The organism is Photorhabdus noenieputensis, from assembly GCF_018448935.1.
GTDB classification, from domain to species: domain Bacteria; phylum Pseudomonadota; class Gammaproteobacteria; order Enterobacterales; family Enterobacteriaceae; genus Photorhabdus; species Photorhabdus noenieputensis.
The window spans coordinates 1-43,933 of the sequence record NZ_RCWC01000043.1 but is presented as its reverse complement, the minus strand read 5'-3'; the positions used below and the strand labels follow the sequence as shown (position 1 = coordinate 43,933).

At 43.5% G+C, this 43,933-nt stretch carries 50 protein-coding genes; 27 read left to right on the top strand and 23 right to left on the bottom strand.

The window, feature by feature from the left end; translation table 11 throughout:
• Nucleotides 1–196: IS66 family insertion sequence element accessory protein TnpB (gene tnpB / locus EAE91_RS21265; protein WP_214090223.1), on the bottom strand; the 196-nt coding region annotated here is incomplete at its 3' end.
• Nucleotides 190–420, bottom strand: coding sequence for an IS66 family insertion sequence element accessory protein TnpA (tnpA, locus tag EAE91_RS21260; RefSeq protein WP_244868978.1), 231 nt, complete (start codon nucleotides 418–420; stop codon nucleotides 190–192). The genes tnpB and tnpA, both read right to left, overlap by 7 nt.
• A gap of 217 nt (nucleotides 421–637) precedes the next feature.
• Between tnpA and EAE91_RS21255 the strand changes: the two genes are divergently transcribed.
• The 4 genes from EAE91_RS21255 to EAE91_RS21245 all read left to right on the top strand — a co-directional run bounded on the left by EAE91_RS21255 (nucleotide 638) and on the right by EAE91_RS21245 (nucleotide 2,413).
• Complete coding sequence (locus EAE91_RS21255; protein ID WP_244868977.1) at nucleotides 638–937, top strand: HNH/endonuclease VII fold putative polymorphic toxin; 300 nt, start codon at nucleotides 638–640, stop codon at nucleotides 935–937.
• A 10-nt stretch (nucleotides 938–947) separates the two neighbouring features.
• On the top strand, nucleotides 948–1,331 hold the full coding sequence (locus EAE91_RS21250; RefSeq protein ID WP_214090220.1) for an Imm50 family immunity protein: 384 nt from the start codon (nucleotides 948–950) through the stop codon (nucleotides 1,329–1,331).
• A gap of 278 nt (nucleotides 1,332–1,609) precedes the next feature.
• A complete protein-coding gene (locus tag EAE91_RS25115; RefSeq protein ID WP_422615665.1) occupies nucleotides 1,610–1,747 on the top strand; it encodes an AHH domain-containing protein in 138 nt (45 codons plus the stop codon).
• A 141-nt stretch (nucleotides 1,748–1,888) separates the two neighbouring features.
• Nucleotides 1,889–2,413 carry a hypothetical protein gene (locus EAE91_RS21245; protein WP_214090219.1) on the top strand — a complete coding sequence of 175 codons (525 nt, stop codon included), beginning with the start codon at nucleotides 1,889–1,891 and terminating at the stop codon, nucleotides 2,411–2,413.
• A 289-nt stretch (nucleotides 2,414–2,702) separates the two neighbouring features.
• On the opposite strand, the gene murA is transcribed toward EAE91_RS21245, so the two are convergent.
• From murA to mlaF, 7 genes are all read right to left on the bottom strand, one after another.
• On the bottom strand, nucleotides 2,703–3,962 hold the full coding sequence (gene murA, locus EAE91_RS21240; RefSeq protein WP_214090218.1) for a UDP-N-acetylglucosamine 1-carboxyvinyltransferase: 1,260 nt from the start codon (nucleotides 3,960–3,962) through the stop codon (nucleotides 2,703–2,705).
• A 51-nt stretch (nucleotides 3,963–4,013) separates the two neighbouring features.
• Nucleotides 4,014–4,268, bottom strand: a complete 255-nt coding sequence (gene ibaG, locus EAE91_RS21235; protein WP_011148158.1) for a BolA family iron metabolism protein IbaG — start codon at nucleotides 4,266–4,268, stop codon at nucleotides 4,014–4,016.
• 269 nt (nucleotides 4,269–4,537) lie between these two features.
• Nucleotides 4,538–4,831, bottom strand: coding sequence for a lipid asymmetry maintenance protein MlaB (mlaB, locus tag EAE91_RS21230; RefSeq protein WP_214090217.1), 294 nt, complete (start codon nucleotides 4,829–4,831; stop codon nucleotides 4,538–4,540).
• A gap of 1 nt (nucleotide 4,832) precedes the next feature.
• Complete coding sequence (gene mlaC / locus EAE91_RS21225; RefSeq protein ID WP_214090216.1) at nucleotides 4,833–5,462, bottom strand: phospholipid-binding protein MlaC; 630 nt, start codon at nucleotides 5,460–5,462, stop codon at nucleotides 4,833–4,835.
• A 34-nt stretch (nucleotides 5,463–5,496) separates the two neighbouring features.
• Entirely contained in the window at nucleotides 5,497–6,003 is a 507-nt protein-coding gene (gene mlaD, locus EAE91_RS21220; RefSeq protein ID WP_214053291.1) for an outer membrane lipid asymmetry maintenance protein MlaD, read from the bottom strand.
• A 4-nt stretch (nucleotides 6,004–6,007) separates the two neighbouring features.
• Complete coding sequence (gene mlaE, locus EAE91_RS21215) at nucleotides 6,008–6,790, bottom strand: lipid asymmetry maintenance ABC transporter permease subunit MlaE (protein WP_214090225.1); 783 nt, start codon at nucleotides 6,788–6,790, stop codon at nucleotides 6,008–6,010.
• A gap of 10 nt (nucleotides 6,791–6,800) precedes the next feature.
• Nucleotides 6,801–7,604 (bottom strand): phospholipid ABC transporter ATP-binding protein MlaF, encoded by an 804-nt coding sequence (gene mlaF, locus EAE91_RS21210; RefSeq protein WP_214090215.1) that lies wholly within the window; start codon nucleotides 7,602–7,604, stop codon nucleotides 6,801–6,803.
• A 228-nt stretch (nucleotides 7,605–7,832) separates the two neighbouring features.
• Here mlaF and EAE91_RS21205 point away from each other — a divergent pair, with 228 nt between their 5' ends.
• The 12 genes from EAE91_RS21205 to rnk all read left to right on the top strand — a co-directional run bounded on the left by EAE91_RS21205 (nucleotide 7,833) and on the right by rnk (nucleotide 16,395).
• A complete protein-coding gene (locus tag EAE91_RS21205; protein ID WP_214090214.1) occupies nucleotides 7,833–8,807 on the top strand; it encodes a calcium/sodium antiporter in 975 nt (324 codons plus the stop codon).
• 23 nt (nucleotides 8,808–8,830) lie between these two features.
• Complete coding sequence (gene kdsD, locus EAE91_RS21200) at nucleotides 8,831–9,799, top strand: arabinose-5-phosphate isomerase KdsD (protein ID WP_214090213.1); 969 nt, start codon at nucleotides 8,831–8,833, stop codon at nucleotides 9,797–9,799.
• 17 nt (nucleotides 9,800–9,816) lie between these two features.
• Nucleotides 9,817–10,380, top strand: a complete 564-nt coding sequence (kdsC, locus tag EAE91_RS21195) for a 3-deoxy-manno-octulosonate-8-phosphatase KdsC (RefSeq protein ID WP_049582705.1) — start codon at nucleotides 9,817–9,819, stop codon at nucleotides 10,378–10,380.
• Nucleotides 10,381–10,399: 19 nt separating this feature from the next.
• Complete coding sequence (lptC, locus tag EAE91_RS21190; protein WP_214090212.1) at nucleotides 10,400–10,978, top strand: LPS export ABC transporter periplasmic protein LptC; 579 nt, start codon at nucleotides 10,400–10,402, stop codon at nucleotides 10,976–10,978.
• The gene (gene lptA, locus EAE91_RS21185; protein ID WP_214090211.1) at nucleotides 10,959–11,492 is read left to right on the top strand and encodes a lipopolysaccharide ABC transporter substrate-binding protein LptA; all 534 of its coding nucleotides are present in this window, start codon (nucleotides 10,959–10,961) and stop codon (nucleotides 11,490–11,492) included. Before lptC ends, lptA begins: the two co-directional genes overlap by 20 nt.
• A 6-nt stretch (nucleotides 11,493–11,498) precedes the next feature.
• Entirely contained in the window at nucleotides 11,499–12,224 is a 726-nt protein-coding gene (gene lptB, locus EAE91_RS21180; RefSeq protein WP_036809259.1) for an LPS export ABC transporter ATP-binding protein, read from the top strand.
• A 26-nt stretch (nucleotides 12,225–12,250) separates the two neighbouring features.
• Nucleotides 12,251–13,690, top strand: a complete 1,440-nt coding sequence (rpoN, locus tag EAE91_RS21175) for an RNA polymerase factor sigma-54 (protein ID WP_214090210.1) — start codon at nucleotides 12,251–12,253, stop codon at nucleotides 13,688–13,690.
• 23 nt (nucleotides 13,691–13,713) lie between these two features.
• Nucleotides 13,714–14,001: a ribosome hibernation promoting factor gene (gene hpf / locus EAE91_RS21170; protein ID WP_036775988.1), complete on the top strand. Its 288-nt coding sequence runs from the start codon at nucleotides 13,714–13,716 to the stop codon at nucleotides 13,999–14,001.
• A 125-nt stretch (nucleotides 14,002–14,126) separates the two neighbouring features.
• Entirely contained in the window at nucleotides 14,127–14,594 is a 468-nt protein-coding gene (ptsN, locus tag EAE91_RS21165) for a PTS IIA-like nitrogen regulatory protein PtsN (RefSeq protein ID WP_214090209.1), read from the top strand.
• 74 nt (nucleotides 14,595–14,668) lie between these two features.
• Nucleotides 14,669–15,520 carry an RNase adapter RapZ gene (gene rapZ, locus EAE91_RS21160; RefSeq protein ID WP_036775991.1) on the top strand — a complete coding sequence of 284 codons (852 nt, stop codon included), beginning with the start codon at nucleotides 14,669–14,671 and terminating at the stop codon, nucleotides 15,518–15,520.
• A gap of 3 nt (nucleotides 15,521–15,523) precedes the next feature.
• Nucleotides 15,524–15,796 carry a PTS phosphocarrier protein NPr gene (gene npr / locus EAE91_RS21155; protein ID WP_036775992.1) on the top strand — a complete coding sequence of 91 codons (273 nt, stop codon included), beginning with the start codon at nucleotides 15,524–15,526 and terminating at the stop codon, nucleotides 15,794–15,796.
• Nucleotides 15,797–15,984: 188 nt separating this feature from the next.
• Nucleotides 15,985–16,395, top strand: coding sequence for a nucleoside diphosphate kinase regulator (gene rnk, locus EAE91_RS21150; RefSeq protein ID WP_036775993.1), 411 nt, complete (start codon nucleotides 15,985–15,987; stop codon nucleotides 16,393–16,395).
• A 53-nt stretch (nucleotides 16,396–16,448) separates the two neighbouring features.
• On the opposite strand, the gene pmbA is transcribed toward rnk, so the two are convergent.
• Nucleotides 16,449–17,789 (bottom strand): metalloprotease PmbA, encoded by a 1,341-nt coding sequence (gene pmbA, locus EAE91_RS21145; protein WP_214090208.1) that lies wholly within the window; start codon nucleotides 17,787–17,789, stop codon nucleotides 16,449–16,451.
• 201 nt (nucleotides 17,790–17,990) lie between these two features.
• Here pmbA and yjgA point away from each other — a divergent pair, with 201 nt between their 5' ends.
• The gene (gene yjgA / locus EAE91_RS21140; protein ID WP_214090207.1) at nucleotides 17,991–18,530 is read left to right on the top strand and encodes a ribosome biogenesis factor YjgA; all 540 of its coding nucleotides are present in this window, start codon (nucleotides 17,991–17,993) and stop codon (nucleotides 18,528–18,530) included.
• Nucleotides 18,531–18,561: 31 nt separating this feature from the next.
• On the opposite strand, the gene EAE91_RS21135 is transcribed toward yjgA, so the two are convergent.
• The 10 genes from EAE91_RS21135 to mreB all read right to left on the bottom strand — a co-directional run bounded on the left by EAE91_RS21135 (nucleotide 18,562) and on the right by mreB (nucleotide 30,403).
• Nucleotides 18,562–18,831, bottom strand: a complete 270-nt coding sequence (locus tag EAE91_RS21135) for a barstar family protein (protein ID WP_011148185.1) — start codon at nucleotides 18,829–18,831, stop codon at nucleotides 18,562–18,564.
• Nucleotides 18,832–18,835: 4 nt separating this feature from the next.
• Nucleotides 18,836–19,300, bottom strand: coding sequence for a ribonuclease domain-containing protein (locus tag EAE91_RS21130; protein WP_214090206.1), 465 nt, complete (start codon nucleotides 19,298–19,300; stop codon nucleotides 18,836–18,838).
• A 41-nt stretch (nucleotides 19,301–19,341) separates the two neighbouring features.
• Nucleotides 19,342–20,787, bottom strand: a complete 1,446-nt coding sequence (tldD, locus tag EAE91_RS21125) for a metalloprotease TldD (RefSeq protein ID WP_214090205.1) — start codon at nucleotides 20,785–20,787, stop codon at nucleotides 19,342–19,344.
• Between the two features lie 5 nt (nucleotides 20,788–20,792).
• The gene (gene nit1, locus EAE91_RS21120; protein WP_036776000.1) at nucleotides 20,793–21,650 is read right to left on the bottom strand and encodes a deaminated glutathione amidase; all 858 of its coding nucleotides are present in this window, start codon (nucleotides 21,648–21,650) and stop codon (nucleotides 20,793–20,795) included.
• Complete coding sequence (gene yhdP / locus EAE91_RS21115) at nucleotides 21,647–25,459, bottom strand: AsmA2 domain-containing protein YhdP (RefSeq protein ID WP_214090204.1); 3,813 nt, start codon at nucleotides 25,457–25,459, stop codon at nucleotides 21,647–21,649. The genes nit1 and yhdP overlap by 4 nt, the downstream gene beginning before the upstream one ends.
• Before the next feature lie 48 nt (nucleotides 25,460–25,507).
• The gene (rng, locus tag EAE91_RS21110; protein ID WP_214090203.1) at nucleotides 25,508–26,977 is read right to left on the bottom strand and encodes a ribonuclease G; all 1,470 of its coding nucleotides are present in this window, start codon (nucleotides 26,975–26,977) and stop codon (nucleotides 25,508–25,510) included.
• Nucleotides 26,974–27,561: a Maf family protein gene (locus EAE91_RS21105; protein ID WP_214090202.1), complete on the bottom strand. Its 588-nt coding sequence runs from the start codon at nucleotides 27,559–27,561 to the stop codon at nucleotides 26,974–26,976. Before EAE91_RS21105 ends, rng begins: the two co-directional genes overlap by 4 nt.
• A 165-nt stretch (nucleotides 27,562–27,726) precedes the next feature.
• Nucleotides 27,727–28,215 carry a rod shape-determining protein MreD gene (gene mreD, locus EAE91_RS21100; protein WP_214090201.1) on the bottom strand — a complete coding sequence of 163 codons (489 nt, stop codon included), beginning with the start codon at nucleotides 28,213–28,215 and terminating at the stop codon, nucleotides 27,727–27,729.
• The gene (mreC, locus tag EAE91_RS21095) at nucleotides 28,215–29,249 is read right to left on the bottom strand and encodes a rod shape-determining protein MreC (RefSeq protein ID WP_214090200.1); all 1,035 of its coding nucleotides are present in this window, start codon (nucleotides 29,247–29,249) and stop codon (nucleotides 28,215–28,217) included. Before mreC ends, mreD begins: the two co-directional genes overlap by 1 nt.
• Before the next feature lie 110 nt (nucleotides 29,250–29,359).
• Nucleotides 29,360–30,403 (bottom strand): rod shape-determining protein MreB, encoded by a 1,044-nt coding sequence (gene mreB, locus EAE91_RS21090; RefSeq protein ID WP_011148194.1) that lies wholly within the window; start codon nucleotides 30,401–30,403, stop codon nucleotides 29,360–29,362.
• A gap of 687 nt (nucleotides 30,404–31,090) precedes the next feature.
• Here mreB and acuI point away from each other — a divergent pair.
• The 4 genes from acuI (at nucleotide 31,091) to accC (ending at nucleotide 34,591) form a co-directional block, all read left to right on the top strand.
• Nucleotides 31,091–32,068 carry an acrylyl-CoA reductase (NADPH) gene (gene acuI / locus EAE91_RS21085; protein WP_214090199.1) on the top strand — a complete coding sequence of 326 codons (978 nt, stop codon included), beginning with the start codon at nucleotides 31,091–31,093 and terminating at the stop codon, nucleotides 32,066–32,068.
• Between the two features lie 208 nt (nucleotides 32,069–32,276).
• Nucleotides 32,277–32,729, top strand: a complete 453-nt coding sequence (gene aroQ, locus EAE91_RS21080) for a type II 3-dehydroquinate dehydratase (protein WP_214090198.1) — start codon at nucleotides 32,277–32,279, stop codon at nucleotides 32,727–32,729.
• Between the two features lie 29 nt (nucleotides 32,730–32,758).
• Nucleotides 32,759–33,229, top strand: a complete 471-nt coding sequence (gene accB / locus EAE91_RS21075) for an acetyl-CoA carboxylase biotin carboxyl carrier protein (RefSeq protein ID WP_214090197.1) — start codon at nucleotides 32,759–32,761, stop codon at nucleotides 33,227–33,229.
• 12 nt (nucleotides 33,230–33,241) lie between these two features.
• Entirely contained in the window at nucleotides 33,242–34,591 is a 1,350-nt protein-coding gene (gene accC, locus EAE91_RS21070) for an acetyl-CoA carboxylase biotin carboxylase subunit (protein ID WP_049582727.1), read from the top strand.
• Between the two features lie 95 nt (nucleotides 34,592–34,686).
• Here accC and lhgO read toward each other — a convergent pair whose 3' ends face one another.
• Entirely contained in the window at nucleotides 34,687–35,874 is a 1,188-nt protein-coding gene (lhgO, locus tag EAE91_RS21065) for an L-2-hydroxyglutarate oxidase (protein ID WP_214090196.1), read from the bottom strand.
• Nucleotides 35,875–36,683: 809 nt separating this feature from the next.
• On the opposite strand from lhgO, the gene EAE91_RS21060 reads away from it, so the two are divergent.
• The 5 genes from EAE91_RS21060 (at nucleotide 36,684) to fis (ending at nucleotide 40,864) form a co-directional block, all read left to right on the top strand.
• The gene (locus EAE91_RS21060; protein WP_214090195.1) at nucleotides 36,684–36,926 is read left to right on the top strand and encodes a YhdT family protein; all 243 of its coding nucleotides are present in this window, start codon (nucleotides 36,684–36,686) and stop codon (nucleotides 36,924–36,926) included.
• A complete protein-coding gene (gene panF, locus EAE91_RS21055; RefSeq protein ID WP_214090194.1) occupies nucleotides 36,916–38,361 on the top strand; it encodes a sodium/pantothenate symporter in 1,446 nt (481 codons plus the stop codon). The genes EAE91_RS21060 and panF overlap by 11 nt, the downstream gene beginning before the upstream one ends.
• A 41-nt stretch (nucleotides 38,362–38,402) precedes the next feature.
• Nucleotides 38,403–39,293, top strand: coding sequence for a 50S ribosomal protein L11 methyltransferase (gene prmA / locus EAE91_RS21050; protein WP_214090193.1), 891 nt, complete (start codon nucleotides 38,403–38,405; stop codon nucleotides 39,291–39,293).
• A gap of 283 nt (nucleotides 39,294–39,576) precedes the next feature.
• Complete coding sequence (gene dusB, locus EAE91_RS21045) at nucleotides 39,577–40,542, top strand: tRNA dihydrouridine synthase DusB (protein WP_214090224.1); 966 nt, start codon at nucleotides 39,577–39,579, stop codon at nucleotides 40,540–40,542.
• Nucleotides 40,543–40,567: 25 nt separating this feature from the next.
• Nucleotides 40,568–40,864 (top strand): DNA-binding transcriptional regulator Fis, encoded by a 297-nt coding sequence (gene fis, locus EAE91_RS21040; RefSeq protein ID WP_010847912.1) that lies wholly within the window; start codon nucleotides 40,568–40,570, stop codon nucleotides 40,862–40,864.
• Between the two features lie 204 nt (nucleotides 40,865–41,068).
• Here fis and EAE91_RS21035 read toward each other — a convergent pair whose 3' ends face one another.
• Complete coding sequence (locus EAE91_RS21035; protein ID WP_214090192.1) at nucleotides 41,069–42,232, bottom strand: Bcr/CflA family efflux MFS transporter; 1,164 nt, start codon at nucleotides 42,230–42,232, stop codon at nucleotides 41,069–41,071.
• A gap of 228 nt (nucleotides 42,233–42,460) precedes the next feature.
• Here EAE91_RS21035 and EAE91_RS21030 point away from each other — a divergent pair, with 228 nt between their 5' ends.
• Nucleotides 42,461–43,237: an AraC family transcriptional regulator gene (locus tag EAE91_RS21030; protein ID WP_214090191.1), complete on the top strand. Its 777-nt coding sequence runs from the start codon at nucleotides 42,461–42,463 to the stop codon at nucleotides 43,235–43,237.
• A 163-nt stretch (nucleotides 43,238–43,400) separates the two neighbouring features.
• Here the strand turns inward: EAE91_RS21030 and EAE91_RS21025 are convergent, their stop codons facing one another.
• Complete coding sequence (locus EAE91_RS21025; protein WP_244868975.1) at nucleotides 43,401–43,754, bottom strand: jacalin family lectin; 354 nt, start codon at nucleotides 43,752–43,754, stop codon at nucleotides 43,401–43,403.
• Between the last annotated feature and the right edge of the window lie 179 nt (nucleotides 43,755–43,933).

The window sequence follows — 43,933 nt, the reverse complement described above, 5'->3', positions numbered from 1 at the left end:
GGCGGGTACACAGCCAGACGCCGTGTCGGTCCCAGCGCAACACCTTGAGACGGGAGCGGGCCTTGTTGCAGAAAACAAAAGCGGCCTCGTCCTGCCAGCGCAAATTCAGTCCCTCCAGGTGCTGGGTCAGGGCATCAATGCCCCGGCGCATGTCGACGGGCTCTCGCACCAGAAAGAGCTGTTGCGGTTTCAGCATCGGGCCAGTACCCGCATCACGTCAGGCTGGAGTGAAACCGGCAAGAGGGCGGGCAGTGTCTGGCTGAGAGGTTGGGGGATGTTGTTACTGTCGGCAATCCAGTCGCGGAAAGAGGAAAAACTCAGCTGATGCTGTTCACAATATTGTTTTCGGGTCAGGCCACTGTGGCGCCATTGGGTCACATGGTGTTGTTTTTGCTCCGGGGTATATCGGCTACGGCTCATGGTGCCAGTCTCCAAATGAAGATAAGGAAGCGGTAGCGTGCAGGGGCCTGAGGGGAAGAACAAGGTGAGGTGACCGGACGTTTACGGAGTAAATCCTTACAGTTACGTGCATAATCCGACGGGTTGGATCGCCCCATTCGGGCTGGCAAAATGTCCTACTAAATTTGGTTCAAAGAATGCGGCTTTTAGAGCAGCGAAAAGAGATGCGAGAATACCGATGAATCAACAGCCTGATAAAATATTTGACCCAAAAACTGGTTTTGAAAGTCAATATAGGCATGTTCGTATGACTAATTCAAATAATGAAACAATAATTGGCAATAATGGTAAGCCAATATGGACAAAGGAGTATCAATTCACAAAAGCTGATGGAGATAAGGTGATTATCCAAGATCATTCTGCTAGGCACTATTACCCCGATGGTGTAGGTAATCAAGGACCTCATTTAAATGTAAGACCTATTGATAACATTCGAACTGGGAATGTCCCAGGAACATTAGATCACTATAGTTTTTAGGAGACATCATATGTTTTGGAATGATCTTGATGGCACTATATTGTTTAATAAAGTATTTTCTAAACCTGTGGAAATATCAGACATAGATCTCTTTGATATAAAAATAGATCGTGAAGGACCAACAGTAATAATAAGTTTTGATTTAATCGGAAAATTACCAGATAACCCACCTGTAAAATGGGTAAAAGGATATAACAAATGTAGGTGTGGTATAAACTGTGGTGGTGTTACATCTATGAATATTGAAGGCATTGCCGTTAGCATGTTAGCAAAAATCGAGATAAAAAAAGAAAATGGTCATAATAAAGTAATAATTCATGGCTCTAATTTTCGATTAAATCTGGAATGTATTCATATACAGTTTACGGGACCTTCTGTATATATCAGTAAATAAACAAAAAGCCGGAAAGCTCCCCATAATCTTTCCGGCTTTGTTATCTTTATGTTTAAAATAAATATCTTACAGGGTTGGTATTAATATATTAAATATATATCTTAAAATCGATAAAATATAAAATAAATAAGAAGATAAAAAAAGGAATAATACAGAAAAATATAATATCAATGGTAAATATACACATATGCTATATTTTAGCTATTTTACTCTGTTTTCTCTCTGAAACAGTAAAAAGCCGGAATCACTTCCGGCTGGCTTCTTTCTTACCGTGGTGAATGCCCACGCCAAGCCAATACCGACTGGTTAGTGCAATGGCAAGGCATCAAGGTAATCACAATGGTTACTTTAGGGCTATTAAAAATGTACCAGACAAAATAGACTTAAACCAGTCTGTTAATAAGATATCGAAATAGGTTGCTGATATACAAAATTTAGCTAAGGAAGGTAATGATGAATGGAACACCAATAAGAGCTAAAGATAGCTAGAAAGGAAAAGCCCAAATAGGCAATCAACGTGCTTTAGAAATGTGGAATAAAATTTTAGAGGTATAATAATGAAAAGCGAAAATAAGAGGTTTATAACTGAACCAATGAATTTTTTATTTTCAGATAATCTTTTATCAGGGGGAGTAAAAGCACCTTCTGATATTATCCTATTGGAAGATAAAGACAAATCCCTTAGATTATCATTAAGTCAAGATTTACCAGATGGATATTTAGTCTGGCAAGATCTTATAGAAAATAGCGTTGGTGAATTTTCTTTAAAAGATAACTATTCTGAAGCTGAAGATTACTTAGAAGATATTGACGAAGAATACAGTGACTTACAAGAGGAAAAGACATTAATTTATAGAAAATCTAAAATAAAAAAAACAAATACAGAATACGATGATTTTTATTTTGAAATTTTAGATGAAGTCTATTATCAACTAAACATGTTATCTATTCAAAGGTATATATTAGGTGAACAAAAAGAATCAATCTTGGAAAAGATCTTTGAGATATATAAAGAAGGGTTGTATCCATGCGGAATGACTAAGGATGAAAAACTAGTTGATATAGAAAACATATTCTCATGAAAAAGCCGGAAAGATCCTCGTGATCTTCCTAGCCTTGTTATTTTTATACTTAAAATAAATATTTTACAGGGTTGAATTTATATATTAAATATATAGATTAAAATCGCGAAAATATAAAATAAATAAGAAGATAAACAAAGGAATAATACAGAAAAATATAATATTAATGATAAATATATACATAGGCTATATTTTAGCTATTTTATTCTGTTTTCTCTCTGAAACAGCAAAAAGCCGGAATCGCTTCCGGCTGGTTTCTTTCTTACCGTGGTACATACCCACAGTAAGCCTACGTTGATTTCACTCGTTCAATGTTTGCGCCAAGTCCGCGCAACTTATCTTCGATATGTTCATAACCCCGGTCAATATGATAAATACGGTCAACAACCGTCACGCCTTCCGCAATACAACCCGCCAGAACCAGACTTGCCGATGCTCGTAAATCCGTCGCCATGACCTGAGCACCAGATAATTTTTTAACACCATGACAAAGCACGGTGTTACTTTCAATTTCCGCATGAGCTCCCATCCGAATTAATTCGGGGATATGCATGAAACGGTTTTCGAAAATAGTTTCGGTGATCATACCAGCACCTTCCGCAACCAAATTCAGTAAGCTGAACTGTGCCTGCATATCGGTCGGGAAACCAGGGTGCGGAGCAGTACGCAATGTCACAGCTTTAGGGCGCTTACCGTGCATATCAAGGCTTATCCAATCTTTACCAATTGCAATATCCGCCCCCGCCTCACGCAATTTAGCTAATACCGCATCCAACGTATTAGGCTGAGCATGACGGCAAACTACCTTGCCACCGGATATCGCCGCCGCAACAAGAAATGTCCCCGTTTCAATCCGATCAGGTAGTACACGATATATACCACCACCAAGGCGTTCCACACCTTCAATGGTGATATGGTCTGTGCCCGCCCCGGTGATTTTTGCACCCAAGGTATTGAGAAAATTAGCCGTATCTTCGATTTCAGGTTCACGTGCTGCATTCTCAATAACTGTTGTCCCTTCAGCCAACGTTGCCGCAGTCATAATCGTGACTGTCGCTCCAACGCTGACTTTATCCATCACAATGCAAGCCCCTTTCAGACGCCCATTAACGGAAGCCTTAACGTAGCCCTCTTCCAGCACAATTTCAGCACCTAACTGTTCCAAGCCACTGATATGCAGATCAACCGGACGGGCACCAATCGCGCAACCACCCGGCAAAGAAACTTGCCCCTGACCAAAACGCGCTACCAAAGGACCTAATGCCCAAATAGAGGCACGCATGGTTTTCACTAGCTCATAAGGCGCACAATATTGATTCACATCGCGGGCATCTACAAATACAGAACCATTACGTTCAACTTTGGTTCCAAGGCGATTCAATAATTTGATAGTGGTATCAATATCTTTCAATTCTGGAACATTTTGCAACTCAACAGGCTCTTCAGCCAACAACGCGGCGAACAGGATTGGCAGTGCAGCATTTTTTGCCCCGGAAATAGTAACCTCACCCGACAGACGAGTAGGCCCTTTCACACGAAATTTATCCATCTGTGACGACTCTCTTTATATAATTTGCTGTTCGCGGCGAGGCAAACAACATTAAAAACCGTTGAGCTTGCGATCCCGTTTCCAGTCATCCGGTGTGTAGGCTTTAATTGACAAGGCATGAATACGATTATCAGCAATGTATTCCATCAAAGGCGCATAAACGGCTTGCTGCTGTTTTACCCGGCTCATGCCAGCAAACATTTCACCAACCACAATAACCTGGAAATGGCTGCCATCGCCGTTAACGATGACTTCATCCAGTGCTAATTTATCCATCAACACTTGTTTAATCTCATTAGTATCCATAATTGCTCAATGTTCTGTAGTTAGAAATAATAGACAGCCACCCATCCTAATAGAATTCTGCTTATTCTTAAACTGTGAAAACGCCCTTGTAATATTTCTGCTTACAAGGGCGCTGATTATACCCGTTATCTTTCAAGTTGCCTCTTTGTTGGCTTCACTCGCTCACCCCGGTCACATCGTTATCTATGCTCCCGGGGATTCTTTCCCTTGCCGTCGCGATGCATCTTGAAATCCATAGGGTATGTACAGATAATTGATGAGATTATCGGTTAGCTATCAATGATCATCTCTTGCAGATCATAGAGCGTAATCAAGGTGTTAAGCCGTTCATCAATGCCAGAAAAGCGCAATTTATCCCCTCTCTTTTGCATATGATGTTTAAAACGGACTAAAAGAGCTAACCCGGTAGAATCCACATATTCAAGTTGCGACACATTGATGCTGTTGATATCAGCTAATAATTTCTCTTTTTGCTGCCAGAGAGGAAGCAAACTATCACGATCCAAAGTGCCCTTGAGAATCAAGGTTTGCCCTGTTTTTTCCCAGATCAAACTCTCGACCATCTTATTTTTTCTCTTCCAGTGTGATTGGCTGACGGGCGCTGATTTCAAGCTGCTTAGTTAGGCCCTCAATACCTTGCTGACGCAAGATAGAAGCCCATTCACTCTGTTTAGTCGTAATCATACTGACGCCTTCTGCAATCATATCGAATGCCTGCCATTGACCAGTTTTGCTGTTTTTGCGCCATTGGAAATCAAGACGGACAGGAGGACGGCCATTCGGATCGATAATAGTGACACGAATAGCAACAACATCGCTGTCCCCCAACGGCTTTTCAGAGTCAATCTGGTAAGTTTGATTGTGATACATTGCCAAAGCCTGCCCATAAGCCTGCTCAAGATAGGATTCAAATGCCGCAAAATAAGCCTTGCGCTGCTCTGGCGTCGTATCTTTATAGGAGCGTCCCAGAACTAACGCGCCAGCGTATTTAACATGGACATAAGGCAGTAGTTCTTCCTTTACCACTTGACGTAGATAATCTGGATTTTGACGAATTTGCGACTGGCTATTTTTCAAACGAGTAAACGTCTTTTCCGCCGCGTCCTGCATCAACTTATAAGGATTCGTCTGATCAACCGCGCGCGCCAGTGGAGCAACAACCAATAGCGCCACCATTAATAATCTCTTCAACATAATTGGTTCCTCTTAATGATATTCAGTTGCTGGCCTAAGGTGTCGGCGTGTGCTCTGCCCCACTTTGGGCATTATCGCCACTCTTATACAAGAACTGGCCGATAAGATCCTCAAGTACCATTGCTGATTTGGTATCCTGTACACGGTCACCCTCTTTCAGAATACGGGTGTCCATATCGGGATCTTCAAACCCTATATTCAGGGCAATATATTGTTCACCTAATAGGCCAGAAGTACGGATGGAAAGAGAACTGGTATCAGGGATATGGTCATACTGCTTCATAATATCCAGTGCCACTTGCGGCGTATAAGTTTTTTCATCAAGAGAGATACTTGCAACTCGGCCAATCACCACCCCCCCAATTTTTACCGGTGAGCGCACTTTCAGACCACCGATATTGTCAAAAGTTGCGTACAAACGGTAGGTTGGCTGGTTGCCTACCGATTTAATGTCTGCCACTTTTAGGCATAAAAAGATGATTGCAGCCAGTGCAATCAAGACAAAAAATCCAACCCAAATTTCACTTTTCTTGCTTTGCATTGACTTAGTTCCCGAACATGAGTGCTGTCAGCACAAAATCCAAACCTAAAACCGCTAACGACGCATGAACCACCGTTCTGGTCGTTGCTCGGCTGATCCCTTCTGAAGTAGGGGTTGCATCATAACCATTAAATAGAGCGATCCAGGTCACAGTAATGGCGAAAACGACACTTTTAATAAAACAATTCAGCAAATCTTTCTGCCATTCGATAGCAGACTGCATTGAAGACCAGAAGAAGCCACTGTCAATCCCCTTCCAATCAACACCAACCATAGCACCTCCCCAAATACCTACCGCTACAAAAATCAAGGATAATAGCGGCATACTGATAAACCCTGCCCAGAAACGGGGAGCTATCACACGCCGTAATGGATCTACCGCCATCATCTCCAGGCTGGAAATTTGTTCCGTGGCTTTCATCAAACCGATTTCTGCGGTCAAGGCTGATCCGGCACGGCCAGCAAACAACAGTGCCGTGACCACCGGCCCCAGTTCACGCAACAGAGATATCGCCACCATCATACCAAGACTGGCTTCTGCGCTATATGTTGTCAGTACCAGATACCCCTGTAGGCCAAGCACCATGCCAATAAACAGCCCTGAAACGATAATAATCAATAATGACCGAACACCCACGCTGTAAAGCTGCTGTCGGAGTAACGGCCATTGTCTGGCGGGTTCTGGCCTGCCAATTATCGCGCGGAAAAGCATAAAACCTGCACGGCCAAAAGAGGCAAATACCTCAATGGCCCGTCGGCCAAGTGCCGCCAGCGCCTGTGTTAACATTAACATCCCATTATCCTAATAACTCAGTTTTATAATCCCCGGCCGGGAAACGGAAAGGTACCGGCCCGTCAGCAATACCATCAAGAAATTGCCGTACTCGTCTATCAGAATTAGAGTGCAACTGCTGAGCTGTACCCTCAGCAATAACCTGCTGTTCAGCGATAATATAAGCGTAATCTGCAATGCTCAAAACTTCCGGTACATCGTGGGAAACCACCACACAAGTCACACCAAGCGCCTTATTCAGTTCATCAATCAACTTCACCAAAACCCCCATCGTAATCGGGTCCTGGCCAACAAAAGGCTCATCAAACATAATCAGATCAGGATCAAGTGCAATTGCACGAGCCAGAGCCGCTCGCCTTGCCATACCTCCAGAAAGTTCAGAAGGCATCAAATTAGCAGCACCGCGTAACCCGACAGCCTCTAATTTCATCATTACAGTAGTCTGTATAATTTCCTCAGGCAGGTTCGTATGTTCACGCAGCGGAAAAGAGACGTTTTCAAAGACACTGAGATCAGTGAATAATGCCCCAGATTGAAACAGCATACTCATCTTCTTGCGAGCAGCATACAAGCGAGAACGGGATAAAGCAGGAATATTATCGCCATCAAACCAGATTTCTCCGCGTTCAGGACGTAACTGACCGCCAATCAATCGTAATAGTGTCGTTTTTCCTATCCCAGAAGGCCCCATAATTGCAGTGACTTTCCCTCTAGGCACAACTAGATTAATATCAGCAAAAATCGAACGGTTACCACGGGTAAAATACATACCACGGATCTCGATGAGATTTGCTGTCTGTTGGTTCATTATTGATAGCCCTTAACGGTTAATAAATTGGCTTTAATATTTGGTTCACATATTAATCACATATACTACAAAAAAACTGGAGAATTTTCGCCATTAATGTGATGACAAATTTTACTTTTCTATCTGTCGCCGTCAGAATATACCCCATCTAACTGGGCAGACAATTTTTGTTTAGAAAATCAACCAGCGTTAACATTAATTCGGGATATACCTTACAAAGGATGCTTCATGCTTCTGACCTTTTTACTTTTAATTACCGGATTGATTTTACTGGTATATGGTTCCGATAGATTAGTATATGGTGCTGCAATTTTTGCCCGTACTCTGGGGCTGCCGCCATTTATTATTGGTATTACCATTGTTGGCATTGGAACTTCCCTGCCCGAATTAATGGTTTCAGTTACTGCAATGCTAGATAGTCAACCTGATATGGCGGTAGGTAATGTTATTGGTTCTAACATTACTAATCTGCTACTGATAACCGGCGCTGCTGCATTTATTCGCCCAATGGAAGTAAAATCAGATATCCTGCGGCAAGAGCTGTTGTTGATGCTGCTGCTCACCGCCTTCTGTGGTTATTTGATGAGTGATCACTATCTCAGCCGAATGGATGGATTGGTATTACTCACTTCCGCCATAGTGTATATTTTATTGATGATAAAAATGGTTGCTCTATCACGCCGAGCCGAAACAGATATTTACACGCAGGAACAGACTTCCGAATTACCGGTAGAAGGCAATAAACACATTGCCCTACTTTGGATTCTATTAGGGTTACTTATTTTACCTATGGCAACTCGCATGGTTATTGATAATGCAACTGTTATTGCCCGCATTTATGGCATCAGTGAATTAGTTATCGGGCTTACTGTACTTGCGGTTGGTACCAGCCTGCCAGAATTAGCAACCTCGATTGCCGCAGCGTTCAAAGGCGAAGACAACATTGCATTCGGGAATATTATAGGTTCGAATATATTCAATATATCAACTGTTTTGGGCCTTCCCGCATTGCTCTCACCAGCAGCCATTTCACCTGAATCTTTCCATCGCGACTTTTGGGTAATGATGGTAGCCAGCATAATATTTACTGCATTTTGTCTGGGTCGTAAACACCGATTAAACCGATTTAAAGGTGTCCTGTTATTAAGCTGCTTTATCGCTTATTTTATCGTACTGTTTATTTCCAATTACAGCATTGAATAAACACGAATGAGTAGGAAAAAGAAATGCCTAAGATTGATTTTCAGCAAGCGGGTAAAAAAGTATTAGACATAGAACGTAATGGATTGGCAGAACTTGAACAATATATTAATGAAGATTTTGCCCGTACCTGTGAACTGATGTTCAACTGCGAAGGTAAAGTGATTGTCATGGGGATGGGCAAATCCGGCCATATTGGGTGTAAAATTGCTGCAACTTTCGCCAGCACCGGGACACCATCCTTTTTCGTTCATCCCGGAGAAGCCAGCCACGGCGATCTCGGCATGATCACACCTAAAGATATTGTTTTAGCTATCTCAAATTCTGGTGAGTCCAGTGAAATTTTGTCACTGATCCCGGCGTTAAAACGCCAAAAAATTCCGCTTATCTGCATGACTAACAATTACCACAGTAGTATGGGGAAAGCCGCAGATATCCACCTGTGTATCAAAGTTCCACAGGAAGCCTGTCCGCTAGGTTTAGCTCCTACAACCAGTACCACTGCAACTCTGGTTATGGGCGATGCTTTAGCGGTTGCATTGCTCCAGGCACGTGGCTTTACCGCTGAAGATTTCGCCCTCTCACATCCTGGCGGCACTCTTGGACGCAAACTTTTGCTACTGGTAAGTGATTTGATGAATACCGGCAATGATATTCCAAAGGTTAATCGTGATGCATCCTTACGCGAAGCTCTACTCGAAATCACCCGGCAAAAACTGGGGATGACCGTCATTTGCGACGAAAATATGTATATTGATGGTATTTTTACTGATGGTGATTTACGGCGAGTGTTTGATATGGGCGTTGATTTGTACAATGTCAAAATTTCAGATGTTATGACAACAGGCGGTATCCGTATCAAACCGAATGCCCTTGCAGTTGATGCATTGAACTTAATGCAGTCACACCATATCACCTCCTTATTGGTCGCAGAGGAAAACAAATTACTTGGTGTATTACATATGCATGACCTGCTACAAGCTGGTGTGGTTTAACCGGAGAAAACGCCTTAATGAGCCAATTAGTTTATTTGGACACCTGTTATGGTCCAGTTAGTAAAGATGTTATTGAAAAAGCTCGTAAAATCCGTTTGTTGATTTGCGACGTTGATGGTGTTCTATCCGATGGCCTGATCTATATGGGCAATAGCGGTGAAGAGCTAAAAACATTTAATGTTCGAGATGGTTATGGAATTCGCTGTTTAATTACTTCAGGAATCGAAGTCGCTATTATTACCGGCCGTAAAGCGAAATTGCTGGAAGATCGAGCAAACACCCTAGGGATTACACATCTTTACCAAGGACAAAGTGATAAGGTTTTGGCGTACAAAGAATTGTTAGATAAACTGGGATTAAAACCAGAACAGGTTGCTTATATCGGTGATGATCTGATTGATTGGCCGGTCATGGAACAAGTGGGTTTATCTGTCGCTGTGGCAGATGCACATCCATTACTCTTACCAAAAGCGCATTATGTCACCCAAATTGCAGGGGGACGCGGGGCGGTAAGGGAACTTTGTGATTTGGTGCTTTTCGCTCAGAACAAGCTGGAAGAGGCCAAAGGATTATCAATATAGTAGGTTGAATGAAACGAGAATGGATAGAATCAAATCCTGGTCGGTGATAACTCTGGTATTAATCATCCTGGCATTAATTGGCTGGAACTTATCTGATTCAGATGAGACTAACTCATCTTCTGCCACAGATAACAGTCAGCCAACCTATCAAAGTCAGGATGCCATAACTTTTGTTTATGACCCTACGGGGAAACTGACGTATAAATTGGTCGCTGATGACGTCCAAAATTATGCAGAGTCAAAACTTACCTGGTTTACCAAACCAGTGTTAATTACTTATGACTCAAATGCCATTGCTACATGGACAGTTCGTGCTAACAAAGCCAAACTGACTAATGACAAAATGCTCTATCTTTACGGAGACGTACAGGTTGACAGTCTGACTAATACGTCACAATTACAACGTATTACCACAGATAACGCTATCATCAACCTGGTCACTCAGGATGTTTCATCTGACAATCAGGTCACACTGATTGGTGTCGGGCTAAAATCCGTCGGTATGAAAATGCGTGGCAATCTGCGGAACAAAACCGCTGAACTGATTGAAAAGGTTAACACCTACTATGAAATCCAACATGAAAAACAGAATCCGTAATGCTTTTATTGCCAACGCCATCTTTGCCGTCGGCCTTCCCGCAATGGCACTAAAAGATGACACACAAAAACCCATTTCTATCGATTCGGTTAAACAAGCCCTTGACATGACAGGGAACACTGCCACATTTACAGAAGATGTGATCGTTAAACAGGGTTCTATCGATATCCGCGCTGACAAAGTTGTTGTGACTCGCCCTGATGGCGATTCCAAGAAAATGGTTATTGAGGCATTTGGTAATCCGGTCACTTTCTATCAGCTACAGGACAATGGCAAGCCAATCAAGGGCCGCGGTTCCAAAATGCGTTACGAAATGGATAAAGAGCTGGTTACACTGACTGGCAATGCCTATTTGGAACAGTTAGACAGCAATATAAAAGGCGATCGTATCACCTATCTAGTCCCAACTCAGCAAATGGAAGCGTTTAGTGACAAAGGTAAACGAGTAACCACCGTCCTACTCCCTTCTCAATTACAAGAAGAAGGCCCTGGGGCTAACAACAAGAGTAAATAACGATATATGGCAATACTAAACGCAGAAAACCTGGCAAAAGCTTACAAAGGCCGTAAGGTCGTTGAAAATGTCAGCCTAAACGTGAACTCCGGCGAAATTGTTGGCCTGCTCGGTCCAAACGGTGCAGGGAAAACAACAACTTTCTATATGGTCGTCGGTATCGTTTCACGGGATGCCGGGACAATTACCATTGATAATGAAGATATCAGCCTACTGCCACTTCACGAACGGGCGCGCCGTGGTATTGGTTATTTGCCTCAGGAAGCTTCTATTTTCCGCCGTTTAAGCGTATTCGACAACCTGATGGCTGTATTGGAGATCCGCCGCGATCTAACTCAAGAGCAACGAAAAGAACGTGCCGAAGAGTTAATGGAAGAGTTCCATATCAGCCATCTACGTGACAGTCTTGGTCAATCGCTTTCAGGAGGTGAACGTCGCCGCGTAGAGATTGCCAGAGCGCTGGCAGCCAATCCTAAATTTATTTTGCTGGATGAGCCTTTTGCCGGCGTAGATCCTATCTCAGTCATCGATATCAAGAAGATCATTCAGCATTTGAGAGATTATGGGCTAGGGGTCCTTATCACAGACCACAATGTCCGTGAAACATTGGATGTATGCGAACGTGCTTATATTGTCAGCCAAGGGCATCTGATTGCTCACGGCACACCTAATGATATTCTTAATAATGAACAGGTGAAGCGCGTTTATTTAGGCGAAGGTTTCCGGCTCTAATTAGCCAGGAGAATTGATTTAACGCTATGAAGCAAAGTTTGCAACTCAGGCTTAGTCAGCAACTGGCTATGACACCACAGCTCCAACAAGCTATTCGTTTGTTGCAACTTTCTACGCTTGAACTCCAACAGGAAATACAACAAGCGCTAGAAATGAATCCTTTGCTTGAACAGGATGAAGATCATCAGGAAATAGGCAATCAGGAGCTTCCCGATAACGAAACGGAAGTTATGGATACGCTTGATGCCTTGCAACAAAAGGATATGCCAGACGAGTTACCCCTGGATGCCAGTTGGGATGAAATTTACACCGCTGGCACACCTTCCGGGACACGTAATGATTATAACGACGACGAACTGCCGCTTTATCAGGGTGAAACCGTTCAAACCTTGCAAGACTATTTGATGTGGCAAGCAGAGCTCACCCCTTTTACGGAAACCGATGCGGCCATTGCGATATCAATCATTGATGCCGTAGATGACACTGGTTATCTCACGGTGCCATTAGACGATATTCTTGCCAGCATTGGCGACGATCATCTCACTCTGGCAGAAGTGGAAGCGGTGCTAAAACAGATACAACATTTCGATCCTATCGGTGTCGCCGCTCGTGATTTAAAAGATTGTCTACTCGTCCAGCTATCAATGTTTCCGCCAGAGACACCTTACCTAGAAGAGGCAAAACTGATCGTTTGCGAACATCTGGAGCTATTAGGTCATCGGGATTTCCGCAACTTAATCCGCCTGAGTCATTTGACAGAAGATACACTCAAAGAGGTCATAAATTTAATCCAGTCACTTGAACCGAAGCCCGGTCTGGCAATAAACACCGGCGAATCAGAATACGTCATCCCCGATGTACTGGTGCGAAAAGAGAGTGAACACTGGCAAGTAGAATTAAATACAGATAGTATCCCCCGTTTACACATTAATCAGCATTATGCAGAACTTGGGCAACGTACGCGCAATGAAAGTGACGGTCAGTTTATCCGTAATAACCTACAAGAGGCTAAATGGCTTATCAAAAGCTTGGAAAGCCGGAATGATACTCTGCTGAAAGTTGCGCGTTGCATTGTAGAGCAACAACAGGAATTTTTTGAACATGGTGAAGAACATATGAAACCTATGGTTTTAGCAGACATTGCTTTCCAGGTTGATATGCATGAATCTACCATTTCCAGGGTGACTACCCAGAAATTCCTGCATAGCTCACGTGGTATTTTTGAATTGAAGTATTTTTTCTCCAGTCACGTCAATACAGAAAGTGGAGGTGAAGCCTCTTCAACTGCAATACGGGCGTTGGTGAAAAAACTGGTAGCAGCGGAAAACCCCGCCAAACCATTAAGTGACAGCAAACTGACGAGCATGCTAACCGATCAAGGCATCGTGGTTGCCCGACGGACTGTCACAAAATATCGAGAGTCGTTATCCATTCCGCCATCAAACCAACGTAAGCGTCTGGTTTGAAATGAACAGAGAAGGAAGACAATATGCAACTCAAAATAACCGGCCACAATATTGAAATTACTGATGCATTACGCGACATTATCACTGCAAAATGCAGCAAGCTGGATCAATATTTCGATAGGATCAACCTGACTCAGGTAATCCTTCGAGTGGAAAAGGTACAACAAATCGCCGAAGCTACTGTACACATTAACGGAGGTGAGTTGCACGCATCATCAGAACATGAAGATATGTATGCAGCAATTGATGGACTGGTCGATAAACTAGCGCGTCAATTAACCAAACATAAAGACAAACTGAGACATCATTAACAGTCATTTAACAAAGAATGTAGTAACAACAGCAGAGTATTGCTGTAAAACAGTGCGCAAATACCGGATGCCACAGATAATCTATGGCATCCGGTATCAATGAGGCACCTAAGTGAATAGAAAAAATGAATAATGAAGCAGATTTACTACTAAGTTCTGTGCTTTCCCTCGCATGTACGCGCAATAATGTACATTGTTCGAGCAAAAAACGGGCTTTAGAGATTATCAGTGAGCTAGCATCTCAGCAGCTTAAGTTACCAGAAAATGTCGTATTTGAAGCAATATTAACCAGAGAAAAAGTGGGTACTACTGGAATTGGCAGTGGTATTGCTATTCCTCACGGTAAGTTAGATGCAGAAAGCTCAGATCAAGCAGTCGGCGTTTTCCTAAATCTGGAACAGCCCATTGCTTTTGATGCGATTGATAATCAACCAGTTGATTTGCTGTTTGCTTTACTGGTTCCAAATGATCAATGCCAGACGCACTTACACACATTGTCATTGATTGCCAAACGTCTTGCAGATAAAAACCTCTGCCGCCGTTTAAGATCGGCACAAAGTGATGAAGAATTATACTCAATTATCACTGAATAACTGTTGCAGTGCATGGAGAGCAACAGATAAGAGTGGCTCATAATAACCACTGAGAAATTAAGGGGAGTCGCCTCATGGTGCTGATGATAGTCAGTGGCCGTTCCGGTTCAGGTAAATCCGTTGCCTTGCGTGCACTGGAAGATATGGGTTTTTATTGTGTGGACAACTTGCCGGTAGTATTACTACCGGAATTAGCAAATACGTTGTCTGACCGTGATATTTCTGCCGCGGTTAGTATTGATGTAAGAAACATGCCGGAATCCCCTGAGGTTTTCGAAGAAGCCTTGACTAAACTACCAGCAAGTTTCTCACCGCAACTACTGTTTCTTGACGCTGACCGTAACACGTTGATCCGCCGTTATAGCGACACCCGCCGTCTGCATCCGCTATCAAGCAAAAACCTTTCTCTGGAAAGCGCGATTGATCAAGAAAGCGATCTGCTGGAACCCCTTCGTTCAAGAGCAGATCTGATTATTGACACTTCCGAAATGTCAGTCCATGAATTGGCTGAGATGCTAAGAACGCGTCTACTAGGCAAACGGGAACGTGAGTTGACAATGGTCTTTGAGTCTTTCGGCTTCAAGCATGGCATTCCAATTGATGCCGACTATGTTTTTGACGTACGTTTCTTACCAAACCCACACTGGGACCCTAAATTACGGCCAATGACTGGCCTTGATCGTCCCGTAGCCGCTTTCCTCGACCGTCATACGGAAGTGCATAACTTTATCTATCAAACCCGCAGTTATCTTGAACTCTGGCTGCCTATGCTTGAAACCAATAACCGCAGCTATTTAACCGTTGCTATTGGCTGTACCGGTGGTAAACATCGTTCCGTTTACGTGGCAGAACAGTTGGCCGATTATTTCCGCTCCCGAGGTAAAAACGTACAGTCGCGCCACCGTACTCTCGAAAAGCGAAAATAAATAATGACTGTCAAGCAGAGGCTTGAAATCAAAAATCGGCTGGGAATGCACGCCCGGCCAGCAATGAAGCTATATGATCTAGTACAGCTCTTTGAATCTCATGTTGTTTTACGCAATGATAGTCATGTTGAAGCCGAAGCCAGCAGTGTCATTGCTATGCTGATGCTGGATTCAGAAAAAGGCAGCTATATTGAAGTTGAAGCCAGTGGCCCAGATGAAGAACAAGCTCTTACAGCCATTATTAACCTATTTAATTCGGGATTTGACGAAGAATAACGTTGCTCACTCACCTGTGGATTATCATGTCCTGTACTGTTTTCATTAGCAGCACAAAACAGTTCGTGATCATGATCTCTTTCTTTTCCAGTAAGAACAGCCTACTATCAGGTTAATCATTTTAAATAACACCCCCCTCCTCATGGTGCGGGGTGTTATTTTGTGTTGGAATCCATTTGGAGTGTGGTATGACTAAACCAGCAATTATCATCAACGAATTAGACGCAGAACGTTTAGATTCCCTGTTGGAACAGCCAGCGTTTGCAGATACTAGTATCGCTGACGCTTTGAATGAGGAGCTGGATCGTGCAGAGATTGTACCCCCAGCAGAAATTCCATCAGATGTTGTAACAATGAACAGCCGGGTTCGTTTTCTTGACCTGACAAGCAATGAAGAGCGGGTACGTACTTTAGTTTATCCAGCATCACTGCAAGACAGTTCAGATCAGCTTTCTGTTATGGCTCCTTTAGGGGCTGCATTATTGGGCCTTCGTATCGGTGACGAAATCAGTTGGGCATTACCAAACGGCGAAGAAACCCGAGTCAAAGTATTAGAATTACTTTACCAACCAGAAGCTGCCGGTGAGCTCCACCGTTAATTCAGCCAGCCCATTTGTCCGGGCTGACTAAAATAATCGGAAACGAGTATCTCTTATTGACCAGCGATACTCATTTCCGGCAGTAAGACTGAACCGCACTGGATATTACTACGAGTTTCAATATCATCCCCAATAGTGACCATATTAGCCCACATATCTTTCAAATTACCGGCAATAGTAATCTCACTGACAGGATACTGAATCTCACCATTTTCTACCCAAAAACCAGCGGCCCCACGGGAATAATCGCCGGTTACTGCACTGACTCCCTGCCCCATCAATTCAGTGACCACTAATCCTGTTCCCATCTGACGCAGCAAACCTGCAAAATCCTGACCTTGCCCTGCAATGCACCAGTTATGAATTCCACCTGCATGACCGGTACTTGCCATTCCTAGCTTGCAAGCAGAATAACTTGTCAGAAGCCAGGTCTGTAATACGCCATCCTTGATAATATCTCGATTACTGGTAGAAACACCTTCGCTATCAAATGGAGAAGATGCTAAACCTGCCAGCAAATGTGGCCGCTCTTCAATTGTCAGCCATGATGGCAGAATTTGTTTGCCCAGATGATCAAGCAAGAAAGAGGATTTCCGGTAAATACTGCTACCACTGATAGCGCCAACCAGATGACCGAAAAGACCTGTTGCAACCTCCGCAGCAAACAACACCGGCGCTTTCATGGTCGGTAACTTACGTGGCGACAAACGTGATAATGCACGGCGAGCACACTCCTGCCCAACCCATTCTGGCGATTTTAAATCCTCAAAACGACGACTAATGGTATACGCATAGTCCCGTTCCATATCGCCATCAAGTTCAGCAATCACACAACTCGACATAGAATGACGACTGGAGCAATAGCTTTGCAACATACCGTGGCTGTTACCAAACACTCTAATGCCATAATGGCTGTTAAAACTGCCACCTTCGGTATTGGTAATTCGCTTATCGGCCTGTAATGCCGCTTGCTCTGCACGAGCGGCTAGTTCAATCGCGTTATCAGCATCCAATTCTGTTGGATGGAACAGGTCAAGATCTGGTGCTTCAAACGCCAGTAACGCTTTATCTGCCGGGCCTGAACATGGGTCCTGAGAGGTATAACGAGCAATATCAAGCGCAGCCTGAACAGTACGAGCAATGGCATCCGGGCTTAAATCTGTTGATGATGCGCTACCTTTACATTGCTGATGGTATACGGTAATCCCCAACGCACCATCACTATTGAATTCTACATTTTCTATTTCACCAAAGCGGGTGCTGACACTAATACCCGTTGTTTTATTAACCGCAACCTCCGCAGCATCACAACCCGCTTTTGCCAGCTCTAGTGCCTGTGAAACTGCATTTTCTAGTTGTTTGCGTTGTTCCGCAATTTGATCCGTGATTTTCATTACTTACCCGTAATTTGATGAATAAAGGGAAAATCTGTCGGGAAAACAGGACCTTTTTATCCACACAATCAATGCCGAGTGGTAATCAGGCGTTTTTCCCAGTTACAATACACAATATTAGGATGTTAACACCCACCGAGCTACAGGTCATGCACCAAAAATCAACCTGCCAGCTCCGGCCTTTTTAAAAGGAAAACCACTATGGCAAAGCAGCCTGAAGATTGGCTCAATGATTATCCTGCTGAAGAGGAAGAAGAAGAGATAATTTGGGTCAGTAAAAGCGAAATTAAACGTGATGCCGAAGCATTGAAAAAGCTGGGTACAGAATTGGTTGAGCTAAGCAAAAGTGCGCTTGAACGCGTTCCGTTAGATGAGGATCTGCTGGCCGCCATTGAACTTGCACAGAAGATAAAACGGGAGGGGTACCGTCGCCAATTACAATTTATTGGCAAACTGCTGCGTACCCGGGATGTCGAGCCAATTACCACCGCGCTTGATAAACTGAAAAATCGTCATAATCAGCAAATCACTCTGTTCCATAAACTGGAAGAATTACGTGATAAATTGATTGATGGCAATGACGATGTTATTGATGAAGTGGTGACGTTATTCCCACAAACCGATCGCCAGCAATTGCGTACTTTGATCCGCAACGCCAAAAAAGAAAAGGCGGCAAATAAGCCACCTAAATCTTATCGTCAGATTTTCCAGTATCTTAAAGATATGGCTGAATCCACTTAACGACCTAAAAACTGTAAGGTTCTAATTTCTGTTAGGGGAAAATATTAAAACTAAGTTCCCCTTCCAGTTCTTCTTCTGCTTCTTCAAACAAAAGCACTAATGAGGAGAAATCGCGTTCTTTCTGCTGCGTAAAATGGATGAAATTGACCTCTACAGGTAACTCAATTCCTCCTGTCACAACATCCCACAGAGCATCCAAATTACTACCAAACTCGTCTCCTAACTCAAATTGTTCAGAAAACTGCTGATAGAACATTTTCAGATCAGGGATACGGTCAAAATCAAACTCCACTTTATGCATAGAATTACTCCAATAAGGTAAAACTTTTGTAATGATCCAACGTCAGATAAATCAGACCATCAGATGAATAAAGCAATCTGTCACTCCCTCTGTGCCCACAACGGTAGTTAACATCTGCTTCAAACCACTGACGTTTCGGTTTCATTGGTAGCTTCTTTTCACGATTAGTAAATTTGTCACCACCGATTGCTCTACCCGGCAGAACCTGACATAAGTTTCCCTGTTTTGCATTCCAGCCAAGGTCGCGGGCCTGCTTTTTAGTAATATAAATATCGGGTAATTTATTATTCTGTCGTAAGTAAGCCACTACGTTATTCTGTTCAGTTAGCCCTTCAATCCGTTGTATTGCTGAGGTACCCCCATCTGTTTCTGGAGCCTGCAACAGTGTCTTATCAACACCTTTAGCAAAAGTACCACAAGTCACAACCAAAACAGTCAGTAACACACCAGCTAGCCAAGTCTTCTTCATGACTATCCTTATATGATCTATCTCGGATAAACAGCCAAAAATCAGGCTGTTCCTCCAACGGTCAAGTTGTCCAGTTTCAAAGTAGGCTGACCAACACCAACAGGTACGCTCTGGCCCTCTTTGCCACAAACCCCAACACCTTTATCTAGTTCAAGATCGTTTCCTACCATAGAGATCTGCTGCATCGCCTCAATACCGGAACCGATAAGAGTTGCGCCTTTCACTGGTTTGGTGATTTTACCGTTCTCAATCAGATAAGCCTCCGATGTCGAGAACACGAATTTACCGGAAGTGATATCTACTTGACCACCACCAAAATTTGGCGCATATAAACCGTTTTTCACACTACCGATGATCTCTTCCGGTGTGGAATGGCCCGCCAACAAATAGGTATTAGTCATACGAGGCATTGGTAAATGGGCATAAGATTCACGGCGACCATTGCCAGTCGGCGCGACACCCATCAGGCGTGCATTCATTTTGTCCTGCATGTAACCTTTCAGAATGCCATTTTCAATCAATACATTGTATTGTCCAGGAACGCCTTCATCGTCAATTGCCAATGACCCACGGCGGCCTTTTATCGTGCCATCATCAACCACAGTACAGAGTTCTGACGCAACCTTCTCACCAATCTGACCAGAAAACACCGAAGTACCACGGCGGTTAAAATCCCCTTCCAGCCCATGACCAACAGCTTCATGCAGCAACACACCCGGCCAACCAGCCCCTAGAACAACTGGCATCGTACCAGCGGGTGCCGCAACAGCGGAAAGGTTCACTAATGCCATGCGAACAGCTTCACGGGCAAATTGTTCTGCGCGGATCTGACCACTAACCACTTCCAGAAAATACTCATAACCGTAACGGCCACCACCACCGCTGGTGCCATGTTCACGTTTACCATTATCTTCCACCAGCACCGTGACAGATAAGCGAATGAGAGGACGAATATCAGCCGCCAAAGTCCCATCAGTTGCCGCGACCAACACCCGTTCATAGATCCCTGTCAGACTGGCATTGACCTCCTGTACTCTTCGATCTTCGGCGCGAGCCACCTGATCTACTCGCTGCAATAATGCGATCTTTTCTTCACGGGAAAAACTTTGCAGCGGATCAATTGCCGCATAGAGCGGAGAATAGGCCACTTCGCCAAAGGTATGGACTTTACCATTCCCGTTTTCATGGACAATGCTACGGGCAGCCTGTGCGCTTTGTTGCAGCGCATTCAATGTGATCTGGTCTGCATAAGCAAAACCCGTTTTTTCACCACTGATTGCCCTAACGCCAACCCCCTGATCAATATTATAGGAGCCATCCTTAATAATCCGATCTTCCAACACCCAAGATTCATGGTAACTGGACTGAAAATAGAGATCGGCATAATCCAGCCGACGTTCAGTCATTTGACCGAGTACTGAAAACAGATCTTGGTGGCTTAATTTATTTGCAGCCAGTAAGTATTCACTGACAGAAGTTAAACTCATAATTGCTACTCTTTAATTTGCGGTATTTTTTCAATCAAGGAAGTCAACTGAGGCCGGAAGCGGTTATGTTTCACCACTTTCATCTGCTCACGCATAATCTTCAAGCTATCTGCCCTGACATTCAGTTGTAGTGCGCTGACTGCATCGGGGTTTTTCTTAATCACTTTCCCCCAACCATCCACTGCCATTGAGTGACCCCAAGTCTGACGGGTTCCATGTACACCAACCTGAGCCGGCGCTAACAGAATACATTGGTTTTCAATAGCGCGGGCCCGTAACAGTGGCTCCCAATGGGCTTTTCCTGTCAAACGAGTAAATGCCGCAGGAACAGATATCAATTCAGCGCCTTGCTCACGTAGCGCCTGAAACAACCCAGGGAAGCGCAGATCATAACATATGGTCATCCCGAGACGACCTACAGGCGTATCTACAACGGTAAGATGTTCTCCTCGTTGGAAAATAGATGATTCGCTATATGATCCATGTTCATCATTAATATTGACATCAAACATATGGATTTTGTCGTAACGAGCGCAAATCTTACCCTGATCATCAAACAACAGGCTACTACTGGTGAGCCGTTCAGGATTTTCACGACTGATAAGCGGCATAGAGCCGATTAATAACCAGACACCATAACGGCGAGCAATTTCACTGACAGCTTGCTGTAAAGGCCCATCTCCCTGTTGCTCAGCATGCTTACGATAGCTATCAGCATTAGCAAACAACAATGCATTTTCCGGGGTCATGACAAACTTGATAGTATCCGGCAACTGCTTAATTTGTTGTTCAATTTGCGCCAAATTATGTTTGATATTCTCACCGCTACATAACTGCAAGAGTGCAACATTGACGTTTCTCATGTTCCTCTATTCTCCTTAAGCTGACGCAGAACTTCATCAATTTTCGGTTGTTCAAGATTACCAGTAATCCGGTAACGAATAACGGATATCTTATTCCATAATGGCCCTAAGACCTTGGTCGCCGCGAATAATGCAGCACCCGCCATCGGATTGATGACAAAAGCCGTTGCTACCCCTACAGTAGCAGAAATCTCTGGCGTGACGATGGCCTCGATATTGATCTGTTGGCGAACAAGATCGATCTCACCTTTCGTTATCACATCAGCAATCAACCCATCGACCCGTAAGTTTTCAGTCTTGAGTATCCCATTTTTTACTGAAACATCACCACGGATTGAATCAAATTCAAAATCTTGGCTAAAGGTATCGCTGAAATCGAGCTGTAATTTACGTAACAAAGCATCAAAACTGACTAATTTTAGTAATTGGCCAGCACTTCCTCCACCCAATTTTTCAATAGCGCCTTTGCCTAAGTTGCTTTTTAGATTGCCATTCAGCGTTTGGAAATTGGGTTTCCACGGAGTATCCCACCAATTAAAATCAAAACGGAAGGTAAACGGTGAATTTACAATCGGTACGACTATACCAAGATAAGATGCCATCTCATCAAACTTTTCACCAGAAAATTGCCCCGTAATACGCGTATTATTCCCTACCGCATCTCCTTGCCAACGACCGGCCAAATTGAGTTTACTGACACTGTTTTCTACTATTCCATCCCTTAATACAAGTGAATTACCTTCTGGAATCAGGGAACCAAACACCTTCCCAAGCTTCAATCCCATAATCCAACATTCAGAACAGATGATATCTAATGAAGGCCACTGGTTCAGCGAATAACGCGGAGTTTTACCTGTCTGAGATTGCTTAGGTAAATCCGGTTCAGCTTGCTGAGGGCTATTTTTCAGAGGACTGTCTTTTAAAGTATTATAGTAAAGATAGCCCAAGTTCATTTGCCAAGGGCCACTATTACGGATATTAAGTTTACCGTTGATTTCCCGACCATTAGCTGTGATCTGCGTTCCCCAAGACTGTTTTTCCACATCCAACGATAACTGATTCCAACGTTGCCCCCCCGCATCCAGTGATGGCAGTGATATATGCAGATGCTGTGGCAACATTGACATTCCAGTCAATGAAGAACCAGAAGTCATAGGCGTAATCAGCCCTAACCACTCTTCCCCCTCAATTGCCGGAAGATTCAATTCCAGCAGGGGTTTTTCAGGTAAGTCAGGAACGTTGCTACTGTTACTTTGTAAAATTCCCCGTGACAGTTGAGTATTTTTCCCTGCCAAATGCCATTGAGTATTAAATGCATATTGTTTATCTAAAATGCCTTTTACTCGCAACTGCTCCATATCACCATCAGCCAAAATATGAAGAACACGCAGTTCATCCACTTTCAGGGCAGATAAATGACTATCTACTTGTGATAAATCAGCGTCGATTTTCACATCATATTGAGGCTTACCCTGAAACGGCAAATTAATACCGACTTTTCCTTCCCAATCAACAGAGCCAGAAAGCACTTTAGCCATCGTCGGTGAAAATCCAGATAATTTTTCAATAGCCCAGCGAGCATTCAGCCCAACATTGACTCGATAATTTTTGGGTAAACTCTCGGTAGAAAAATCAACTGTAACAGGCTGCCCAAGCCATTGGGTCGATAATTTGCCGCTTTGTAAGTTACCATTATTAAAGCGAAACCGGCCGCTCACATTTTTCATTTCGCTGTTTAGGGGCTTAATCAACAAGTGATTATTTTTTAAAGTTATCTCACCACTGGCATCCACATTGCCACCATTGAGTGGAATATCCAAATGCAAATTACCCTCGACTTGACCACCAATCTGCAATGTCTCCAGCGTTTCACCAACAGAATTTGCTAGCGGACTGCGGGTAAAATATTCATGAATATCTTTGCCATCTCCCAGAAGATCAGCGTCGATTAATAATTTCTTGCTACGGTAATTAGGAATTACTGCTGAAAGATTACTCGCGTTCACTTCACCAAGTGCCGTTTGCGGAGCAAGCATCCATAGACCGTTATTCTGGAAATTAAGATCAATATTGAGATCCAGCAATGCCGGCCAGTTTGGTTGGTACTGGAAAGTCGCATGACGCAATGGAGCAAAAACCTGAAACTGCCCATTATTCTTTGCAAATGGGAAATCTTTTGGATTGCCCTGAAAAACAAAAGTCGCGTTTTCTATCTGCCCTTTAATAATTGAAGCTGTCAGATAGTCAGTCAGAGGTGTCCCCATCAAAGGTTCAGGAAAATACCTCCAGGCATCACCTGCATCATAGACCCGTACTCCCGCCAGAATACTTAGCGCCGGAGGCTGTTCTTTAGGCTGTTGATAACGAAAATCACCATTAACCCACAATGATTTCGCCTGCAAATCCAGCCCTTGACTCCAAAGTTGTAAACCTTGCTCACCTTGCCGCCAAAGTATTTCGCCATGACTTTGGGATATCTCAAACGGTGCCAAGAACATATCTCGATAATCAACGACACTATCTTTCAATGCAAAACTCAGTTTGCCTTGCCGCAAGCTGCCATTGAGAGAACCAGAGAAGTTATCAATAGAAGGCAATTGCTGCCAGCGTTGCCAACTGACATTCTGCCATTGCATACTGATTCGGGAATCATCTGCCATTTTTGGTGTAATATCGAGGGCAAGATACTTTACCAATCCCTGTGGCTGACGACGTTGCCAATCCTTCACAATATCAGGGGTCAAAAAAGAAAAAGTCGGTAAAATGCTACTTAGCCGTTCAAGTTGAATGTCTTTTGCCCGGATACGCCAATGATCATGACCATCAACTCTCTTAGCTTCCGGCAGATAGAGCACGGATACTTTTCCTGACGGCCATTGCTGACCATCAGTGATTAAATTTGCCAACTCAGGTGCATCAAACAACCAACCACCATCTTGGCGGCGCATCCGTAACACCAGATCACTGACAGAAAGGTTGTGAGATTTGTTAGCAACTTTCCAATTAGCTTCTCCCTGACGGAGTTGTAGCTGGCCGCCATCAATTCGACCATCTTTAAGCATAATCCAGCTAGACAAACTGAACTCAGCATCCTTCAACCCCGTATTATCCTGCAACCAATGACTTAACCACGGGTGAATATCAACATTATCTGCCTGCAAATAAATGGTACCGTTATCCAGTACGCCATGAGTATCATGCAAATCAAATTTAACTTGTATATCCCCATGCTGATTATTGATAGAAGAGAGACTAATTTTCCCTTGAGCACGGTGACGATTATCTTTATTTAGCCAGGTTAATTGTGGTAACAGCAGATCAGCACGTTCACCAGAGGGAGTAAGGAAAGTAAAATGGCTATCTTGCAGATTAAAATGATCAAACTGCTCCAGAAACAGATCTGAAAATAGATCCGATTGGGAAAACATATTACCGCTTTGATCATTAAACAGCGGTTGATAGTAATCTACTTGTAACTGATAAAAAGTAAGATCGCGGAAATTCCAACGCATTCTTAACAAAGATAACCAGATATCCAATGCCACCGTGATCTTTTTGGCTTTCACATCTGCATTTGCAGTTTTTACACTGATATCACGTAATTCAAAAACAGGCCCGAAAGATTCCCATTCTCCCGCAATATATCCAGCCTCAATAGGTACACCAATAATTGATTCAATTTTAGCGAATAATTGTGGGCGGTAATCATTAATATGTGGCAGTAGAAAACGTAATCCACTGACAAGCAAAGCCACAATGATAATGACTATTGCGGCTGTCGCTAATAATACTCCCGGCAGTCGCCTCACACGCATCTCCTTGGTTACCAATGCTGCTATGACAGCAAAATCAAATGGTTACATCATAACTACGTCAAATTGTTCCTGACTGTAGAGCTGTTCTGTATGAACTTTTACCTGTTTGCCGACAAAAATCTCTACTTCCGCTAGTGCATGAGATTCCTCCCCTTTCAGCGCTTCGGTCACTGCGGGTGAGGCATAAATAAGGAAACGATCTGCGTCAACTGCCCGGTGCACACGCACAATTTCACGCATAATCTCATAACAGACTGTTTCAACAGATTTTACGGTTCCCCTTCCTTTACAAGTCGGGCAATCACCGCAAAGTATATGCTCTATACTTTCACGAGTCCGCTTACGAGTCATTTCCACCAATCCGAGTTGGGAAAAACCATTAATCGTCGTTTTAACACGATCTTTACTCAGCGCGTGTTCAAGAGAAGCTAATACCCGCCGACGATGCTCTTCACTATTCATATCGATAAAATCGATAATAATAATCCCCCCCAGATTACGCAGCCTTAATTGCCTGGCAATAGCTTGCGTCGCCTCAATATTGGTATTAAAAATAGTTTCTTCCAAATTACGATGCCCGACAAATGCGCCGGTATTAATATCAATTGTGGTCATCGCTTCGGTTTGGTCAATAATTAAATAACCACCTGATTTTAATTCAACTTTGCGATCAAGTGCTCGCTGAATTTCATTTTCTACATCAAACAGATCGAAAATAGGCTGATTACCGTTATACAGTTCCAATCTGGCTGTCATTTTAGGAATATATTCGCGAATAAATTCCTGTAACTGAGTAAAGGTCAAACGAGAGTCCACTCGAATACGATCAAGGGCTGCTCCGGCGAAATCACGCAAAATACGATGGGCCAGAGCCAATTCGCCATAAAGTTTATTTTTAGTGACATTGCGCTTTTTACGCTCCATCACCTTGCTCCACAATCGTTTCAAGAAAGCCGCATCCTGAGCTAATTCTTCATCGCCAACGCCCTCGGCAGCCGTCCTAATAATGAAACCACCATGTTCATCACAATAGTCAGCCACAATATTTTTCAGCCGATTACGCTCTTCTTCACTTTCAATACGTTGTGAAACCCCGACATGAGATGCACCGGGCATAAATACAAGATAGCGAGAAGGTAAAGTAATATCGGTAGTTAACCGAGCGCCTTTAGTGCCAAGGGGATCTTTCACTACCTGAACCATTAAATCTTGTCCCTGGCGAACCAACTCAGCAATATCTTTGACATGAAAGTTCTTTCGCTCTTCACCAGCAATACATTCCGTATGAGGCACAATGTCTGAGGCATGAAGAAAAGCGGCTTTTTCCAGCCCAATATCAACAAAAGCAGCCTGCATCCCCGGTAATACCCGACTTACACGACCTTTATAAATATTGCCGACAATTCCCCTTTTGGCTTCCCTTTCAATATGGATTTCTTGCAAAATCCCACCATCAATGTAGGCAACGCGCGTTTCGGATGGTGTAATGTTGACTAATAACTCTGCTGTCATGTGTTCCCCTTCCCATCAACTAACGCAAAAAACTTGGTGATTAATTCGTGCGTTTCCACCAATGGCAGACCAACAACTGAGTGATAACTACCATTCAACGTTTTAACAAAGCAACCCGCTTTTCCCTGAATACCATAAGCACCCGCTTTGTCCATCGGCTCACCGGTTGCTACATAATCCAAAATTTCCTGCGTGGATAATTGGCGAAAGGTTACATCGGTAACGACTATATCACTTAAGGTACGCTGACTATCTGATAAAGCAATAGCGGTAATCACCTGATGACACTGCCCGGAAAGTGCACTGAGCATTTCAACAGCATGTTGTTCACTGCGTGGCTTTTCCAGAATCTTACCACTCAATACAACAACAGTATCCGCTCCCAATACCAGAAAATTTTCTGGGGCAATAGCAACTCCCGCTAGAGATTTATCTTTTGCTAACCGGCTAACATACTGACGCGGGGTTTCACCCTCTTGCCACTGCTCCTTTACCTGAGGAGAAAGAATTTCAAATTTAAAGTCCAATAATTCAACCAGCTCACGCCGCCTTGGTGAGCCGGAAGCCAGATAAAGGGTTTTCATGATGATATTGTCCTTACTACTACCTATCTCATTAGGCTATTTCATTTACCATTTTGAGGTTATACACACTACTCATATCCTCAAGTTATTTGGAAAGAATGGCCTGCATCAGTAACGCCTGCTGGAATAAGCTCTGTCAGGACATTAAAAACGGCGATCCGACCACTAATGCACATTAAACTGACGACGGATTTTTCGCATTAACAGGAACAACCACGGCCAAAGAATACCATTGACCAAACTGTTCCAGAATACTCCTGGATGAAAAGCAACATTTGATAACAAAAATTCTGCCCAAAAGACACTGAAATCCATCAGTATCGATAAAGCAATGACGACCAAAGCCTGCTGCCAAAGTGCCATATTGCGGAATAATTGAAACTTAAATGACACCAAATAACTCACCAGACTGTAAGCCAAAGCGTTAACACCCAGTGTCGCCCCCTGAATCAAATCTACGATGATCCCCAATACAAAACCGGTACCAACACTGACTCTATGAGGTAACGCCATCACCCAATAAATCAACAATAGTGCCGACCAGGTTGGCCGATACATATAAATTTGCTCCGGCCACGGCATAATTTGCAGCACCATTGCAACCAAGAAAGATAACCAAATGATCCAACGCCCATGACTCCGGTATTGATTCATTAACGATTTCCCGAATTTATAAATTTATCAGACGTTATTGTCGATTCCGCATTTTTCACTCTTTCTGTTGTCTTGGTTGTTTCATCAGAAACAGATGATGGTGCTGGTGGTCCCATTTCATTTGCATGTGGCAACACCTGAGGCATCATTTGCATTAAACGTTCGTTGGCTACACGATAAACCTCTGAGGGAGGCAATGGTTCGGATGGATTATTATCCGCCCCCCACAACAATAATAAATAACGCAAACGCTGTAATTCTGCCGTTGGTCGGGCATGAATCACCGTATAGGCCCGTTGGTTATCGACTTTAACTGACGAAACCACCGCTACCGGATAACCTTCCGGGAAACGACCTCCTAACCCAGAAGTCACCAGTACATCTCCAACCCGAATATCTGTGTTGCTTGGCAATAGCTCAAACTGCAAATCATCACTACAACCCGCGCCAGCAACAATGGCCCTGATATCATTACGTAAAACCTGAATTGGCAAAGCATGGGTCGTATCACAAATCAGTAATACCCGGCTAGTAAACTGACTGACAGCAACAACTTGACCAACAATACCTTTATCACTGATAACAGGTTGCCCTTCATAAACACCTTCTCTTGATCCCTTATCGATGACGACCTGATCACTATAAGGATTAGCCCTACCGGAGATCACCTGCGTCACCATCATGTGTTCATCCTGACGTAAAGGCGACCCCAATAGCTCACGCAAACGGGAATTTTCCTGTTTAAGTTGCCCTAATAACAGCATGTCACTGTTTTTCATCAATAATTCTTGGCGTAAAGCACGATTTTCCAATCGAAGTTGTTCACGGGAGGCAAGGGTTTCTGACACACCATCAAGCACTTGACGCGGGCCATTGGCGAGAAAATAAAATGGACTGACTACCGTATCCATATAATTACGGACTTTACTGAGAGCATCAAGGCGGCTGTCTGCCACAACCAAAGCAATGGCAACAATAACAGCAAAGAAAAGTCGTAATTGCAGGGAAGGCCCTCTGCTAAAAATTGGCTTCATAAGCTGCGCTATTCCAAACTGTACTGTTTCATAAACAATGGAATTCCCAGACAGCAATCGCAAGGAGGTCTGAGCTGCCCGTCATTCCCCCCTCACTTGCAAGTTAACACTCACTCCTCACTGAAGAGTTCACCGCCATGCATGTCGATCATTTCAAGTGCTTTTCCACCACCACGGGCAACACATGTCAATGGATCTTCCGCAACAATGACAGGAATACCCGTTTCCTCTATCAGTAAACGGTCAAGATTGCGCAATAATGCACCACCACCAGTCAAGATCATACCCCGTTCTGAAATATCGGAAGCCAATTCTGGTGGGCACTGCTCAAGAGCGACCATGACAGCACTGACAATACCCGTTAAAGGCTCTTGCAGAGCTTCAAGAATTTCGTTGGAGTTAAGCGTGAAGCCGCGTGGGACACCTTCAGCCAAGTTACGACCACGAACTTCAATCTCCAACATCTCATCGCCAGGATAAGCAGAGCCGATCGTGTGCTTAATACGCTCAGCCGTTGCCTCACCAATCAGTGAACCATAATTACGACGAACGTAATTGATAATAGCTTCATCAAAGCGATCACCACCGATACGTACAGAAGATGAATAAACAACCCCGTTCAAAGAGATAACCGCCACTTCCGTGGTGCCACCACCAATATCCACAACCATTGAGCCCGTAGCTTCTGAAACAGGTAAGCCAGCACCAATCGCCGCAGCCATAGGTTCTTCAATCAAAAATACTTCACGAGCGCCAGCACTGAGTGCCGATTCTCGGATTGCCCGACGTTCAACTTGCGTTGCGCCAACAGGTACACAAACCAAAACTCGCGGGCTTGGACGCATGAAGCTGTTGCTATGAACTTGCTTAATAAAGTGTTGCAGCATTTTCTCTGTAACATAAAAATCGGCAATCACACCATCTTTCATCGGACGAATTGCCGCAATATTACCCGGTGTTCGACCCAGCATTTGCTTTGCTTCCTGCCCAACGGCAGCAACACTTTTCGATGAACCAGCACGATCCTGGCGGATTGCGACGACAGAAGGTTCATTCAATACAATACCCTGACCTTTGACATAAATAAGGGTATTGGCGGTACCCAAGTCAATAGACAAGTCGTTGGAAAACATGCCACGAAATTTTTTAAACATAGCGAAAGGATAATCCTGCAAGCCGGGGACGGAACAAAACCCGTCTACTCTACCAACCACATGAAGCAGCGACAAGGCGCACAAACACCTGCTTCAATAAAAAAGTGGCTACGTTATTCGTATCAACAGCGCGATATTCTACGTTACTTCTCCCAAACGGAGCAGAAAAAAACTGCATAAAAATGGGTTAATTTTACCAATTGTTCCATAACGAAATGCAAGAACCACCTAATTTTGCATAATTCAACATTATGGTGCTACTGGATGATGCCACCGATACCGTGCCGGCTAAATCCGCTGCTGCTTTTTGACCAGTAACTATTCCTGTAAGTTCACAGCAAACTTATACCTATTAAACCCATACCTATAAACTCATACCTCTGCTCACTATTACCAATACTTAACTACAAGTACGTAGTCTGTGTAGTGAGCAAATTAATGATGTAATAAACTGCGACTAAAATACAATACTTTCTGCTAAAAAATAATAAAAAACAGAATTTTCTGAAATAGAACACCATATGCAATTAATCTGGAATATGACAATGAGATTACAGATAAAAATGCGGATAAATTCTGCTTCATAATCCACCAACACTTTATTTTTTCTTATCTACCTTATGTAAATTACTCATTTTTATCTATCCTTATTTAATGACAAAATCGATTACAGAGAACGGAACAATAATGAAAGCCCTGCTACTCAAACAACAACAGAACCAATTATCAGCGTCCATAGAAGAAGTTGATGCATCTTATCTTCCCGTAGGAGACGTTACCGTCGATATTCACTGGTCAACTCTGAACTATAAAGACGCATTAGCCATCACAGGTAAAGGGAAAATTATCCGCCAATTCCCAATGATACCGGGTATTGATTTCGCTGGCATTGTACACAGTACCGAAGATCCCCGTTTTCATATCGGTCAACATGTATTATTAACCGGCTGGGGGGTAGGAGAAAATCATTGGGGTGGACTGGCAGAACAAGCCAGAGTTTCAGGCGAATGGTTGACACCTTTACCTGCCGGTTTGGATAGCAGACAAGCAATGATCATTGGTACTGCTGGCTTTACTGCAATGCTGTGCGTTATCGCCCTGGAACAAGGTGGCGTTAAGCCAGAAAGTGGTGATGTTATTGTGACAGGTGCCAGCGGTGGTGTAGGAAGTACAGCAATAGCACTACTCTCACAACTTGGCTATTCCGTTGTTGCCGTTAGCGGTAGACAAGAAAATCATGAATATTTGTTATCTCTAGGGGCAAAAAAAGTTTTGCCGCGCCATGAACTTAACCAACCACCTCGCCCACTGGAAAAACAACTTTGGGCCGGAGCCATTGACACCGTAGGCGGTAATGTACTGGCAACAATACTGGCTCAAACTCACTATAACGGTACCGTTGCCGCTTGTGGCCTCGCCGGTGATGCAAATCTGCCCACAACAGTGATGCCATTTATTTTACGTAACGTATGTCTACAAGGTGTAGAGTCTGTCACTGTTCCATCAGCCAAACGACCCGCCGTGTGGCAACGCCTGCAAAAGCTATTACCCGCTTCTTTTTATCAGCAAGCAACTACGGAGATAACGCTGGAACAAACCGTGGAATACGCCAATAAATTGATAGCTAATCAGGTTACAGGACGTACATTGGTAAGAGTTCGTTAAGAATTGTGATTAGCCTCTAAAGTACAGTGGTTTTATTCTTGACATTTTTTCTGATAAGACCAGTATTTAGCTGCTAAATGCTACGATATCATTATAATGTCGAGCTTTATCGCCGAAATGAACTTGTGGCTGTTATAAAAAGATGACAAATCGCTAATATCGGATTATGTTGGCACATTGTTGACAAATTGCCGGAGATACCAGCACAATGGCAGATAAGTTTCACATTTTACTCCTTAATGGCCCTAACCTAAATATGTTAGGAACCCGGGAGCCTGATATTTATGGCAACTTAACGCTTGATGATATCGTCAGCAAATTGTCTGAAGAAGCCTATCAATCAGGGGTTAAATTCAGTCATCTGCAATCCAACGCAGAATTTGAGCTGATAAATAGAATTCATTCTGCACAGGGTAATACTGATTTTATCTTGATTAACCCTGCTGCATTCACGCATACCAGCGTGGCACTGCGTGATGCATTGCTGACAGTGAAGATCCCATTTATTGAGATCCACCTCTCCAATGTTCACGCGCGCGAGCCATTTCGTCATCACTCATATCTTTCAGATCTTGCCGTTGGTGTAATCTGCGGTTTAGGGGTAGATGGCTATAGCTTTGCATTACAGGCAGCGGTAAACCGCTTGTCAAAACTCAACTAAATTAAACAGAAGAGTACGGAATCACACTCATGGATATTCGTAAGATAAAAAAACTGATCGAGCTGGTTGAAGAATCTGGCATTTCTGAACTGGAAATTTCTGAAGGGGAAGAGTCAGTGCGCATCAGCCGCGCATTAGCCCCCCAGAGTTTTCCGGCAGCTCAACAATATATTCCCATCACAGCGCAACAACCTGCACTGGCTAATGCTGTTGCTCCTTCTCAAGCTCTGCCAGAAACGGTCAGCGAAAAACCGGCTGCAATCAATGGTCACGTTGTTCGCTCACCAATGGTGGGTACCTTCTATCGTACGCCTAGCCCAGATGCGAAACCGTTTATTGAAATCGGCCAACATGTCAATGTAGGTGATACCCTCTGCATCGTTGAAGCAATGAAAATGATGAACCAGATCGAAGCCGACAAAGCCGGTGTGGTTAAAGCGATTCTTGTGGAAAGCGGCCAACCCGTTGAATTTGACGAGCCGTTGGTCGTCATCGAATAACGAGGCGTTCCCATGCTTGATAAAATTGTAATTGCTAACCGTGGTGAAATTGCCCTGCGTATCCTGCGAGCTTGTAAAGAGTTGGGGATCAAAACCGTTGCGGTACATTCCTCTGCGGATCGTGACTTAAAACACGTCCTGCTGGCAGACGAAACCATTTGTATAGGCCCGGCAGCTTCTGCAAAAAGCTATCTGAATATCCCGGCGATTATTTCCGCGGCAGAAATCACTGGCGCAGTAGCCATTCACCCTGGCTACGGTTTTCTGTCTGAAAATGCAGATTTTGCTGAACAGGTTGAACGTTCCGGCTTTATTTTTATCGGTCCAAAAGCAGAAACGATCCGCCTGATGGGTGATAAAGTTTCTGCCATCAATGCGATGAAAAAAGCGGGCGTTCCTTGTGTACCTGGCTCTGATGGCCCATTGTCTGATGACACAGAGAAAAACAAAGCCTTTGCTAAACGCATCGGCTATCCTGTCATCATCAAAGCATCCGGTGGTGGTGGCGGTCGCGGTATGCGCGTCGTCCGCAGTGATAAAGATCTAGAACAATCAATCAATATGACCCGTGCGGAAGCAAAAGCTGCTTTCAATAACGATATGGTTTATATGGAAAAATTCCTTGAGAACCCACGTCATATTGAGATCCAAGTATTGGCCGACGGTCAAGGTCAAGCAATTTATCTGGCTGAACGTGATTGCTCTATGCAACGCCGTCACCAGAAAGTTGTCGAAGAAGCGCCTGCACCAGGCATTACGCCAGAAATGCGTCGCAGCATTGGCGAACGCTGTGCTAACGCATGTATCGAAATTGGCTATCGTGGTGCCGGTACTTTCGAATTCCTGTATGAAAACGGCGAATTCTATTTCATTGAGATGAACACCCGTATTCAGGTCGAACATCCAGTGACAGAAATGATTACCGGTGTTGACCTGATTAAAGAGCAGTTGCGGATTGCCGCAGGTATGCCACTTTCAATTAAGCAGAAAGATGTTGTTGTTCGTGGTCACGCTATTGAGTGTCGTATCAACGCCGAAGATCCGAACACGTTCCTGCCAAGCCCAGGTAAAATTACCCGTTTCCACTCACCGGGTGGATTTGGTGTACGTTGGGAATCGCATATTTATGCTGGCTACACCGTCCCCCCTTACTATGATTCAATGATTGGTAAGCTGATTACTTACGGTGAAAATCGTGACAATGCCATTGCTCGTATGAAAAACGCATTGGCAGAATTGATCATTGACGGCATCAAGACAAATATCGAGCTTCAACAGGCGATAATGAATGATGAAAACTTTCAGAATGGTGGCACTAATATCCACTATCTGGAGAAAAAACTGGGATTACAGGAAACTTAAAACCGGTTTAATAACATCAACCGGTTTAATAACATCAATATGTTTTAAGGAGCGTTCAAACGCTCCTTTTTATCTATTCCTATATTATCTTGTATTCACACAGGCAAATATTGGTGAACAATTTCACGACCTATTTCAATTGAAGCGGTCGCTGCTGGTGAAGGCGCATTACAAACATGCAGTGAGCGCATACCCGTGACAATATGAAAATCATCAACCAACTTACCATCGGCAGTCAGTGCTTGAGCACGCACACCCGCGGGGCCAGGAACAATATCCTCGGCATTAAGCTCAGGAATCAAGCAACGGGCATTAGCAACAAACTGTTTTTTACATAATGAACGGTATATCTCCGCTACTCCTTCACTAAAATAGGTACGTGCAATTTTCCAAAAACCACGGTAGCCCAATATTTCACTCAGATCTTTTAGGTTAATATCGGTTTTTTTATAGCCTTCACGTTTAAATGCCAATACAGCATTCGGACCAATATCGCGTTTACCGTTATACATACGGGTAAAATGCACACCAAGGAAAGGAAAATCTGGATTAGGTACTGGGTAAATCAAATGGTTGATCAGGTAATTTTTTTCACTATTCAACACATAATATTCCCCACGGAAGGGAATAATCTTCATGCCAATATCATAGCCTGATAAACGAGCGATACGATCACTATGCAATCCGGCGCAGTTAATCAACCATTTTGCCCGATAACTATTCTGTAGCGTGACAACTTCTACTTTATCACTGCTTTCTTTAATGGCAGTAACCTTTTGGCTATAAACCAAGGTAGCGCCACGCTGCTGGATAATTTCTGCCAGTTTATCAGCCACCTCTTTATAGTTCACAATACCAGCATCGGGTACAAGTAACGCCTCCAACCCATTAACGTGTGGCTCGCGCTCATTAAGTTGCAAACGGTTTAAGCGGCTAACGTCCAGACCATTTTGCAATCCACGCTGATAGAGATTTTCCAATAACGGCAACTCTTTTGGCTGTGTAGCAACAATAACTTTGCCACAACGATCATGGTACAAGCCATGCTGGCGACAAAAAGAGAACATGGTTTTATTACCACGCGTCGCCAGGCGGGCTTTCAAGCTGCCGGGTTTATAATAAATGCCTGAATGCACGACATTGCTATTGTGACCGCTTTGATGGTTGGCTAGTGTGCTCTCTTTATCCAACATCAATATCTTGATGTTCGGCTGAGCTTCCTGCAATGCATTAGCAACACCAAGCCCAACAATACCAATACCGACAATAATATAATCATACATACCTTATTCCCTATTATTGATTCAGCTACCGTTCAGCCCATTTTTCTAGATTTTTACCAATGAGTAAAACTACACTAATAACAATAACTGTCAGCACACAATTCGTTGCATTGGAAATACACTTTCTGATTACATTCAAATCAGTGTAGTAAAAAAACAAATAGCCACAACTGAATAACGTGAAATAAATTAGGCAGTTATCTGAAAAATTAAGTTTTAGTGTGACATATTTTTACTAAAAAAGAAAAAGTATAAAACTCAAGATCATAATACCCGTTAAGAAAAACGTATCGCGATAAAACTCTTGTGTATTGAACAACATATATGGGCATTTCAGTTTAATATTCCAGATATTAGCACAGCTAATGACCATAAGGCAGTAGATTCCTCCAGTAGAAACTATCACGTTCGATAAAAATGTTTTGCCGATCTTTTGAATTTCCCCCTCAATAGCAAATTATGATAACCAATATCAAATAAGTTATTGCCGGGCAATAATTTAATTTCATTGTATTTCATATTTCTTTTCACAGTATTAGTCTCCAATAAATAAACAACCTAAATTTGTTTATAACATTACCAATCATCTTGTGGGAAAAATAGGATAAAAATGCGATCAACATATTCAGAAAATGCTTTTTCTTATATGGGTTATGTTACAAGAATACGAGATAATCTATTCATGTAGAAAAGTTTTTAAGCGAAACTCAAATGACTTACTTTATATCACATTTTTCCTGAATAAATTCACATCTTGCCGTACAATCCTTCCCTTCCCATTCTAATTTATTTAATTACCGGAAGAACGAATGGACAGACGATTTGTTCAATCCCATAAAGAAGCACTTTGGGCAGTGTTCCTAACACTTGCTTACCTTATTGGCTGGCTATTGGCAGCCTATTTACCCAGTGATGCTCCCGGTGTCATTGGCTTACCTCGTTGGTTTGAAATGGCATGTTTGTTACTACCAGCCGTATTCATCATCCTCTGCTGGTTAATGGTGAAGTTTATTTTCAAAGAAGTCCCGCTGGAGGATGAGAATGCAAAGTGAAGTTATCTTACCTCTGCTTGGCTATCTTGCGCTGGTATTTCTCCTGTCAGTTTACGCTTATCGACGCCACCAGAAAGGCCCCTTCCTGACTGAGTATTTCCTTGGCAACCGTTCAATGGGCGGCTTTGTATTGGCAATGACCATTACGGCCACCTATATCAGTGCCAGCTCATTCATCGGCGGGCCGGGGGCAGCCTATAAATATGGTCTGGGGTGGGTATTACTGTCGCTGATTCAGTTGCCGGCAATATGGCTTTCCTTGGCCGTATTAGGTAAAAAATTTGCCATTCTTGCCCGTCGCTATAATGCGGTTACTCTCAATGACATGTTGTATGCCCGTTATGGCAGTCGTTTTCTGGTTTGGTTTGCCAGCCTAAGTCTTTTAGTCGCTTTTGTTGGCGCGATGACCGTTCAGTTTATTGGTGGTGCACGCCTGCTGGAAACTGCTGCGGGTATCCCTTATGGCACCGGATTAATGATTTTCGGTATCTCTATCGCTCTCTATACCGCATTTGGGGGGTTCAGAGCGAGTGTCCTCAATGATGCCCTACAAGGGCTGGTCATGTTGTTAGGCACTGTTCTATTGCTGGTAGCAATTATCTATAAGGCGGGAGGTCTGTCGGAAGCAGTCACCACATTACGCACAATTAATCCTGAGCTGGTTTCCCCACAAGGCGCAGACCATATCCTTAGCGGACCTTTCATGGCATCGTTCTGGATACTGGTCTGTTTTGGGGTAATTGGATTACCTCATACTGCCGTTCGTTGCATCTCCTACCGCGATAGCAAAGCTGTTCACCGTGGCATCATCATCGGAACCATCGTCATGACGCTCCTCATGTTTGGTATGCACTTAGCTGGAGCAATTGGTCGAGCCATTATTCCTGATTTGACCATTCCCGATCAGGTGATCCCAACATTGATGATCACTGTATTGCCACCATTCGCTGCTGGAATTTTTCTAGCCGCACCGATGGCCGCCATTATGTCCACAATTAATGCACAACTGCTGCAATCTTCTGCAACCATCGTCAAAGATCTCTACCTAAACCTGTTTCCACAACAAATCGTACAGGAAAAAAGACTCGCCCGAATTTCCAGTTTTTCTACCCTAATTCTTGGTTTGTTGCTACTTTTAGCCGCCTGGCACCCACCCGAGATGATTATCTGGCTGAATCTATTGGCCTTCGGTGGCTTACAGGCCGTATTCCTCTGGCCATTAGTTCTGGGCCTGTATTGGGAAAAAGCCAATGCCTATGGCGCTATCAGTTCGATGATTACCGGGGCAACAAGCTACACTCTGCTTGCTAGTTTCAATATCCATCTATTGGGCTTCCATCCGATCGTGCCATCATTGTTACTTAGCCTGTTGGCTTTCGGGATGGGTAATATCATCGGTCAGCGATTACCGCCAAAAGCGGCCAGACCACACTAAGTTGGTCACTTTTAATCTATTTTCAATAAGGAGAATTTTTTATGCCTTGGATACAACTTCGATTAAATACTACAGGACAGCTCGCTGAATCCCTTGGAGATACTCTGATGGAAAATGGAGCAGTATCCGTCACCTTTCAAGACAGCCACGATAATCCCGTATTCGAACCCCTACCAGGCGAGACTCGCTTATGGGGAGATACAGATGTCATCGGGCTTTATGATGCTGAAACAGATATGAAAGCAGTTATCAGCCAGCTCGAACAAGTTCCTGAGTTGGGTAAAGGATTTATTCATAAAATTGAGCAGTTGGAAGACAAAGACTGGGAACGTGAATGGATGGATAACTTCCACCCAATGCGTTTTGGCAACCGCTTGTGGATCTGTCCAAGCTGGCGCGACGTCCCTGATCCTGATGCTGTCAACGTGATGCTGGACCCTGGACTGGCTTTTGGTACCGGTACTCACCCAACCACATCGTTATGCCTGCAATGGCTAGACAGTCTCAATCTGGCAGGTAAAACGGTTATCGATTTTGGTTGTGGCTCCGGCATACTGGCAATTGCCGCGTTAAAACTCGGTGCAACGCACGCTATTGGCATAGATATCGACCCACAAGCTATTCAAGCCAGCCGAGACAACGCAGAACGTAATGGCGTTCTGGAGCGTTTAACGCTATATTTGGCGAAAGATGCACCAGCCGATCTTGAATCTGATGTAGTAATTGCTAATATTTTGGCAGGCCCTCTGCGTGAACTCGCCCCTGTAATTGGTGCATTACCAAAACCGGGTGGCTTGTTAGGTTTATCAGGTATTTTAACGAACCAAGCAGAAAGTGTTATTCAGGCTTATACTGATAAATTCGTCATCGATCCTGTTGCGGAACAGGAAGAGTGGTGTCGGATATCTGGGACAAAAATAGCAACAAATTGAAATTATTTTATTTTGTTATAATTTCAAGTGTGAATTTTGATCACTTATTGATGGTAATCCGTGCTATCAGCAAACTTGCTGATAGAAAAATCCTAAGTGACAAACTTTACCAATAACATATAACACCATGTTATTTATGAATAATTATATTTACCACAGAAGAAAAGCTGGAAAAAAGTTGTAACAAATGACGATTTGCTCAAAGTTTGGCCTTTCATATTTTGCGAAAAATGCGTAATATACGCGCCCTTGCAGTCACAGTATGGCCACTCTTTCTTCGTTTATGCGTATCGGACAATACCAGCTGAAAAACTGTCTTATTGCGGCCCCAATGGCTGGCATAACTGACCGTCCGTTTCGGTCACTATGTTACAAAATGGGTGCAGGTATGACAGTATCGGAAATGCTATCTTCCAACCCACAGGTCTGGAAGACAGACAAATCCCGGCTACGTATGGTTCACAGTGACGAACCGGGAATTCGTTCCGTGCAAATCGCTGGCAGTGATCCCGATGAAATGGCAGCGGCAGCGAAGATAAACGTCGCTAATGGTGCTCAGATCATTGATATCAACATGGGGTGTCCAGCCAAGAAAGTGAATCGTAAGCTAGCAGGTTCGGCTTTACTACGTTACCCAGAATTGGTGGAAAGAATTCTTTCTACCGTTGTAAACGCAGTAGATGTTCCTGTTACGCTGAAAATCCGCACTGGATGGTCGCCAGAAGAACGAAACTGTGTAAAGATTGCCCAATTGGCCGAGCATTGTGGTATTCAAGCTCTGACGATCCACGGCAGGACTCGTGCCTGCTTATTTAACGGAGAAGCAGAGTACGACAATATTCGGACAGTTAAGCAGACTGTTGCCATTCCGGTTATTGCCAATGGTGACATTACTGACCCGCTTAAGGCCAGAGCAGTGCTTGAATACACCGGGGCTGATGCCCTGATGATAGGCCGCGCTGCTCAGGGAAGACCCTGGATCTTCCGGGAAATCCAGCACTATCTGGCAACAGGGGAACTGCTGTCACCGATGCCGATTGGCGAAGTGCAGCGTTTAATGAGCGAGCACGTACGGGAATTGCACGACTTTTATGGTCCAGGCAAGGGAGCCCGTATAGCACGTAAGCATGTATCCTGGTATCTCCGGGAACATGCTCCTGATGACCAGTTCCGGCGCACATTCAACACCATAGAGGATGCCAGCGAACAGCTGGAGGTGTTGGGGGCATATTTCGAAAATTTTGCGTAATATAAAGAAAAGAGCTGACAGAACTATGTTCGAACAACGCGTAAATTCTGACGTACTAACCGTTGCTACTGTAAATTCACAAGATCAGGTAACCCAAAAACCTTTACGTGATTCAGTTAAACAAGCACTGAAGAACTATTTTGCTCAATTAAACGGTCAAGATGTTAATGATCTGTATGAGCTGGTATTGGCTGAAGTGGAACAGCCATTGTTGGACATGGTGATGCAATACACCCGTGGCAACCAAACGCGCGCTGCCCTGATGATGGGCATCAACCGTGGCACACTGCGTAAGAAATTGAAAAAATATGGCATGAACTAATCACTAAAGTTAGTTCATTAAAAAAGGCGCTGTACCTCTTGGTAAAGTGCCTTTTTTGCCAAACCACAAAATATATGCTAAATGTACGGGCCTGACATGGCAGCGTCTGCGTTATTATTCGTTCCTAAAAACCCACATCGTCTGCATCAAACCTCTTTTTTACCTGATTGGTTTACCATAATTCCAAATCTTCCCAATGTCAGGTTATTCCACAACTGATAGGTTGTCTTTAGCTCTCATTAATTTGAAATAATTGGTTACAGCCAACAATAGGATAAAACAACCACAACATATCAAAACAATCCCAAGATGTTGGTTCCAACCCGCTAGCGCCAAACCGCCACCTAACATCAAATAATATAGTAACCCCAATAATGCTCCTGCCGTCCCCAATCTATCCGTATAATCAGTCAATGCAGAAGCCAGGATGTTAGGAATTGCAATTCCGTAGGCCACAACAATCAAAATCATAGGCAGAATAAACAACCAAGTATCCTCCAGAACCATTATCAACCCGCCTCCAATTAGGACAATAACAGAAGCAAGCAACACTAAATTTGATGAATTCCATTGTTTGTTCAGCAAGAGTTTATTCAACCAAGCGCCAATGCCTACTCCCAATGCCAAAAATAATCCGGTGTAACCAAACATCTCAGGAGAGAATCCTAACCGCTCAAAATTAAATGGAGCTAATTGGTAATAACTGAACAAACATAGGTTAAAGAGGGCTATTAACAGCGCATTACACCAAATTGCTACATCCTTAAGCATGATAATTAAAGTACTAATTAGCGGTATTGTTACCATTGACGCTGGACGGGTTTCAGGCAGACAAATAGCAGACCAGCCTGATAGTAATACCGCAAGTAAAGACAAGCCGGAAAAGACACCTTTATACCCCCAGAAGTAGACCAAGATAGAACCACTTATCATGCCAACTGCCGGACCTATGGCCAAGGCGACGCCCATAATAGAAAACACCCGAGCTAATTCACTTCCTTGGTAAGAATCTCTCAGCATTGTTTGCGTTCCTACCGAGCCCACTGCGGCCCCAAATGCAGATAACATTCTGGCCGCCAGTAACAACTCAAACTGACGGCTTAGTAATGCCATTAACGAAGCACCGCTATAGAGTAACAATCCACTCAATAACGTTAGCCGTCTGCCTATGAGATCGCACATACGCCCCCAAACGACCACACCGATAGCAAAAGCGAAAAAATATAAAGACAGCGTTTGAGCAGCCTGCTCAGCACTCACTTTAAATTCCTTTGCGATATTGGTTAATGCCGGGCTATAGATGGTTTCTACAATTTGTGGAAACATCATCAGCGCTGTTGCCAAAGTAAGTCCAAGTTTACGTTGCATTGTATTTTTCTCAATCAATTAGACAATATACCCTATGGATTTCAAGATGCATCGCGACGGCAAGGGAGAGAATCCCCGGGAGCATAGATAACGATGTGACCGGGGTGAGCGAGTGCAGCCAACAAAGAGGCAACTTGAAAGATAACGGGTATAAAACGTAAATTAGCATGCCCTTAACTGTCATATTATAATAATAAAGACATTTTATTTATTAAATAGGACATCAATATGGCATGGCTTTCTCGTGATGATAGTTTTGATCCTGATAGCCTTGGAGTACCGGTAGTGGGAATTGCGGCTGAACTAGGTCAGCATGACTCAGGATTTCATCAACATGAGATGGGGCAATTACTATTCACTCAGCAAGGATGCATCAATATCACCCTGGCAGATCAGTTATGCATACTTCCACCAACTCGGGTCGCCTGGATTCCACCGCGTATTATTCATAGGGCAGAGATAAAAGAATCCGTCGGATACCGCTCGATTTATCTGGATGTAAATCGGATCGGATGCTTAGCAGAAAACGTTGAGGTATTGGAAGTTACACCTCTGTTTCGTGAAGTATTAGAACGAATAGCGCTGGCTCCCTTTAATACAGATTGGTTACATGGAGCTGTCGCTAACCTATTGGCAGTTTGTCTTGACGAAATCCATCTGGCAAAAAGAGAACCGACATTATTACCGCTCCCTTTCGACCGTCGTTTGACCCGTATTCCTCTGACCACACTGCCACCACCGCTCAAAATACTGGCCATGAATATTGGAGCCAGTGAAAAAACCATCAGTCGGATATTTCGCCGAGAAACAGGACTCAGTTATCAACAGTGGCGACAACAATGGCGTTTAATCAAATCTATAGAATTACTGGCAAAACAGGGTAATTTGTCATCTGTTGCTAGCGAATTAGAATTTGCCAGTGATAGTGCTTTTGCAATCTTTTTCAAGAAAATGACCGGGCGTTCACCAAGGGAATATATGTCTGCTTATAAGGAGCGCAGTTAAAGTAAATAGTTATTGAAGTAATATACAAAAATTGCCGACATCAAAAGAACTATTCATCAAAGGAGCTATTCCCCCTATGGGCATAGACGTCGGCAATTGCATCAAATAATTAAATAAAAGCTAATAACATCCTACGTACATAAAATATACTTGTTAAAAGCTATTATTTTTCATCATCATTTATCAACTGATAAGATACAGCGATATTTGCTGCCTGACCTGCTAATGGGCTGTAATCACTGGACAGATATATCCCTGCAATATAGTGACTTTCGCCAACATAAAATTTCCTATATCGAGATGTTCCAGGTGCGCCAAATGACAACGAACGACCATCACTCAAAGTAAAGACCGCTTGATCAACAGCACCATTGCCCCATACTTCCAAACTGGTAATTCGACTGCCATTCAGAGAAATAGATGCCGTCTCACCAGATATTGTACCTAATCGATGGCTACTACCATCATCAAATACAACTGTCAGCCCTCCGACTCTCGGAGCCCCTCCAATACGCACAATATGTCCCGTTAACGAATCGATCTTTATTCTTTTCCCGTCATTAAGAGCCCAGGGCAACCGCATGAATGATTAAATATCACTCACATTAGCAAAACCCGCCTGTAATACTCGCTCCAAAAATTGGGTTTTCATCCATATTCGTCTACGCTTCGCTTTAATGCTTAATTGACTCGTTT

What these genes read in the sequence shown, in the direction of transcription:
- tnpA (WP_244868978.1), bottom strand. Translation starts at nt 420, where the DNA reads ATGAGCCGTAGCCGATATACCCCGGAGCAAAAACAACACCATGTGACC.
- EAE91_RS21255 (WP_244868977.1), top strand. Translation starts at nt 638, where the DNA reads ATGAATCAACAGCCTGATAAAATATTTGACCCAAAAACTGGTTTTGAA.
- EAE91_RS21250 (WP_214090220.1), top strand. Translation starts at nt 948, where the DNA reads ATGTTTTGGAATGATCTTGATGGCACTATATTGTTTAATAAAGTATTT.
- EAE91_RS25115 (WP_422615665.1), top strand. Translation starts at nt 1,610, where the DNA reads ATGCCCACGCCAAGCCAATACCGACTGGTTAGTGCAATGGCAAGGCAT.
- EAE91_RS21245 (WP_214090219.1), top strand. Translation starts at nt 1,889, where the DNA reads ATGAAAAGCGAAAATAAGAGGTTTATAACTGAACCAATGAATTTTTTA.
- murA (WP_214090218.1), bottom strand. Translation starts at nt 3,962, where the DNA reads ATGGATAAATTTCGTGTGAAAGGGCCTACTCGTCTGTCGGGTGAGGTT.
- ibaG (WP_011148158.1), bottom strand. Translation starts at nt 4,268, where the DNA reads ATGGATACTAATGAGATTAAACAAGTGTTGATGGATAAATTAGCACTG.
- mlaB (WP_214090217.1), bottom strand. Translation starts at nt 4,831, where the DNA reads ATGGTCGAGAGTTTGATCTGGGAAAAAACAGGGCAAACCTTGATTCTC.
- mlaC (WP_214090216.1), bottom strand. Translation starts at nt 5,462, where the DNA reads ATGTTGAAGAGATTATTAATGGTGGCGCTATTGGTTGTTGCTCCACTG.
- mlaD (WP_214053291.1), bottom strand. Translation starts at nt 6,003, where the DNA reads ATGCAAAGCAAGAAAAGTGAAATTTGGGTTGGATTTTTTGTCTTGATT.
- mlaE (WP_214090225.1), bottom strand. Translation starts at nt 6,790, where the DNA reads ATGTTAACACAGGCGCTGGCGGCACTTGGCCGACGGGCCATTGAGGTA.
- mlaF (WP_214090215.1), bottom strand. Translation starts at nt 7,604, where the DNA reads ATGAACCAACAGACAGCAAATCTCATCGAGATCCGTGGTATGTATTTT.
- EAE91_RS21205 (WP_214090214.1), top strand. Translation starts at nt 7,833, where the DNA reads ATGCTTCTGACCTTTTTACTTTTAATTACCGGATTGATTTTACTGGTA.
- kdsD (WP_214090213.1), top strand. Translation starts at nt 8,831, where the DNA reads ATGCCTAAGATTGATTTTCAGCAAGCGGGTAAAAAAGTATTAGACATA.
- kdsC (WP_049582705.1), top strand. Translation starts at nt 9,817, where the DNA reads ATGAGCCAATTAGTTTATTTGGACACCTGTTATGGTCCAGTTAGTAAA.
- lptC (WP_214090212.1), top strand. Translation starts at nt 10,400, where the DNA reads ATGGATAGAATCAAATCCTGGTCGGTGATAACTCTGGTATTAATCATC.
- lptA (WP_214090211.1), top strand. Translation starts at nt 10,959, where the DNA reads ATGAAAAACAGAATCCGTAATGCTTTTATTGCCAACGCCATCTTTGCC.
- lptB (WP_036809259.1), top strand. Translation starts at nt 11,499, where the DNA reads ATGGCAATACTAAACGCAGAAAACCTGGCAAAAGCTTACAAAGGCCGT.
- rpoN (WP_214090210.1), top strand. Translation starts at nt 12,251, where the DNA reads ATGAAGCAAAGTTTGCAACTCAGGCTTAGTCAGCAACTGGCTATGACA.
- hpf (WP_036775988.1), top strand. Translation starts at nt 13,714, where the DNA reads ATGCAACTCAAAATAACCGGCCACAATATTGAAATTACTGATGCATTA.
- ptsN (WP_214090209.1), top strand. Translation starts at nt 14,127, where the DNA reads ATGAATAATGAAGCAGATTTACTACTAAGTTCTGTGCTTTCCCTCGCA.
- rapZ (WP_036775991.1), top strand. Translation starts at nt 14,669, where the DNA reads ATGGTGCTGATGATAGTCAGTGGCCGTTCCGGTTCAGGTAAATCCGTT.
- npr (WP_036775992.1), top strand. Translation starts at nt 15,524, where the DNA reads ATGACTGTCAAGCAGAGGCTTGAAATCAAAAATCGGCTGGGAATGCAC.
- rnk (WP_036775993.1), top strand. Translation starts at nt 15,985, where the DNA reads ATGACTAAACCAGCAATTATCATCAACGAATTAGACGCAGAACGTTTA.
- pmbA (WP_214090208.1), bottom strand. Translation starts at nt 17,789, where the DNA reads ATGAAAATCACGGATCAAATTGCGGAACAACGCAAACAACTAGAAAAT.
- yjgA (WP_214090207.1), top strand. Translation starts at nt 17,991, where the DNA reads ATGGCAAAGCAGCCTGAAGATTGGCTCAATGATTATCCTGCTGAAGAG.
- EAE91_RS21135 (WP_011148185.1), bottom strand. Translation starts at nt 18,831, where the DNA reads ATGCATAAAGTGGAGTTTGATTTTGACCGTATCCCTGATCTGAAAATG.
- EAE91_RS21130 (WP_214090206.1), bottom strand. Translation starts at nt 19,300, where the DNA reads ATGAAGAAGACTTGGCTAGCTGGTGTGTTACTGACTGTTTTGGTTGTG.
- tldD (WP_214090205.1), bottom strand. Translation starts at nt 20,787, where the DNA reads ATGAGTTTAACTTCTGTCAGTGAATACTTACTGGCTGCAAATAAATTA.
- nit1 (WP_036776000.1), bottom strand. Translation starts at nt 21,650, where the DNA reads ATGAGAAACGTCAATGTTGCACTCTTGCAGTTATGTAGCGGTGAGAAT.
- rng (WP_214090203.1), bottom strand. Translation starts at nt 26,977, where the DNA reads ATGACAGCAGAGTTATTAGTCAACATTACACCATCCGAAACGCGCGTT.
- EAE91_RS21105 (WP_214090202.1), bottom strand. Translation starts at nt 27,561, where the DNA reads ATGAAAACCCTTTATCTGGCTTCCGGCTCACCAAGGCGGCGTGAGCTG.
- mreD (WP_214090201.1), bottom strand. Translation starts at nt 28,215, where the DNA reads ATGAATCAATACCGGAGTCATGGGCGTTGGATCATTTGGTTATCTTTC.
- mreC (WP_214090200.1), bottom strand. Translation starts at nt 29,249, where the DNA reads ATGAAGCCAATTTTTAGCAGAGGGCCTTCCCTGCAATTACGACTTTTC.
- mreB (WP_011148194.1), bottom strand. Translation starts at nt 30,403, where the DNA reads ATGTTTAAAAAATTTCGTGGCATGTTTTCCAACGACTTGTCTATTGAC.
- acuI (WP_214090199.1), top strand. Translation starts at nt 31,091, where the DNA reads ATGAAAGCCCTGCTACTCAAACAACAACAGAACCAATTATCAGCGTCC.
- aroQ (WP_214090198.1), top strand. Translation starts at nt 32,277, where the DNA reads ATGGCAGATAAGTTTCACATTTTACTCCTTAATGGCCCTAACCTAAAT.
- accB (WP_214090197.1), top strand. Translation starts at nt 32,759, where the DNA reads ATGGATATTCGTAAGATAAAAAAACTGATCGAGCTGGTTGAAGAATCT.
- accC (WP_049582727.1), top strand. Translation starts at nt 33,242, where the DNA reads ATGCTTGATAAAATTGTAATTGCTAACCGTGGTGAAATTGCCCTGCGT.
- lhgO (WP_214090196.1), bottom strand. Translation starts at nt 35,874, where the DNA reads ATGTATGATTATATTATTGTCGGTATTGGTATTGTTGGGCTTGGTGTT.
- EAE91_RS21060 (WP_214090195.1), top strand. Translation starts at nt 36,684, where the DNA reads ATGGACAGACGATTTGTTCAATCCCATAAAGAAGCACTTTGGGCAGTG.
- panF (WP_214090194.1), top strand. Translation starts at nt 36,916, where the DNA reads ATGCAAAGTGAAGTTATCTTACCTCTGCTTGGCTATCTTGCGCTGGTA.
- prmA (WP_214090193.1), top strand. Translation starts at nt 38,403, where the DNA reads ATGCCTTGGATACAACTTCGATTAAATACTACAGGACAGCTCGCTGAA.
- dusB (WP_214090224.1), top strand. Translation starts at nt 39,577, where the DNA reads ATGCGTATCGGACAATACCAGCTGAAAAACTGTCTTATTGCGGCCCCA.
- fis (WP_010847912.1), top strand. Translation starts at nt 40,568, where the DNA reads ATGTTCGAACAACGCGTAAATTCTGACGTACTAACCGTTGCTACTGTA.
- EAE91_RS21035 (WP_214090192.1), bottom strand. Translation starts at nt 42,232, where the DNA reads ATGCAACGTAAACTTGGACTTACTTTGGCAACAGCGCTGATGATGTTT.
- EAE91_RS21030 (WP_214090191.1), top strand. Translation starts at nt 42,461, where the DNA reads ATGGCATGGCTTTCTCGTGATGATAGTTTTGATCCTGATAGCCTTGGA.